We start from the raw sequence: 52,972 nt of genomic DNA, 5'->3' as shown, positions 1-52,972 counted from the left end.
AGGGGGCCGGTTTCAAGTTGAAGCCGGTCTTTTCTTGTAAATCCAAATAAAATAGAAAGGAGCGAATACTCGTGGAAGAAGTCATTTCATTCATCAGCCAAGTCGGATTCCCGATTGTTGTGACCCTCTATCTGCTCTATCGGATTGAATCCAAGCTAGATGCGGTGGTCCAATCGATATAGGAACTGCCCAACCGGATGAAGGACTAATCTATTAAAAAATATCGACAATTTGTCCTTCATCTTGTCTAATTTCTCAGCTCTGGTGGCTATAGTTCTAGTAAGCTACCCAACTTGAACAAATTCCGCGAGGTACTCCAATTGCTGCCAGGATGGTTTCTTGTAGCTGTTCCAACTCAGGTACCAATAGGAGTGCTTTTCCTTGGCCGCTAGGGGGCTGTACTTCAAGTCGTTCATTCCGAGTTTCTTCTATTATATATGCCTAAATCCTTATTCACTGAATCCAAGCGCCATCGGAGCCGACTCTGGAACCATCTATGGTTCTATTAACTGCCATTGAACCATTGGAATAGAAATAATAACATTTCCCATTAATCCACTGCCATTTACTACTCGACATTTTGTTTCCACTCTCTGTCTTATAATATAATTTTTATCTTTGGAATGCTCCCTTTGTTTTAGGGGTGCTAGACCAACCATTTTTATTTTTTAGAACCAATCTTATAAGTTAATAATAGTGCTGCAATCACTACAAAGAGGAATTCACCGAAATCGGCAATTGTAGCTGGATATTTCGTAGGATAGTAGACTTTGTATACTCCTAGAGAAATAATCATTACCCATCCAATGATTCTAATAATCCATTTCTTTTTCACTTGACTTGTCATAATTCCCACCTCCTTTTGTTTATTCATTTCTTACTAACTTCTATAACAAACTATACCAATAGTAAGAAAATATAGGTAAATAATAATGAGCCTTTTTGAGACCATTTTACTAAGACGGGTGAATAATCTAAAAAAATTTCCTAATTAGTGGCATCGCTAGAAAAAGTTAATCCCCCTATCAATAGGGGGTACATACTAAAGTCAGGAAGAGATTTTTTGACTTTTCTCACTTCTGTTGATTACTGATTCAATATACACCTCATCGCTACTGTATCATTTGCTGTTGTACCCATGTAACTTGGCATAATTTGAACATCCCACTCAGATTTAAATCGTAAAGTAGGAATGACTCTCATGATTCTGTGTAATCATCCAATTCATCCAGTACCATTCTTTTCATACCAGTATTTAAATACTGCAACTTGCTCCTCTGGCATAGGACATTCATTAAATCCTCCCATTGGAACCCAGGCAGCTACTTCCCAAGGTTTATCTGTTGGAATCTTAGCTAGAATGATTTTCTCATTAATTGCATCTTCAATAGATAGAAAAAAGTTTGTCTGTTCCTCTGCTGAAAACTCACCTGTGATATCGTAGTCTTCGTCATCTTCCATAGGCATGACCTCATCAAGCAGTCTCTTTAACAACTCTTTTACATCAATATCCTCCGCTTTCGCAATAATTGTTTCTCGATCATCGTTCGAGTATTCTTTATCCACCTCGGTATCAACTATTTCTAACATCATCTCTGAAGGGATAATAATAAGTGGTGTATATCCATCTTTTTTGCCTTCTATGAGCGCTTGATGATACTTGGTCATAACACCTTTAACATCGTTCTCCTTAATGATTGAACAGTCGCAACCCAATTTAGCAATTAATTCTTCAATATAATCTTTCTTTCCTTTACTTTTTTTGAATTTATCAAATATACCCATGTTCTTCATCTCCTAAGGGCTTTGTTATTGGATAAAGAGGATCATATTTATAAATTCAATAAAATTTAAATATTACCTTCTTAAAAATTTATCTACATTAAAAGGTGATACAGAAATTTGTATCACCTCTAATTATTTCATCTTAAAAACCGCCTCTATTTATGGTATGGTTCACCGTGGTGTATCTAAATGAGGCTTTTCCATCAAACTAATTGCTATATATTTCCATAATAATATTTTCTCAATTACTTAGTATGTTTTCCCTTTTTTGAAAGTCGATTATAGATTACTATATCTTTAAGGTGGATAAATTGACAAAAGAGGTGAACCCCCGATGAAATTAAGGGAGCACAGAAGCTTTGTTCGTTTTTGGCTTGCATCGACAACTTCAAACTTTGGCACATATATTACTACTCTGGCTCTTCAGGTATTGGTGGTTAGTAATATGGGAGGCAGTGCTGTTGATGTTGGCTGGGTTTCAGCATCTAGATGGCTTCCGTACGTACTGTTGGGATTAATAGCGGGGGTTTTGGTTGATCGTTTTCACCGAAAGACTGTACTGGTGGTAACAGATATGGGGCGTGGTATTATCTTTGCTTTTATTTGCTTATTGGCTGTCACAGGAGTACTCAGTATTGGCTGGCTAATGATCTTGCTGGTGCTCTTTGGTACCTTGTCTCTTTTTAATGATGTTGCCTACCGGTCCTTTGTGCCACAACTAGTCCCTCGTCCTTTATTAACACGTGCATATGCCCGGTTAGAACAAAGCGCAGCTGTTGCGGAAACGAGTGGTCCAGCCATTGGAGGTGGACTTGTCTCATGGATTGGTGCACCTTTTGCCCTTCTTGTAGATGCCGTATCGTATCTGTTTTCAGGCGTTTTAATGGCCTCTATTAAACATCAGCCCTCAGAAAAAGTAAGGGCTGGTCCACTTGGCCAGCAAATCAAGGAAGGTTTAAAATGGGTCTACCAACACCAATACCTTCGTACACTTGCTTTAAACACGCACGTCTGGTTTTTCTTCCATAGCATGACGATGACAGTCCTCGTATCCTTTTTTTTGATTGAGCTTGGCTTCGATGCCTCGCACCTTGGGTTTGCCCTCGCCGCTGCAGGTGTCGGTGCAGTCGCTGGAACCTCTCTATCTACTCGGGCCGGTGAGCGCTTTGGTGTCGGGCGTGCAATAGCTTTTTCTCGAATTCTCTATGCTCCAGCAGTGATTGTGATGGCTCTAGCTCCAGCAGCTAACAACTCCGACCCACTTAACATAACTCTCATTTTTGCGGTTGTAGGGCAGCTATTGTATGGCTTTGCCATGGGAATCGAGGGTCCTCTCGAAATAGGCTATCAGCAGCATGTCACGCCATCTCATCTGCAAGGTCGCATGAATGCAACGATGCGATCCATCAACCGTAGTGTGGTCGTTATCGGTGCCCCAATAGGTGGTGCCATCGCCGATGGACTAGGGTTCCTAACGGCTTTATGGATTTCTATAGCTGGCCTAGCTTTATGTGGACTATGGTTCAGTCTTTCATCGATGCGAAAAGCTCGAATAGAAGATGACGAAATCTAAAAGTGCATTAAAATAATAAGAATCTGACTGACTAATTTATAAAAATATTAAGTATAGGTTAATAAACGCCAAAAACTAACAACTTTTTTTGATAACTTGTTAGTTTTGGCTTTTGATTTTTCCAACAATAAACCTCATTTACTTATGATACGGTTCACCACACTTAATCCGAAATCATATTTTTGGTTAAGTGCCAGTGTTCACCACCCGCTTTTTGTCGAATCGTTAACATTATTTGGGGAGGCACCAAATTATAACTCGCTAAAATGTGTGGCGCAATTTCGACCATTTTCCTTGGAAGCATAGAGAGCTTGATCGGCATTTTTCAAGATAGTTGCTTCTGTATCCTTAACAGTAAATGTCGCTGCCCCAACACTCACTGTTAAACAACCTGTTTCTTTCCATTCAGCTCGTTCAACCTCTTGATTAATCCTCTGAGCCATCAATATTGCCTCATCCACACCAGTATGCGGAAGAATGATGACAAATTCTTCGCCACCGAATCGCGCCGCTATATCTTCAGGTCGCGCCTGGGTCTTTAGGATATTGGCTAATTTCGCAAGGACAATATCGCCTATTTGATGCCCATATGTATCATTCACTTTTTTGAAATGATCAATATCAATAATAAGCAGAGAGAACGTTTTTTGTTCTTTGAGGTACAATTCAATCTGCTCTTCTAGCTTTTCTTGAAAGAATCTTCTGTTCGGAATGCCTGTGAGCTTATCTGTATTCGATATTTCGACTAATCCTGAATTGATTTCCATTAATTCAATCTGTTTCTTCTCAATTTCAAGATAGATTTGTTCTAGTTTTGCAAAAGCTAGATTCTTCTCTATGTAGGCCTCTTCCATTTGTTTTTTAGTCGTACGTAATTCTAACTCATAATCAATTCGCTTCTTCATTTGAACCAAAATACAGTCAATCATTTCTTGACCATTCTGCCCAAATCGTCTAGCATTCATCAAATAAGGAACGGATTCACCATTTTGGTTTCTAAGATTAATGAATAGCTCTTCTACATGCCCATGCAAATTAATATTCGGATAAAAATAAGAATGAAAAATCAGCTTATTTCCTGTCGTTAATAACGATTCAAAATGCTTTCCTACTAAATTCTCTTGCTTGAAGCCCATCCATTCAAGAAAGGTTTTATTGACCTCGATAATAGATCCATTATGGTCAATCGATATAAACCCACAAGGTGCCTCTATTAATCTTTCATCCATAAATAATCTCCCTTTTATTCATTAATTCATTAGGTAATCTGTAATAATCTTAGTCGTTTCTAAAGGCTGACTAATATGTGGATAATGCCCTCTTGCATCTATGATTTGAAGCGTACTATTTTGTAAATGCTTATTTAAATATTCTCCTACTTCTATTGGAACAATGCTATCATTCGAGCATTGAATAATCAGTGTAGGTACCTCCACTGATGGTACGCTCGCGCGATAATCCGAGAAGAATGTTACCTCCGCGAACTCCCTCGCGATACGCGGGTTCGTTGAGACAAAGCTATTCTCTAGTTCTTGTGTTAGCTTGGGATCCTTAGATTGGTCCATAGCAAATGGCGCCATATAGCTTGCCCATCCTGCAAAATTCATCTCCATCAATGCAAGTAATTCGTTAATATCACTCTGTTCAAAGCCACCAACATATCCGTCTGTATCATTTAAATAACAAGGCGAAGGCCCAATCATAATTAATTTATCAAAGTAATCCGGCCGCTCAATTGCAGCAAGCATCCCAATCATCGAACTTATCGAATGGCCAATGAATAGGATCTGTTGGAGATCCATTTCTTCAATAATATCCAAGACATCCTGCATATACCCTTGAAGCGTGCTATATTTTTCAGATTGGTACGCCGTGATATCTGAATTGCCTGACCCTGTATAGTCAAATAAAATAATTCGATATCGCTCAGCAAATGTAGGAGCAATATATTGCCACATGCTCTGATCACAACCAAATCCATGCGCAAAAATAATTGTTTGCTCTCCCTGTCCCATCACCTTCACATTATTTCGTTTCATCACATCATTCATGAACAAATGTCTCCATTTCCTAAATATTTTCACTTATATTCCATTTTGATGGATTACGCCTTAAATATCTAGTAAAAATCAACTATTTCATTTTTCTCCAATAAATTATGCAATCGATGTTTGCACAAAGGGTACGATGCTTTGCCGCTTTGGATATGGTTTTCTATAGGAGCGTTTTCATAGTGAAAGGAAAAGTGTAAATATATTTCTTCTCTTTGGACAAACTTATTTTGTAGATTTAATCAAGGAGGAAATAAATATGGTAAACGATAGCAAACAGGAAATGGAACGTATTTGGGCTGAAACGTGTGGTTCATGGGAAAACTGCACGGAGGAAAACATTCAGTCTTTCTTAGCACAATGCCTAGAAAAGAGCATAGACCCACAATATTGTATGAGTTGGGTAGAGCAGCATGACAACCAAATTCCTAATTGGTCAGCCGTTTCGAAGGTATCTCTTGATTGGGTAAATGAACATACTTCAACTGGTTCGCCTATTATCGGACATGAACCTCAGTAACAAGGAGAGAAATACTCTCCTCTTTTTTATGCTTGAAGTTTATAGCGTTCCTGCTTTGCAATATGGCAATACCACATAAATTTTTTATTTTAAGGAAAGTATCTACAGCTTTAACAACGATCAGCGACTTTTGTTATTGTGCTAACTTGGCAGGTTAGCACAGGAAGAGGAGTAAATAAAACGATGTCGAATACATATTTATTGGTGAAATTTGAAGCATTGGAGGAAACATTTTGAAAGAATATAAGATTGAAAATAATATTCCCAGATTGGAAGAATACAAATATTTGTGTGAGTCTGTGGGATGGACCAATTATATGAATTTTGAAGTAGTGGAAACATCACTAAGGAATTCTATTCACTGCATCACAGTCAAGGATAATGAACAAATTGTGGGTATGGGGAGAATTGTTGGAGATGGGGCTATTTATTTCTATATCCAAGATATAGTGGTTCATCCAGATTATCAGAAAAATGGTATTGGAAATGAAATAATGAATCTTTTGGTTGAATACTTATATACAAATGCCCCAGATAAGGCGTTTGTTGGTTTGTTTGCATCACAAGGCAAAGAATCGTTCTATGAGAGATATGATTTTAAAGACTTCTCACCCAATATGACAGGAATGTTTACTGTAATTTCAAAAAAATAGACATAATAGATTTAAAATTAAGTTGTTTGTTAAGTGGATTTGATTTTGCTAAATTAACATATGCAAGAGTTGACAGGGAGTAGCTTTTGCAACTCTTTTTCTTGTGTCTATTAAAAAGGCTATTTTTATGATTCTAACTTTCATTTATAATTTTTTTAAGTATTGACATTCTATGCAAGGGGACTGAGATATCAAGCAAAGGAAGTGATAGGGGTGTATAACATCGAGGTAAGGAGACCAAGAATTGAGGACGCTAAAGAGATGAATCAATTTTTTAGTAAGGTTATTAAGGATACGTTTGCTGTAGAAGGCTTATCAGGAATGCAGGATGCAATAAGAGATGAAATTGAGTATAAGAATCAATACTTGAATTGGGATATTGATAGCAACGGAGAAATTCGTTTTTTTTGGATAGCTTTAGATAAAAATGATAATAAGATTATCGGTTCAATTGAATACGGTCCTGCCAGTGAATTGATTGTTAATTGCACAAATGGAGCATTAAAGGGATGTATTGAGGTTGGTACAGTATTTGTTCATCCAGATTATCAAAAACGAGGTATCGGTAATTTACTTTTGAACGTTATGTATCTAACCCTCCAGATTAAGGGAATTGAAGAATTTTGTTTAGATAGTGGATATACCAATGCACAAAAAATATGGAAGAAAAAATTTGGAGAACCTGATTACTTGCTGAAGGATTATTGGGGCGAAGGGTATAATCATATGATTTGGAAAAGGAGTACTTCTGAGACTACTATAATATTTAGGTAGCTTAACTAGGGAAATGTGGTGCATTACTTCAAGATGGGCATAGCTGCGGCGCCCCCTATCTTCTTTGTTCTTCAAAAATAGAATTGCAAAAAAGTTAGTATGGCGACAACTTTTCCCTTGTTTAGGTTCTTTAATTTTAGCGGCTAGATTTTTGGTTATATGACCTTCTTCGTGTGACCAACGAAAAATCAATTTAATGAATCGAATTCGATGAGCTAAACTTTACGAGGGGGAGTATGATGAGTAACATAATTCTTCGAAATGTGATTGAGGATGACCTTCCTATTTTTTTTATGCACCAACAGAACCGTGAAGCGAACTATATGGCTGCCTTTACGAGCATAGACCCCAGTGATTGGGATAGCTTCACTACACACTGGAACAAAATTCTTACGGATAAGGATATTATGAAGCAGACGATCATTATCGAAAATAATGTGGTTGGGCATATTTCACGTTTTGAGCAGTTCGGAGAACCAGAAGTTAGCTATTGGATTGGAAAGGAATATTGGGGCAAAGGAATCGCAACCAAAGCTTTAAGGGAATTTCTAAAACACATTACAATTCGTCCTCTTTATGCTCGTGCTGCGAAAGATAATGCCGGATCTCTTAAGGTTTTAGAGAAATGTGGATTCGTGATTACTGGTGAGGACAGTGGGTATTCTAATGCACGTGGCGAAGATGTGGAGGAGTTTATTCTCACCCTCAAATAAAGAAATCTAGAAGTTTAATGTTAATTACGTTATAGGGCGCTTTTCTTTAGTAAGAAGGCGTCTTTTTGATATGCCCCTACACATCAACGGATTAGATTTTGTTAAGGTAAAAAAAATTGTGAAGATTTACACTTAAACAAACGGTGTGCTTTAGCTCAAGAATGATCGCTGCGGCGATCTTTTTTCTTTATTCAAAGGGGCAGTTTAGTTGAAGAAGCAGTAGCTCTTCGTTGTTATAATTAAATAAGTAATTTGTTTCAATTTTTACTACCCCCCATAAAATGGATTTGCACCACTTTATGAGAGGCAGATTGTGCCAAGAAATTCATAAGGAATAGGGGGAGTAAAAAATAACAATTAACGAATTAGAGGCTTTTACGATTCTGAACAATTTGCCGCCAAAGCTTTGGTTCTATAAGGTGAAATCCTGCAATACCCGGGTTTTTGTTTACTTCAAAGATTATTGGGTTTAAATAAGTGTCTACCCCAACATCTAATCCAAATTCTCTTACAGGGTATTTGTTTGCTATTATTTCGGAAGCTTCAATCGATACATCGCTTATTTTTTCCAAAAGTTCTCTTTCCTCTTGTGGATTTAACCTAAGGTAATGTTTCAAAAGTCTCTGAATAGGTAAAATCTTTGAACCACGACGTCTATTTACGATACCATTGTTATCAAGTAGTTCAGAGTTAATGTTTGCAAGTATGCCGCCAACCTTCCACTCGCCATTGACAGATTGGACATGAACACGAATACTGAAAGGTTGTCCAGTTTTAGTTACGCTTTGAATCCCTTCCTGAATGATATAAGGGTTTAATCTCCCGAAGCTTTCAAATGGATGTAATAGTTTATGGATCTGTTCAATGGTCAGTTTTTGATTAATCGGCTTTCCCTGCATAGAATAGCCATTTAGTGAATAAAATTGGTTTTGCCCCTTAGTGATTTTAAAAACACCTCTTCCTTGGCCGGAGGTAGCGTGTTTAATGTAAATGACGTCAAATTGAGTTAAGAAAAGACGTAAATTTTTTAGTGAATATTCAGTAGTTGTTGGAATATATTTGGGGTTTAGTCTGCTAGCGTTTAATAATTTAAACTGTTCCAGTTTTCCTAATTTTTGAACCAAATTTCTCACCACCTCACAAAATATTGTCATATTATTTTATTAAAATGCTTTTTATTTGTATGGGGAGATTGGTAAATGGTTCGAAAAATTTTCATTTGAACAAACCAAACAACCGTAAGCCCCTGCATTCATGTATGGGGTGAGGTTGTTTTCTTTGAATTGTTACAGAATAAATGTTCCCTTAATAATGGGATTAGTTTTAAAATTTTGAAATAATGAAAGTTCGGAAATTTTAACTCAGAGGAAATAGCTGAAAAATTAGATTGGTACGGTGCTCGGGAGTCCTGTCGATTATTAATGTCCAAATCATTCAGTAAAACACCCATAACTCCCCATTAGAAAAACAAAAAAGCGGAAGACAACCGCACAATCTTCCGCTTTGAACCCTCAGTTTTTGATTACACCAATTACATAGCCTTCATACAGGTGTTGAATATCATTTCCCCAATTAAGACCGACACTCGACAGTAGTTCAACGTTTTCGGCTGGAAACTTCCCTGACCTCGAACCGGAACTAATCACTTCCGCTTCAATTTTATTTGGCTGCGGATCGTATCCTGCTTCCGTTTTATTGACTTTCGTAATTAACCCTTTAATAGAGTCAATTTCTACAAACATTTGCAGGCGAACCTTAGTCTTTTTTGTTTGAATTTCACGGAAAACTAGCTTTTCCTTATCGTGACCGACTGATTCACCGTAAGTATACAGCACTTTCCCGGTTTCTTTGTCCTTGATGTCAACAAAGATGTACTTGTCCGTTGTTCTCTTCGTGATTTTTACATCCTGTTTTTGATAGGGGATCTCCACATAAAGATTGTTTAGAGCCACCTGGTGAACAGTTAAACCCGGAGGATCGATATAGTTGGATACAATACCTGATTCTGATGGAGTACTGTGTTCTGGTATACTCCCAGACCTAGAATTCTTATCAGCCATTTGATTAAAGCCCAGAATAGATAGAATGATTAGTGCCGCAATAGTTACCGCACCTAAATATACTCTTTTCATCGCATTCTCCCACTTTCTTCGTTTATGGTATTTATTTGCGGCAGTATGAATGTGATCAAGCATTTGCTCTTGTTTCTCAGCTGTCAGGACGGGCTGGGGGAGCTCTTTTAACTGTTGTTGGATGACTGCGTGAATTTTATCCGACATTACATAAACCTCCCTTTATCATTTTGTAAAGCCTTAATTGCCCGGTGGTAGGTGAGCCTGACCTTCTCTTCTTTCCAGTTTAAAATCGCAGCTGTTTCCTTGATTGACAGTTCTTTTATTCCACGTAAAACAATCACATCACGATAATTTCTATTTAATTTCTGAATTGCTTGGAACAATTGCTGATTTGTCTCATTTAGTTCGAGAACCTTTTCGGGAGTTCGATCGTCAAACGGTCGTTGTTTTTCTTTTAAAAGCAGCTGTTTGATTCTTCCTCTTTGTTTTCTTCGAATTTCATCAATTGCCAAATTCCTAGCGATACTAAACAGCCAAGTTTTCGGGGTGGAGTGTTCCTGAAAGGAATCTTCATTTTTTATGGCCCTGATAAAAACCTCCTGGACCAAATCCTCTACATCAACTGAGCCCAGGTAATAAATCAAAAACTGATAGACATCATTGCTGTATTGATAAAACCAATCACTTATCCTGCTGTTGGACATTTTTCTAAACTCCCCACTTCTATAACTACTCATTAGTCGAACAACTCGCTCATTTGTTTCACTTCTTATTCATTTTAGCAAAAATAAAAATGAGGATAGCCTGACTATTCACAGTAAGAAGGAATATGTGGAAGAATGTCGAAATGGTACTATAGACAACTAGCGGCATTAGAAAGGTGGCATAAGGCAGTGGATAAATTATGGAATAACTCTTCAAAATAATATTTTGAGGAGGAAAAATAAGTGAAAATTAATTTTAATAATAGTAAAAATATAAATATAGAACCATTGGAAAAATTATATAATGATGTACAATGGTATGCTTATACAAAAGATGTAAAAGTTCTTCAACAAGCCATATCACAGTCATTAGACGTTATATCTGCTTGGGATCGAGAAGAATTAGTAGGTTTAATTCGAGTTGTTGGTGATGGATTAACCATCATTTTTATTCAAGATATTCTTGTATTAAATGCTTATCAGAATCAAGGAATTGCTACTCAACTAATGCAACAAATTCTGAAAAAGTATAGTGACGTTCGTCAAAAAGTCCTATTAACTGAAGAAGCACCTGATGTCAGGCATTTTTATGAAAAGAATGATTTTCACTCTTGCGACAAGGGTTCTACAGTAGCTTTTGCTAAGTTTAGTTAGAGGAATTCCCGTAATATGGTGGAAAACTCCACCCAGCACAACGGTTAGGAATAACAGATAGGGTATTTGAACTTAGCAATATTATTTACATGGAATAAAAAACAGCGGCAAATATTCAATTGCTGCTGTTTTTATTCGACTAAGCACCCTTTAACTCTTCATGACTGCCAATCTAGCTTAATTAGTTATTTAAATTGAAAGATTAAGACCCCGCCTATCATTGCCAATACCCCAATAAATTTATTAAGACTTAAAGAGACAGGCTCTGTACCAAACAATCCAAGTGTATTGATGATTAATGCTAAGATTAATTGTGATATCAATAAAATGGAAACTGAAAAGGCTGGTCCAACATTTGATATACCTTGCATCACGCTAAATACAATAATTACCCCAAATAAACCACCCAAGAGATAAACTTTATTCACCTCAAGCAGACTTTTGATGCCTCAATTAATTTTTTTCATTGTTCATCACCTTAACAACCATTTTTCCTATCATTAATAGTAATATGTATTAATCAATAAAGGAAAGGACATTTGTCCTTTTCTATCTATCTATTCAACGAAAAAATAACAAGTTACTTACTTTAAGTTCAGGCTGCCATAATGGTGTTTTTTTAGTATGGGCATTACTTCAATTATGAGGTAATGCCATTTTCTTCTTCAAGTAACTGGCAGGTTAGCTCAAGAAGAAACCAACAAAAATGTAAAAAAAGTTTGACATTTTTGTTGGTTAATTTATAATTTAAAATGTAAAACATATTTTACATTTTAAAGTGAGTTGATTTATATGAAAAATAGAATAAAGAAATTGAGAAAGGAGAAAAAGATGTCCCAGGAAGAACTTGCAAATTATTGTAATGTATCTCGCCAAACAATCAATGCGATTGAAAATGAAAAATATGATCCAAGTCTGAGCTTGGCATTTGAACTGGCTGACAAGTTGTGTGTTAGGGTAGATGAACTTTTTCTAAAAGAATAGGAGGATCTTTTATGAAAAAAAGTACAAAGCTAATCTGTGGTATATTCTTATTTTTGGTGACATTGTTTCTTGTAACGATGTATATCACAGATTATATGAATGGACTTAAAATAGGAATATCGGATGTCGTGGTATTTGTATTATTACTATCTTCTTGGTTACATTTTTTTACGTGGGGTTCTGACCCAAAAGTCCAAAAAGATGAACTTGGAAAAAATATATCCAATACAAGTGCAAAATTAAGTTACTTCATATTAACAGGAAGTCTCTTTATGCTATGGGTCATTGATAGAATTACCTTCGTACGAAAGAATGAATATGGAAATGTTTCTTTGTTTATAGCACTTTGTCTTGCAATGATGCTATTCCCAATCATTCAGTTCTTCATATCCAGAAAGTATAAATAGTCTTTATTATGGATGCTTTGATCCAAGAAGGATTAAGGCACATTTTTGATGAATTCCTTATTGAGCAAAGGGCAGGTTAGTGGGAGGAAGGAAACTTTTTCCTTTATATGTAGTATAAAGGGTAACAAAAAATAATTATGTTTTGGGAGGCGTAAAGATGGATTACGGATTAATGGTTATTGGTATAGCGCTTTTACTTGTGTCGTACTTAGTAAGATTAAAGGGAGTTGTACCCTCATGCAACGGATAAAATTTATGATTAAAATGTTCCTGAATGAACCTTTGTGGTTCAAAATACTAATTTCTATAACTTTCCTTGCTTCAATTATTTTAAGCAGTTCATTTTTTTCAAATCATCCTTATTTACGAAGTTGTTCCAAATTAGCTGCGGCTATCTTCTTTTGTGCTTACGCTATTAAATTTAGGGGGAACTTTAAAACGGCTTTACTCTTCTATGCTTGTTCTGTAATATGTATTTTCCTATCTATTAGGTCATTATTTTAGTTTTATAATAGATTGAAATAAAGTTGATCGGCACGAAGAAGAGGAACGAAACGAAATTGTTTTAAAAAAGAGTAGAGCATTAATTAATAAGTCTATGGATTAGGGGTGACTGGATTTAGGTCTGTTTCAGTATTGACACTTCCTATCCATTATCATTATCGATTTTCCACTAACGGCTGCGATACTTCAATAATGAAGATCGCTTTTTTCTTCTTCAAGTAACGGGAGTTTAGTTAAAGAATATTCCCGAAGAAAAAGCACCCTTCTTACAAAGGATGCATGCATTTAAGTGATCTATTGATAGGATACCGCCCTTTTTTGTAAAGCCTTCCATGATGGGATAAATATTTCTTTCTTTACTGGATAACTTTTTTTTCCAGAAAGAGGGTCGTTTAAATAAACACTTTGTTCATTATATCCAACCAAAACAACCGCATGTAAATCAAGGGGAGTTCTTATTGTTTCATCTTGATGCTTCCATTCTTCCCACCTATCTGGAAGCCGATAATCTCCTGTAGTCCAAACTATGACAGGTTGTCCATTATTTATTTGATTCAAAACCGCATCAAACGATTTCCCAGTCAAATTAAGACTTCTGCCAGGAAGATATTTCTGCATTAAATCTATGATAGGTTTGTCAAAAACAGCATAGCCTGCGTTCCTCCCGCTCATATCCCCAACAAATCCTTGATCAGGATCTCCCCAACTCAAAATATTACCTTTTTTGTCTCTTTTAATCGGATCATTGTCTTTCTTTATTTCTTTTGCCAATTGTAATTTATCCACTTTCTTTCCGGCAAACTGCAATACCATTGTTAGACTGGCTATTTCACAACCATATTTTAATTCTGGATTTTGTTTAACTAACGGCACATTCAATAAAATTTTTGATTTTCTCTGCAAAGTTTGATTTTCAGGACTACTTGTCTTTCGTTTGTGGTTCTGCTGTATTGGAGCACTGCTAATGTTTTCACCTTTTTGATAGATCACATTTTGTTGTTTATTCGCTTTTTCGGTTGAAGGTATTGAAGAATCATCTGCTGAACAACCAATAAGAAAAAATGTACTAAAGCATGGAATAATCCATTTCAATCGAAAACACCACCTTTTTATTTCTCATATATAATTATTTGAAAAAGTTAAGGTATTTATAAATGGTAAATAAAAACGTGAATAAAGGACCATCCAAATTTTAGTGCCTTTTACCTTAATGTATTTTCCTTATCTAAAAAACGTACAAGTCTCAAAAAAATTATGTTGAAGATGAGTTGCGGCGGCAGCTCTTTTTTGTTGATCAACTAAAAAAGCAGGTTAGTTGAAAATTGTGTTTATCTTTTCTTCAATAATTCCATTAAATTGACCAACTGTTTTGGGCTAAGTTCGCCCTGTATATAAGAACATTACCATAAAATAGTGCATACGATAATTTGTATAAATCTGTGAAGGGATTGAATTAGATGTCCTATTCTCCTTGGATGTATCCATACCCATTTCAACCTAATGTTTATTGTACTAATGTCCCAATGTATAATAATTATATAAGACAGCCTGCTTACTGGAATATTTATGATGGCGCAAGAAATAAGGTAAAAGATTATGGGCGGAAACCATTTGCAGTCAATATTAATGAGGCCGCGAAGCATAACAATACCTATCGTACCGCTTTGTGGACAGGAAATCATTTGCAAGTTACATTGATGAGTCTTAATGTTGGTGAAGACATCGGTTTAGAAATTCACCCAAACATTGACCAATTCTTACGGATTGAAAAAGGTCAAGGAGTTGTGCAAATGGGCAAGAGAAAAGATAATTTAAACTTTGTTCAAAAAGTTTATGATGATTATGCCATTATGATACCTGCTGGCACCTGGCATAATCTAACCAATACAGGTAATATCCCTTTAAAACTTTATTCTATATATGCTCCTCCGCAACACCCATCTGGTACGGTTCATTTAACTAAAGCGCAGGCTTTAGCGGCGGAATAATAGAATTAATTCTAATTAATACCTTCCTTTACGAATGGAGGCTATACTCAAAGAAGAGTAGAGCCTTTTTGTTGTTCCACTAACGGGCAGTTGGCGTTCTCCAAGATGGAATCCCATAATGAACAAAACCTGTAATTGGTTGCTGAATATATGGAATTAAGTGATTATGATTGGGAAAATGATGATTGGGATAATGATGATTGGAATAATGATGATTGGAATGGTAGCTAGAAGGAGTGTGACTTAGCGTTTTATGATTATATTGAGCAATACAAGCTTCAGGATGTCCCGGCATTGGACCAGTTGTAATATGATGAGTCAATTCTCACACCTCTTAAAATTAGTTTTACTTTATATTATGAGTAACAATTAACTTTGTTTGTATTATCAAATAAATTCTCAAAAAAATAAACGAATTCATCATATTGATGGAGTTTATCATGACTGCCAATCATGCTTAATTAGTTATTTGAATTGAAAAATTAAGACCCCGCCTATCATTACCAATACCCCAATTTCAACTAACTCGTTAATTACTCTATTAAGATGTCGATAGCTTGTACCTAAAACTTGAGCAATTTCCACTAAATTTGATGTCTTAATTTCGTCTACAAAGGGACCGTTAGTATTGGTCAGCATCGACAATAAATAACTCGCAAACCTGTTTTCTACCCTAGTTAGAAGGTTGAGGCTTGAAGTGTTTTTAGATGATGATAATCTATAGGCAAGGTGATGGACTATATACTGAAGAAAAGTCGGATTGTTATAATAGTGTTCATAAAGTAAGTTGAAAAGGAAATGACATTTGTCCTTTTCTATCCATTTAAAAAAGAGGGTTCTAAAGAATTTTTAGAATCCCTCTAAATGTCATTAGTAAACCCAGAAGTAATTAGTATCCTCCAGCCATGAAGGATGCTCCAACAATAATTAATAGGATGAAGAGAACGACGATTAAAGCAAAAGGATTACGTTCCCGATGTTCGTGTTCGAATTCCATAGTATATCACCACCTTTTTTAAGTGTTCCTTATAAAATAGCTTGTCCAAAAAACTACCAGTGACGAAAAGGATGCCTGTGTTCAACAACCACATTCCTTCTAATAGGTTTAACAATGTGTCGTGGTACATCTATTACATTTAGGCGATTTTCAAAAATTACTGGTTGGATAATTGGAATTTCACGGCGAAGGAATTCATTACGAACCACGCGCTTAGGAGGACGAACGATTGGTCTGGTGTGATAAAACATTCTATAACACCTCCTTTAAGTTTATATATTAGTTAATGTTGCGAAGACTCACTTTGAAACGGACAAGCATCATTATTTTTATAAAAACAACAAAATTAATTAAAAAGATATTATGTTGCAATACGAAGAAAATGTGACATTCCTAAAAACGGAAAATTTTCCAATTATCGTTTCAAAGTCAATTCAGAGAGGGGGTTGCCAGGGTTAACAAGCCTGAAGCTAAGCTAAATGCTTTGCGGCTGGATTTTTTTGAATAGTAATACAATTTTTGTGGTTGAAGAAGGAAATTAACATTAAATCCCGAATATCTAATGTAATCGAAAAACAAAAAATTTAAAGAAAGACAGGTGTTGGTTACGATGATAAAAGGTTTCGGTGGAATATTTTGGAGAACTAAGAATCTTGATGTTATAAAAAAGTGGTACAGCGAAGTGTTGAAGATTGAAATAAACAATTGGAATGGGACTATTATCAAACCCCATTCAGAAAATGAGACGATCTTTTCTTTCTTTACTGAAGATGACAGCTATTTCCCAACAGAACAACAAGTGATGTTAAATTTTCAAGTACATGATCTAAACGAGACTATTAAGCATCTTGAACAAATTGGTGTACCTCTTGCTAAGGAAAAAGAGGTTGGTGAGTTTGGAAAGTTTGCTTGGATTGAAGATCCTGAAGGACGACTGATCGAGCTTTGGGAGAAATAGTGAGTTGTCATTTATTTGCTATTGAGCAATCCGAGTGCTTTATTTTTAGATCAGGCTGCCATATTGGCGGCTTTTTTTATCTAACAAAATGCGTCCTTGAATAAAAAAAGGAATTTCACTTTATCTGTCGAATATTAGCGGAAAAGGAGATGGATGATTCAAATTTTCCCCTTCAACTAAATTATTCACGGGCAAGTAAGGTTGAATAAGAAAACCTGATAAAGAGTCACAGGACAAGGCTCTCCTACTAAGCTCACCAACGTCTTTCAAAGCCTTACCTATCTGTATGAAGAAGGAAGCACACCCTAGTGCACATTCACCTTCTATTGCGATGCAATAAAAAATTGCATTTAGGCAACCCTAATCATATAAAAAAATGGGAGTGGTTGCTATGAATAAGAAAGTGCTAATGTTAGTCACGCTATTTTTCTTAACTGCTGGAAATGCTTCTGCTGCTAAAGTTACAGCAGTAGGAGGAGAGAAATATGAAGTGAAGGACCAAGCTACAAAGATGTTTATATATGATACAATGCAGGTATGGATGCATCATAGCTTAGTGGATTATTATCATAATAAATATCAAGCAGACTCCATAAGTTGGGGAGAGCCTAAACCAGAAGGAATACGTATTTGGATAAGGCAGCTTGGACCAAGTGAAAACGACAGAATATACACCCATCTTATAAAAATCTCTTTACAACGTGATGAAGTGATTATTAATGATAAGAAAAAAATAAAAACAGTAGATACATTTACATACGTGGTTAATGCACGCTTACTTTCGCTTTGTCCTGAATCAGGTAAGTCTGAAAAGGAATTTAAATTAATCAATTCTTATCATAAAGTGCGACCATAGATGATTGACTTTTATTTATTAAAGTTATAGACGAAAGCTAACTTAGATTGGGGTCAATATGCTTTTAATGTTTGTGCAGAGAACCCTTCAATTCGAAGTATTAAGTAAAAACTTTATGGGGAAGTATACAAATTGGGCAGAGAAAAGTTTATAGGTAAGCACCCTACAAGTGCTTACCTATTAAAACCTCATCCAGAGAAATGATTCTATGCTTTAACTCTTTATTCGAATCTAAAACACCTATAACAATTTGATTTTCTTCTGTTATTGTCGCATATCTGAAATGTTCATCCCCATTAATGAGTAAGGTTGTTTCCTGTTTTGCCTCCATCCTCGGAAAGACACTTTCTATGTACTCAAGTGGTAGAAAATCATCTAATCCTTCTATTGGTCTACCAACCCATTTAAATAGGAAATCTTTGAGTGTAAATTGCTCAATCATAGTTAATTTTTTCTTGAATTGCAGTTTATCCACGGTTACTGATTTCAACTTAATCACTCCTCAAATAGTAAGTAAAGTTTATACTTTCATATTCTTAACATCAACTGTATTACGGTGACAGAATAATTACATTTTGATTTCGGGTTAAGGTTAAATTTATTAAGATGATCATGAAATATGAATGAATTACCAATTACTGCTGTTCGAAAAACAGTAATTATATGAGGAGATGATCTTTTGATTAATCTATTGGAAAACATATTCCAAGTATCGGCAATACTACTACTCCTATGTTCCTTCTATTATTATCGTCATTTTAAAAAAATAAAGAGAGAAAGAAAATTAACCTTATTTGAATTTTTAATTTATGTCATAACGCAAGTTGCAATTTATCTTTGTGCAGCTAGTTATCTACTTCTGTTTCTGGATAGGAATTTTGGCTAGAAATTATTAGAACAAACAGGGCTTTACTTGAAGAAGATAAATTTAGGACCTAAATGTATGGTGACAATAAAGCGGTTAGAAGGACTATGGGATTTAACAGAAGAAGGCAGGAGAAGCGAAGTTTTAAATAAAGGTAAATTAAAAACCATATTAAGATATAGTGTACTAAAGTAATAAATTAAATTTAATTCTTGTTTGTTTAATGAGACAATTTTAATATTATACGAACTAATTATGAAAGTGGACAACTCAATTTGTCCACTTTCATTATGAGCATTTTACTTTTTGCCTTATGAAAAGGAAAGGTATTCTTAAAATTCAATTACAATTTCTTCTTCTCCTTTTGGAACCTCGAATCCATTTAGGAAGGAAGTTAATATTTCCTCTGTTATTGGAAAAGCAGCATTTGCATCAAACCGGTTACTTCTTATCTTTAGACGTTCACGCAAATCATTAGGATTAACTTTCAAATAAATAAGACGCCATTTACCTCCAGCAGTTTCAATTAGCTGCTTATATTCAACCCTTTCAGACTGTCTCCAAAAACTAGAGTCAACCACTACTTGTTGCTTATTAAGAATGAACTTTACTAGTTTATCACGCAATTTTAAATGTGCTTTATCCAAATACTCCCTATATTTTTCAATTGGATAATCTATTCCGTATCGACCATTAGTAGACCAGACTTCTTCATCTATAGAAAGACGTACAAACCCCGCCTTTTCTAACTTTTGTGAGAAGGTAGTTTTTCCAGAACCCGCCATTCCACACGTCATTACAACTAAAGGGTTTAAGTCATCTCTTTCACGATTAAGTTTTTCTAAGACAGTTTTTTCAAGCACCCATATTCCCCCCATTTAATAATCCATCCCCATAATTATAATAGGTATTCTGTGCTCTCTTATAAGATTTAACTATCCCGCTTCTTTTCTTCATGTTTATATAAAAAGTGATATAATCAAGTAATTTAAAGCAAAAGGTCGTGATAATTTATGTCTATTTTAAAAGCAATAAAAAATTTATTTTCAAGAAAACAACAATCGGGAACCTATATGGAATTTCCCCTTAAATGTGTTGGAGCATTACAAAAAGACGCCCTCTTATTAAAGAAAAGCTCCTTTTTCTTGAATAACTAATGATTTAATGGTTGGTATATTGAAGGATCAAAGAGTTGAAGACTAGATTTAATCAAATTATTTTATTCATAATAAATGACATTCTTCCATTTATTATTTGCTGTGGGCTTTTTAACTGAAAACTGTTCACTGATTCCGAAAAATCAATTTTTAAGTCCTCGTCGTCAAAGAAAATGATCTCTGATTTCTCCAACAATACAGGACGATCGTTAGTCTCAAATAGAATGTCTTGGGTTTCATCTCTGGATGGGACAAAAAACAAAGTAGGTACTCCTGCCCCGCAGGCAAGCCCTTCCATTACGTTTCGAATTTTAAGATATCCCTTTTGATCCCCGATTTTTTTGTTCAGTTCTTCTGATGCCCTTTCTGTAATGGTCATTGCCATTTGACACACTCCCTCTATTGTTTTTACTAGTGAGTTAAAATTCAGATAATAAAGGCAGCATAACCGCCGCCTTAATTTTAAAAGACCATTTTATTTGAAAGGTCTAAAATGCATTACTACATCTTTTGATCAATCAGATTATTTCGAAGAAACCTTACCTTGAATTTCTATTTTAACATCTGCTTTTTTCAATAAATTTCCGACTTCGCATCCTTTATCTGCAGCTTCAGTTGCTCTTTGTGCGGATTGAATTTGTTCTTCTGTTGCATCAGCAGATAAAACGATATGCGGATAGTGAGTAATTTTAAACTCATTATCAGATATATTTGCCTCAGAATTTACTGTTAGTTCTACAACAGGTAGTTTTCTACTTTCAAGCACAAACGTAAGTGTTGCTGTATAACAAGTAGTTACAGAAGATACGAGAACCTCTTTTGGATTTGCTCCGTTACCACTGCCTCCCAAAGATGTTGGAATAGCAATTTTTGTATCAAGATTCTCTGTTTTAAGTGTTCCATTCCCTGTTACCCCTCCATTCCAAACAGCATTCACATTAATTTTCATATCAGCCATCGTTAACACTCCTTAAAATAAAATTTTATTTATGTTACCAATACACGAATGTTTTTATTCTATGGGTGCCCAAAACAATTCGTGGAAAGATAAGAAAAACAATTTCTTTCTAGTACCTACCGGTTGGTACAACATTTACCCTAACATGTCCATTAAAGAGTTGGCAAATAAAAAGTTTCCTTCTTAAAAAAATGTACTATTGACAAATAACAATTCACGTTCTTAATTTTGAGTGATAAATGAAGTAATTAAAAAACAACTTTCTACTTCTCCTGAGGTTAAGACTCTAGAAATTAGTAACCAAATCTAGGTAGTCAGGATAATGTTTCCATTCAGAACAAAAGTGAAACGAACAATTTTATTGATATCTAATAGTAGATAGTGTTATCATAAATGTACCGAACGGTTGGTAAAAACATTCATGTTTTTTTATTTAATTAAGGTTAAACTAAACATAAAAGTTTAAAAGGAGTTTTGAAAATGCCGACAAATCTTTATGAAAAAGAAAACATTCAAAATCTAGCTCAATTAAAGGATTTAGCACCTGAACAGTTCAAAGCATTTAATGATTTTAATGCTGCTGTTTTTAAAGATGGAGCGCTATCAAAAAAAGATAAAGAAATCATTGCTGTTGCAATTACCCATGTAACGCAATGTCCTTATTGTATTGATGCTCATACAAAAGCTGCAAAAAAAGCAGGTGCAACATTAGAAGAATTAGCTGAAGCTGTATTTGTCACTACTGCAGTCGAAGCAGGTGGTACGGTTACCCATAGTACACATGTACACAATGCAAAAGACAAAGAAGCATCAGATGTACTTTATGCACGTTCTAATTTAAAAAACATAGGCCAATCTGGCAAATTTGCACCAGATAGTTTTAAAGGCTATCAAGCATTTAGTACAGCAGCCACAAAAGCAGGAAACCTAAGTACTAAATTTAAAGAAATTATTTCCGTTGCAGTTGCGAACGCTACTCAATGTCCTTATTGTATTGATGTTCATACCAAAAATGCAGACAAGCAAGGTGCAACGAGTGAAGAACTTGCGGAAGCCATCATGGTAGCTTCCGCAGTACGTGCTGGCGGATCCTATGCTCATATGGCGAATATGATTCAAAGTTATCAAGATTGAGGTCGTAGTTATTATGTCTTCCAAAAAACAGGAAATCATACGAATAGCTAGAGAGGTCATACACTCAAAAGGCTACCAAGCGACATCAGTCAGCGATATTATGACAGCTACAAATATAGGAAAGGGACAATTTTATCATTATTTTCAATCAAAACAAGATCTTGGATTAGCTGTTGTAGAAGATCTGGTCAAAGATTGGGAAGGACAGTTAATAATTGGAATTCTGAATACTTCAGATGACCCTGTTACTAAGTTAAATCGCATGCTCCAATGGGCGGAGACAAGTCATGCAGAAATGGAAATCAAGTATGGATGTGCAATGGGAAATTTAGCAATTGAAATGAGTGCACAAGATGAGGAATTTCGAGTAAGAATTGAAGAATTCTTTAAACAATGGGTTGACTCGGTTGCTGATATTTTAACGAAAATGATTGAGGATCATCAGTTAGATGAATCAATTAATCCGAAAAAAAATGCAGAATCCATTGTTGCTATGATTGAGGGCGGAATTTTACTTATGGTAAGCCGACAAAAGATTCAAATTTTACATGATGTTTTTGAAGTGATAAAACAACAGTATCATTTAATTTAAGATAAAAAGTTAAGACAAGACTTACTAACCATCCGTTAGTAAGTCTTTTATAAATTTTAATTTTATTTATTCCCGATTGTATTAGATAAGTATGTACTTCCAGGCAACGTTCATAATTAATACTTTGCTTAATTCCATTAAATGGCCCGATTGTGGAATAAGAGCTAAAGACGCTTCTTCAACTAAACTCCCGTTAGCGAAAGAAGAATAATAAAGCATACTCATTATTCATTAATTTCGTAAACCAATTTATCAAATAATTTTCCATCAGTATAAAGCAATATTGCCCATTCTCCTGGCTCTGGAACTTTTACATTAGAAGGCATATGTGAATCTGCTCCATTTACTGCCCCCATTGCACTTCTTGTCCAGGACCAATTATTCGTATCCCTATCAAACAATATTGGATGAACCGTTCTTGTTTCTTTGTTGAAGCCAACAATGGTTAATTCAACTTTATTAACTCCCCAAAGATGCCACATCCATTTTTCGATGTTTGAACTTTTCATTTCTTCACCAATAACACCTGACTTATATTTATTTCCGAAAATTCCTCTATCACCAAATTCAACAGCTTTTCTGTCCCAATTAATTGTTTCAAAATCATTTACCTTAACAAAATCAGGAATACCTTTGGGTAAAACTATCTTACTTTCAACTGTTTCATTTGTTGAGCAACCTGCAACCAAAAAAAACATAGTCAAGAAAATAAATACCATCGATTTTATTTTCAAAAAATCATCCCCCTTAAAATAAAATGCGTACTACTGATAATGTTAATTATACCAAATTTATACTGTGTTTCTTAAACTCCACCTTTAGTACAATAAGAAAAGCTGCCAAAAATGACAGCTAGATCTTTAAATCTTGCATCCTTTTGAAGAAGAAATGTATTAATATTGATTAAAACTTGTTTCAGTTGGTGTTACACTTTTGATAATTGCAATATCTTTTTCCATAGCATTAGGTACAAAGAATTCCGTTCCCCAGTGACCTGAATGAAACACTGGCACCATACCTTTATCAAAATTAACTGTGAACCACTTGAACTCACCAAAAATATTCATATTGTTATTCATTAAATAATCTGAAAGAGTAGAGGTTTTCTTCCCCTTAAATATTGTGATATTTTCTTCTTTAAACATTTCAAATGTTCCAATATGGAGAGATTTAATTTCTTCAATAGTATCAATTTCTTCATTCCAACAATGAATTTCAATCGTGTCTGATTTTGCTAAAAAGTGATTTATTAGCGGAACCCAATAATCATAATTCCTATGCACAGGTTTTGGAAAAGCTGAATTATCGTCTGTATAAGATGGTATGTTAAAAACTAAATTATTTTCCACAAAACTCCTCCCCCCTGCTACTTTTCTTAATTATATTCTATACCGTTGTTGAACTAACCTGCCCCGTTAGTCGAATAAGAAAAAGGCTGCCGCAACAGCCTTACTTTCATAAACTCAAGCACCCGTTAGCTAAATAAGAAATCACTTTGTTTTGACTTTTTTCCCAAAAAGAAGAATACCTAAAGATAATCCTAATGCCACCGAAAAGGCTGTAATGACGTTTAGATTATGTTTAATAATAGCATTAGATATTAAACCTACCATAAAGAAAACCGAAAAATTCAGGAAAAACCTATGTAATGGTTTCATTATTTTGTAACTCCTTAAGAAAAACTTTTCATAACATTAATTATTCTATGCTTGATGTAAGTAATCCTTCTTAAAGTAACCTGCCCCAATAGTTCAACAAGAAAAAGGAGCTGCATGTCGCAACTCCATTTTCAGCTATTGCCCCCGTTACTTTAAGTACATTTGTTCACAAACTATTCGACCAATCTTTGTAAAATTTCAATTGTTCATTGATAGTAACAAACTTTAAATCTTCATCACATTCAAATATATCAACCAAATCATCTGTTTTTGCTCGCCTTCCCAAACTTAGTATATATGCCTTCCGTCCAACACCCATTGAAAGTGCCATTGGAGAAGGATAAACGTTCAATGCTGCACCATTACACTGAATTTGGATATTCATTTGTTCAAGGTATTGTCGAAGTTGTTCTAATGCCTGAAAACAGTTTTCACTTTTAACACTCAGAACCTCATTGGTTAGTTTCATCTTTAACAATACGAAATCCTCGTCATCTGGTGCTTCTTCATATATTTCCAGCAGTTCTTCTGTAAACTTGCCATCTTTCCACCGAAGTTTGACGATTTTCTCCTCAAAATCCATTTACAACACCCTCTTCTTATTATTCATTCTTGCCCAATCCTTTATTTCAACAAAAGAGGACTTTTTCCCTTCTTCAAGTAACGGGCAGTTATATACAGTATCTATTAAAAAAGGTTAATAGAATGCACCTTTTATCGTTGATTACATGTAGTCATAGATACAACCTTTTAAGGACTTGATTTAGCCCTCTATGGGTACACTTCATCCTGAATGCTGAAGCAGTTTTTTATCAGGCAACTAGTCTATCCTTCATCCCTACCGCGCTTTCGCTTACTAGCCTTGAAGTATAGTGTAGAAGGAATACACTTCCACACTATACTTCAAGGTTGTATCTTTCCCCTGTTAGACATGCCTATTTCCTTACCTTTGAATACGTTAAATACTATAAAAACTACCTGTATATAATAAGTTCACAAAGTTAGAAATCTGGTCATTTTTGTATCATTACATACGTTGAATACGGTAGAAATACATACTGTATATAACTGCCATATAGTTAAATAAGAAAATCCGCATTAGCCCCCTCTCTTTTAGATCACATTTTTCTCGTAAGACGTAATATTATTTTTTCCTTTGTATCCACTTTTTCACATGGCCCTTGGTAATTCTCTTCGTGATAATCTATAATTTCTGAAATAAAAGTTAGATACAAATTATCATTAATTTGGTATTATTGTAATGTTAAACTTGTCATTATTTCCAAATGGAGGATTAATATGGGCATTCAAAAATGTAAAGTTTGTAATCATCAATTCACATATAAAGAAATATTTATATCTTTTTTTAATATTTTTAATCGAGTATACTGCAGCAAGTGTCATACTAAACATATACTAATGGTATATGTTCGACTATTGAATGGATTATTAACTCCACTTTTACTATTTTCTGTCCTACTACTCCCATGGCCTTTATCCTTACTTTTGATAATTCTAGATGTGTTAATTTTTCCTTATTACGCCAGGTACCATCCTGCTGATTAACAAGCATTTAATTAAATTTATATTTACCTAGAGCCCTGGGCTCTTTCTTTTTTTTTGCTATAGTGAATTATTTTATATAATCCGGGAGGCATAAAACTTGAAATCCTATATAGAAGAAATAATTAGTCTTTTTTTCGAAAAAAGAGAAACAAGAACCCATTCAAAACCAATTTCAATTGTCTTTTTAACGTTGTATAGTTTATTATTGTTACTCTCGATCATTAATCTTCTTGGACTGTATGAACATAAAACCATCGTGAATAATGTATATTTTGTTTTAGCATTATTTGTAGTAAAACTTATTGATTTCATTATTTCTAGAAAAAAATAGCTTTCATTGTTGAAAGAATCACTAATACCTTCTAGTCTTTAATTTGATAGTAATGATAATGAACATCAAATTTAAGAGGTTCCCTAATTGTCGTCTTTTTCGTCAATTGCGAAGTTAATAAACAACTTCTTCTTGCACTAACCTGCAACGTTAGCTCAATAAGGAAAGGGGGCTGCCGAAGCACCCCCCTTGTTAAACTCTTGCACCCATTACTTTAAGTACATTATTTCAAAATCTTTAAGGGCTAATTATCAAAAAAACGCTTAGGCTTGAACCTAAACGTCTTATAGGGGATTTTAGACCCTTGTCCGGTAACTTTTTTGCAATGCCTGATAATTCGCATAACATTGATACATTAACCCCCAAAAAAACTGCCCCAAATACTTTGAGACAGCTTCCCATTTTATCTTAATTTAATTTTTAAATCGCCCACTTGAAGGATGCAGTTTTGGCGGTCTTTGATTGGGGCGAAATAGAGGACGTATTGGTCACGCGGTCCGTCTGCTTCCGCCTTGCTGAAGATTGGGTCGGCCATTTTGCCGGCCGAATTTAAGAATACACCAGACTTTTTGTAATCGACAGTATACCCTTTTTCTTTATCAATTTTTCTGGCATTTAAGAATTGCAGTTGGAGTTTGCTGAACACATCGTAGGCCACACCGTTTTCGATATGTGGTTTAATGTCCGTGCCAGTGACGACCACCCTTGTTTCAAGTGGAGAAAATTCCACTCGCTTTACTTGATAAGTTTCATTTTTAAATGTAAACTCTTTACTCACATCAAAGGTTTCGCGACCACCAACCGCTTCTTTCGAGAGCTTGAAATCAAGTGGCCAAACGGTTTCTACACGGCTTGCCCCATTATTTCCATGAATGGTCAAGTCTTTCAATTTTAAATGGACTTCATCCCCTTGGAAAGTGCTGATGGATTCGAACGAGAGCGCTTCTGCCACTTTGTTCGCCTTCTCATCGTAATAATGGCTGCCCCAGCCGATATTTTTCAATTTCCTTTCCTCATTGCCTACCACTAGGTTCATGGAAGTAAAGCCTTCAAAAAGATCAAGGTAATAGTTTTTCAAATTAGTTTTCTTGCTCTCAAATGTAACCAAAAGCTTGGCTTCCTTGTCATCCATCAGGATACTATTAAAATGAACGGTAATATCGTGATCTTTATCATAGTAGATTTTGTTGATTTCTTGGCCCAATCCATTTATAAGGGCGGATTTTAATCCACTATCATCGATATGTTCGCTTGAGAAAATTTTATCGTAAACGTTTTGGATCGCCGCTCTTACTGGTGAAAAAGCCAGGGAAGATGCCGCAATCAAACATGCTGCAGCCGTAAGTAATATCCTTCTTGAAAAGGATTTTTTCTTACTTATGGTCATAGAATTATCTCCTAACTGATCGATTTTTTTATTCAACTCATCCCATACATCTGGGATCTGCTTTTCCAAAGCATTGTCTAAATGCTTTATGATTTTTTCATTTTCCATCCAAAAATCCCCTCCTTACTCCAGACCTTTTTTTAGTTTTTTCAAGGCCATTCGGTATTTCCAGAGAACGGTTCCCAAAGGCATCTCCATAATTTTGGCGATTTCTTTATGCTTTAGCCCCGAGATATCCTTCATGATGATGATCTGCCGCTCTCCACTATCCAGGAGTGCAAGGTATTGGGATAACACTATTTTTTCGACAGGGTCTTCAAATATGTACTCCAGACGTTCAAAATATTGGTCTTCAAACCCGGTCAATTCGCGCTTTTTTTTCCGGTAAAGGTCGAGTGCCGTGTTGCGTGTTACCCGAATCAGCCATGCTCTCACATTAGTCACTTGATTAGACTTTAAATATTGGTAAAGTTTGATATACACTTCTTGCAGTATATCCTCGGCCAATTCAAAATCTCTTAAAATCGATAACGCCATCGCGAAAACATGCTTTTTATGGTCAATATATAATTGTTTAAATTCATCCCGGGGATCCACCGAGGTCTTTAATTGATGCAAACTAGTTTGAGTCATCTTTGGCCTCCTTTCATATAGTAGACGGCCGACTTTTGTTTTTTATTGGTGAAAAATTTATTTTTTTCTATTATGGCATAATGGTATCAACTGTATATGGGGCAGAAATATGGAGTTCTATCCACCAAATTTCTGGGTTTGCCTGATGGAGATATACTAGAAGAATTGTTGGATTTACATACGAGGATTTTGGCGATCAGCTTAAAACGCCGATCAGGTCTATTGGTCCTGATGTGATTTACACCTCCCTTGTTAAACTCTTGCATCCGATAGTTTAAGTATATCTTTTCACATACTTTGATTGTTTGATAATATACAAAATTGATTACCCTTCAACAATTGCAAGGTATTTCAAGATTTCTCCTTCTGATTCAACGATTAAAATACCTCCTCTTTCCTTGACTGAAAAAATCTTTGCACCAACTGGACGTTTATTCGCCATTTCGTCTTTGAAATCCATATTAGTATCATTCCTTGTTTTTATTTCACCAATTTGAACGTCTTTTGTTAAAGATAATTCTTCAACCCAATCAATATTAGTTTTGTATATTACACCATCATATTGAAAAATATCTGCATCAGGGTCCAATGTTAAAACTTCTTCGGCGTCAATACTGTCAATTGTTACTTTGGTTGTTTCCCCTCCATTAGAGCATCCTGTAATTGTCAATAAAGCTAACGCAATCAAAACATAAAATAACCTTTGAACCATCGTACTCCCCCCTTTTTATTACATAGACGGTTATTCTCATCAAAAGTTCCTTCTTCAACTAAGGATGCGTTAGCAAAAGAAGCGACTGTTCTTCTTGAACAATCGCCCCCGTTTAGCTAAAGAACAATACTTCACAAACTAAGTACGACATACATATTATTTAATGTTTGTCTAATCCTTTCAATATTAACGTCATACTAATAATCAGACAAATAAGTCCACCTAACCCAGTCGTAATTATAGATAGTTCTTCTTTAAAAAAGAACACACATATACTCCAAAATAAAAAAATTATACAGCCTAAGACATTTGTTTTTTTTAGTTTTATTCCTGCACCTCCATTAGACCTAGGCAGATATAAGCTAATCGCGAGTAATAAGCATCCAAATAATGCAATTAATGTGCCGATTATGAACCAATGACTTGATAAAAAGGTTTGAATATATACTCCTACCATTGATAGGAGTAAACCAACCCAAATTAATATTCTTCCTTTTTTCATTTTTCTTCTCCCCTAAAGAAATTTCTTCCTCAACTAACCTGCCCAGTTGGTCGATCAAGAAAAAAAGATCGCCTTAGAGGCCCATGGCTTTAACTCTTGCACCAGGTAGTTGATATCATTCATACATACTTGATGCGTAAAGCTCTTGCCCCATTATTTAGGAGGATTGTTTCTTTCTTACCTGTTTTTTTCTACCAATCCAAATAGCGACTAAGAAAATGATCCATCCCATAATATCCATAATTACATTCCCTTTATCTCCTATGTCATCAATCGTTAATCTGATCAAAAAAGAACCTATGAGAATAATAGGGATAGCAAATAAAAACCTCAAATATTTTTGGCCAATATTCCTACTTCGATGATTTTCGTGAACAATGATGTTTTCTACCTTGTACCCGAGCAGGAATTTTATTGACACGTTAGAATGTCCGATTTTGTTATTTCAATCATAAAAAAAGAACCAAAGTAGGTCCTTTTTGTGTTTAACATGTTCAATTGTTCGAACTCAAAATATTTGACAAGCCGTTGTCATTCACGTATTGAAATCCCAGTATTTTCCCTTCTTCCTTTTCCTTTGTAGAAAAGACGACTTCACCTTCTACACTTGCAGTTTTTTCTTCATCTCCATTTTTCTGATATCCGACCTTTGCTATGAAGGTATAACGATATAAAATATTCTCTTGCTCAATCGTGATATTCTTTAGACTTAACTTATAGCCATTCATGTAGGCAAAAGATTGGTATTTAGTACCACCAAATGCTCCAATGAAGGCCTCGATCCTAGAAAAATCTGCAAAGTAAGGTCCGTAAACTTCTGCTAAATATTTATCTAACTCTTGGTTCTCTTCCATATTATTCACAACAGTCCTATATTTAGGATTCGATAATAGATCCACTAACTTCTCATCCGGACCAGTAAACTCCTGCTCAAGAACTTTTTTAATGGCTGTCTTTCGCACCCAGTTATCTTCATTATTCCTTTGTTCTTCTGTTTTAGTTCCATTTCTTTGTTCTAATTGTGAGGGTTTATCAGAGGAATTTATGTTCTTTTTTGTTAGATCTGTAATAAATATTATGCAGCCTATGAATACTGCCACCGTTAAGAGCTTCGGAAACCACTCTAATCTGTTTTTCTTATGCGGATGCTTTATGGCACTTCTTATTTTCACCTTATCTTCTTCCGAAAAATGGTTTCCCTTATATACAGTATCATCCATTGCTCTTTTAAGGTTACTCAATTGTTCTTCCATAAAGTTCACTTCCACCTAATATTTTTTTTACCAATATCCGACCCCTATTTAATCTTGTTTTTACTGTATTTTCATTAATGGCTAAAAGTTCAGCAATTTCGGTAATCGTCATCTCTTCATAATAGAAAATGATAATTACTTCTCGGTATTTTACTGGCAGGGAGAGGACTGTTTGAGAAAGCTTTTCTTTTTCGTTCTTCAACACCAACCTCTCTTCTGGAGACAAATCCTTATTAATGAAGTGTTTGAGTAAGTTATTGTTAAAATAGTATCTTTTTAAAAATGAGCTTTTTAGCATATCTTTACAGCGATTAATGGTGATCCGATAAATCCAAGCTTTGAAATAGCGTATTTCAGATCCTTTATCATATTGGTTATAACAAGTAACAAAGACTTCTTGGACAACATCTTGTGCCAAGCCCCAATCCTTTAAGTAACTAAACGCTAATTTCTTTAATCGGTCTCCATAATCGCTCATTATTATTTCTAACCATTCATCTTGATTATTTTTGGTAAAATGATTATTTTCCGTATTTTCTTTTGCCATTTACTCACCACCTTAAATTTCTATAGCTACAACGAGATACAGTTGTTAAAAGTTTCACTTTTTTAAAGATTAAGTTAATTTATTTCATTTTAATTTTTTAAGCTCTCTTAGGTCAATAAGAAAGCGATACTCTTATAGAAGTATCGCACTTATTAGAGAAATAACGACATATCCTGATATTCTTCAGCATTTGGTTGGTGCCCGATTTTTGGCTAAAGTCTCCAATATATTTAAGAATCTCTCTTTTAGTAAAATCCATTTTACCCATAAATACTGCCCTATATTTCATAGTTCAATATTCATTAGCCAGCAGATATAACGGGGTTTCATCCTCTTCAATCTCCGAAAATCTTCTGAATTTTTCCAAAAACCTATTATCTGTAAAATCATCATTCACCATTGAAACTTCTCCAAGCAATACCTTGCCTGTACCTTTTTCTCCCCAGAATTTATGGTACATGCCTACCGGTAAGGTTATGCTCTCACCAGGTGTTAACCTTAAAATAGTTCCGGGTTCAACAGTTAAGGTTTTACCATCCATAGATACTTGTATAGGAGTACTAGCAAATCCTCCATCTCTTGTCGAATTATATAGCTTTACCAGAAGATTTCCGCCTCCACGATTAATAATATCCTCCATTTTATCCCAATGGAAATGGAACGGAGTAACTTGTTCTTCCTCAACAATCAGAATTTTTTCTGCATAAGACTTTTTATATTTATTATTTTTTAGATTACCATTACGGATTGTAAATAATAGTAAGCCTTGATCTCTAAAATTACCGCTTCCAAAATCCGTAATATCCCATCCGAGTAGATTATCTCTTATTTCATCATACTCGCTGCCTTTTGTTTCCCAGTCATTAAAACTCCAAAATGCAAAGGGAGGTAGCTTAAAATTCATCTGTTCAATAAATTCAACAGCTTCTTTCATCAGCTTATTTACTTCCGAACGTTTCACAAAAAACATCTCCTTAATTTGGACACCTGTTTAGTAAAATCAAAGAAATATATACGGCCACCGATACTTTGTACCCTTAAACGCTTCACAGGAACCTTGTTCATGTTTAATTGCATCAACAGATGGATTCATAGTGACAGATAAAACATTTCACTCCCTCCTTCTGCCGCTAATTAGACACAATAATGGCAATCCCCATCGAGGTACGTTGCTTTTAATTCCAGTTCAGGAGACAGCACAATAAAGTCAGCCGCATAACCCGGGGCAATTTTTCCACATTCGTCATCCATTTGAACACTATTCGCCGGTGCCGTGCTTCCATAACGTCATGACTTTTATATCCATGAATATGCGTGTCAACTAAACCAGGGGCAATCCACAGGTCTCGATAATCAATGACTTCTGCAGATCCTCCTGGTTCCTGTTCAGAAAAGATCCCAAACCGGCCCTCTTTGATTTCTAAAAACCCTGGGCCCTCAACCGTATCTTCCAGAAAAAACTTCTCTGCAAAAATAAACCTTGTCATTTTTTACACCTTCATTCCTGAAACATAAAAAGGAGAGGAAATATCCCCATTATTCGTATTCGTGAATGGTTACCCCTTTTACAACCCGGTTAACGGTTCCCTTTGGTGACGGGGTATCCGGTTTATTTCCCACCTTAATAGAGGCTAGTAATGCAACTGTTTGACCAATCATCACAAAAGGCAGGGCCAGATAGGCATCAGGCAGCTTCTGGGCAACGCTATCGAATGAGAATGTGTACCCGTCATAATTTCTTTCCCCGTCCACTTCAATGGCACAAATATAATTGGCGATATTATCTTGCTTTAATTCCGTTAATAAATCCAAATCGTATTGACGTGTATAGTGCTGATTGGAAACAAACACAAACACCAGCGCCCTTTCATTGACAAATGATTTTGGACCATGTCTGAAGCCAAGTGGTGAATCAAAGGCGGTCGTAATTTTACCAGCCGTTAACTCTAATAACTTTAATTGGGCTTCCCTTGTGAGACCTTCCAAACATCCTGAGCCTAAATAAACCACCCGATCAAAGTCAAGATTGATGATTTTTTGGATATTCTCTTCCCTTTTAATGACACTCTCACCCATAAGGCGAATAGTTTCTACAAACGCTAACTTTTCTTCCATTGTTAAGGGATCGAAGATGAGTAAGGCAGCAAGCGTCATACAAGTGTAACTTCCCGTCATCGCAAAGCCTTGGTCATTTGATCTTTCAGGCATTAATACTAATAGATTGTTATCATCACCTTTTGCCCGCTTGGCCAGTTCACCGTCTTTGGCACAGGTGATCGTTAACTGATAAAAATCCGTGACGATTTGTTTCGCCAATTCTACAGCAGCGACGCTTTCAGGACTGTTACCGCTTCTAGCAAACGAGACCAATAATGTTGGGATATCTGCCTTTAAAAATTGATAAGGATTCGACACCAGCGTGGTGGTTGGAACACTTTGCAATTCCCACTTCTTTTCATCCGTTTTTTCTTTTAAATAAGGTGTTACTGTTTCACCAACATAAGCAGAGGTTCCAGCACCTGTAAAAAGAATGCGAACCCGATTATGTTTTTCTGATAATAAGCGGAGGAATTCCTGAATTTCCTTGTTTTTATCGACATACACCGAAAAGGTTTCGTCCCATAAATCGGGCTGCTGCCTTATTTCTGCCGTTGTAATGGACGCTCCTAATGGCACTAATTTCTCTTCCTCTAATAAAAACATATCCAAACTCCTAACGTTATAAGTTTTCAAATACACGTAAGCCTGCCCCAATGATGCCATTATCCTGCTTCAGTGTACTAATGCACATCGACTCTAAACTATGTTGTTGTTCAGACTTCTCACTTCCGAACGTACAAGCAATTCACCTGATTCCGATACGATACCGGCAGCAATCTTCGTCCCCCCGATATCAATTCCGATGCCTTTTTCATACCATCGGCACCTCTACTATTTATTTGGACAATTAGGAATGAAAGTATGATGATATCTATCTGTTCACGTCGTCATTACCACTAGAACTAAAATAGACACTAAAAGTATCTATTTTAGTTCTACTGTGTAAGTGAATTTATCGCCCCTCGCACTGGAAATGGTATATTCAATCACCGCAGATTGGTCATATGCGACACGTTCCAACATCAGACACGGTGAACCCTCTATGATATTTAACATCTCTGCTTCCACTTTGTTTGCGCTAACTGCTTTAAAGCTTTCCGATGCACTGGAAATATTCACGTTATACTTGGAACGAAATATTTCATACATTGGAGTCTGCTCCAATTCTTCACGTGTAAGGTTTGGAAAGTATTTCACTGGAATATAAGAGGTTTCGTATAACATTGGATCATCGTCTGCCAGCCTAACACGAATAATTTTATATAATTCATCTTCTATATCTAGATACATGACTTTGGCAATCTTTTTATCACAATGAATTTTTTCAAAAGAAACAACCTGTGTAGTCGGTTGTTTACCCGCTTTCTTCATTTCCTCTGAAAAGCTATAGAATTTCAGCAGGCTTTGACGATGCGTTCTTGGTGAAACATAGGTCCCCTTACCATGAAGTTTATAAATATAACCTTCCTTTTCTAACTCCTGCATTGTTTGCCTTACTGTTGTACGGCTCACCTGATAGGAATCACATAATTCTCGCTCTGAAGGAAGCTGATCATCTTCCTTAAACTCACCTGAAATGATTTTTTCTATTAATGTATCCATCAATTGATAGTACAAGGGAATCCGTGAATCACTCTTGAACATGGTTTACTCCTTTTGCGGTATCTTTGTCATTACCAGTAATATATTATATATATTATATATATTTTTTAAAAAGTTACCACTTAATTAAAACAACTTTTTTCTGTATAAGGTAGGTGATGAAAAAAAGGATTGCCGCAACGGCAGTTACCAACCCCATAATAAAATACATGGTTCTCCCCCCATAGGTTTGAAAAATCCAGCCTCCTGCAATATTCCCCAAAATAGAAACCACCCCAAAACTAGTCATTGCCAATACTGTTTGGCCCGTACTCCGCAGATGGTCGGGAACCATTCGAACGACTGCTTGTAAAGAAATTAACCACAGACATGCAAATGTAACACTTTGGCTCACTTGAAAAAGCATTAATACAAGCGGAGAAGTGATGAATGCTGTAATAATCCATCTAAATGTATAAAGAATGCTGACAATGCCCAGTAGTGGTATTTCTTTATATTTTTCCAAATGCCGTCCTAAAAAATAGAAGATAGGTACCTCACTTGCCGCTGAAATGGTTGTGGCAAAACCAATAAGCTGCTCTCCTCCACCTAGCTTTTTCATATGTAGACTGAACATTCCGTTTAAGCCATTAGGGATGGATAAAATGAGAAGGAGTACTAAAAACCAAACAAATTCCCTATTCTTAAATAAAGCTAAGATATCTTTTATTCCGACAGCTTTTGAAGATTGTTCATTATCAGAGATTGGCAAAATGCTAATTGTAATGATTAACAGAAAGGCCCAGAAAAGAATGTAGAGCTTGCTAATTCCTATAAACTCCAATAATGGTCCTGCAATTAAGGCAATTCCGGCAAATCCAAGTGAAGACCACAATCGGACTTTACCATAGCTTATATGGAGCCTATTTACATTCTTAATGGCCAACGTATCAATTAACACTCCAGACGGTGACCAGACCAGATAAAAAATAACAGAAAAAAACACTACCACAGCCAGCATTTTACTAAAGAACATCCCTATGCTTAGGAACAGACTCAAAACAAATAATAGAAGTAATATCTTTTTTATTGTATTAAATCGATCACATAAATAAGCCCAAAAGGGTTGTCCCAGGACACCAAAAAAAGTGGCAATTCCTAAAATGAATCCAATTTTTAATGCAGAAAAACCCTGATTAACAAAATATAGTGGCAAAAAAGGACCAATTAATACATTTGTTCCCCCGAACAGAAAGAACAATAATTTTAAAGAGAAGATTTGACCCCTATCTCTTTTCATATTCCCACCACCATATTTCATATCAATAGATTTTTAAATATAATAACTGCCTATTATATTTCTATACATATATCATCAAATGATCCATTTATTATTCTGTATTGCTATTTTGAAAGTGATAAACCTCCTCCAAAGAAGGAACATAACTCGCCCCGCCGATTCTTAAGGTTGCTAATGCACCACATGCATTGGCAAACTTAAGAAGCTCTTCGCCGCGTTTGTTTTGTAAAAAGCCTGAAATTAACCCCGCATTAAATGAGTCACCAGCCCCGGTCGTATCTATTGGGTTTACTTTATATCCATCAACACTTATGAAATGGGCATCATTATCAAAAAGGACCGAACCATTTTCCCCTCTTTTTATAGCTACCATTCCATGCTTTTCGGGTAGACATGCCGGTATATCTGTTAGATTATTTATATTTAAAATACTAAATAATTCTTCTTCACTCGGAATAAATAAATCTGTAAACTCTAGTAATTCCAACAGATCATTTCGATACCATTGATTGTTGGGATCCCAGCCAGTGTCAAAGGATGTACTGATCTGATGTTTGTTAGCCTCCGCAAAAATTTCCCTCCATTGCAGTCTGGCATCTTGCTGTAGATAGTAAGAACCAAAATGAAGATGATCGGCTATTTCATATAAATTTTCCGGCAAATATTTTTTCGTCAATTTTGAAATAGCACCCATGAACGTTAACAACGCTCGATCCTTTGTGGTAGTTAATGATAGTGTTACTCCGGTTTTTAATTCAGGGTCAATAGTTATATAGTCGGTTTTAACCCCTTTAGCCCTGAGCTGTTCGATACAAAAATGTCCGAATGGGTCATCCCCTACCACCCCAACAAAATAAACCTGATGACCAAGCCCCGCTAAGACACATGCCGTGATTGCCGAGGATGAACCCAATACCTGTTCAAAATGATTGACCAACTTTTCCCTATTCCATTCCGGAGTGATATTTTCCCCGGAGAAAATTAAATCTACATTCAATTCTCCTAAAACAAAAACGTTTTTCTCCACAAGCTTATCCTCCTAGTATTTTTTATAAAGGATGGAATAAAAAATGTTCCTCTTCTTCATTGCTACACTTCCTGTCTTATTTCATCCCAGTCATGGTCATACCTTTAATAAATTGGCGCTGGAACACTAAAAAGACAATGACAACCGGTATCATGATTAACACACCGGCAGACATAACCACGTTATAATTCACAAGATGCTGCCCGTTAAAAAAGACCAAAGCCAGTGGAACGGTCATTTTATTCAGATCATTCAGGACAATTAATGGCCATAAATAATCATTCCATGCAGCCATAAAAGTAAAGATGCCGACAGCGGATAGGGCAGGTTTTATTTGCGGTAAAATCAGGCTCCAGAAGGTCCGGAATTCCCCAGCCCCGTCAATCCTCGCCGCTTCAATTAAATCATTGGGAATTGCTTCAATAAATTGTTTTGCTAAGAAAATGCCAAATCCACTTATCAAATTTGGAACAATGAGGGCGAATAGGTTATTAATTAACCCTAAATCAGAAACAATTAAATATCTGGGAATCATAATGACCTGGAATGGAACCATCATAGTTGCTAATATTAATATAAAGGAAAGCTTTTGCCCTCTGAATTTGAATTTTGCAAAGATATAGCCTGCTAATGCACTAGTAAAAAGTGTAGCCAGTGTAATAAGTGTGGAAGATATTAAACTATTAATCAACCATCTTATGAAAGGTGCATCATTTAAAACAGTCTTATATCCTTCAAACGTGATTTTTTGGGGGAAAATATTAGTCGCTCCTGAAAGAATTTCATGATTTCCTTTCAAGGAAGACAATACCATCCAAAGGTATGGTATAAACATGATAACGGCACCCATAGAAACAATCAAAAACAAAATGATATATGGAATATCTAGTTTCTTTTTCATAATTCCCCCTAATATTCCCACTGGGATTTTCCTAATTTCAACTGAATAATCGTGATAATCAGGATGATGACAAACAGTACCGATGCAATTGCTGATGCGTACCCCATATTCATATAAGTAAAAGCGTGATCATATATGTTTAAGGCAAGGACGCGCGTTTCATTCTGAGGTTCACCATTTGTTAAGATCTGGAACTGAGGGAACATTTGAAAGTAGGCAAGGCAAGTCATAATGGTAACAAAAAGAGTTGTTCGGCTTAAAAGCGGAACCGTAATATTCCAAAATCTTTTCCAGGGATTTGCACCATCCAATTCTGCTGCTTCATAAAACATTTTTGGAATGGAATCTAATCCAGCCATAAATAGGACAATATTAAAGCCCATATCCGCCCAAAGTGTCATGGCAATAACAGAATACATGGCTAAAGACGGGTCCGTGAGCCAATCAACGCCAGGCATATGTAAAAAATTCAACAGGACATTGAAAAGACCTGTATCCTTATTAAACATCGTCGACCATACTACTGCCGACCCCGCCAAAGGGGCGATACATGGCAAAAAGTAAATGGTCCTAAATAGATTGCGGAACATGTTATTTCTGATTCGATTGACACCAATTGCAATCATTAAGGTTATAGCGATATTGGCGGGAACAGCAATAATGACAAATTTAAAGGTATTCCAGAATGATTTAATAAAGACATCGTCTTTTAAAAGATCCATATAATTCCGTAAACCGATAAAAGGAGAATGCTCTTGCAGCGGATTATATTGATAAAAGGACAAAACCAACCCCCAAACAATTGGGATTGCTGAGAAAACGATGAAAACAATCATGATTGGTGTCAAAGAAAAGAAAATAAATCGGTTCTGAACCTTAATTTGGGTTTGTGTTCTCTTTTTCCCTCCCTTAATCTCTATAGCAGTTTTGGTTCCTGTTGATTCAGGAATCGACGACATGGCTATCCCCCCTTGCTGACTTTAATCGTCAACTTTTTCAAACGAACAAATGACATAGTTCAGTAAAATGGGGGGATGTCCCCCCATTTTGACCGAGGTTGGGTAACCTCTACAATTTGACTAGTTTCCTTTTTAGATAACTGTTATTTATTTAGCATTTGATTTATGGTCGTTTCAATTTTCTTTAAACCATCTTCAACGGAAACTTTATCAGCAGCAATTAATTGGAAGTTATCATTAATTGTCTTCTTTAAGAAATCCGTATCAATGATCCCAATGAACATTCCATAAGGCAGGACATCAATGGAAGCTTTCATTTTCGGCAAGGCCTTCAAAAATTCTGGATCCTGAGCAGCTTCTTTGTTCGCTGGAACCGTAAACGTTGTAATATTAAAATACTTTGCATTTTCTTTTTCTGTCATATACTTAATGAATTTCCATGCTTCTTCTTGATGTTTACTACTTTTTGCAACGATTTCCCCCCAGCCGGATTCTGCTGCAAAATACGGTGGATTTTCTGTAAAGGATGGCATCGGAATATAATCCAGCTTCTCAAACTGATAATTTTCCTTCCCTTCCGCAATAGACCAAGGTCCTCTAATGACCATTGCTGCCTTATTCTTGAAAAATAGATCTGAAGTATCCAATTTCCCTCCAAAATCTCGTAAGTTTGTTACCTTATAATCAGTTACGAATTTTTTAAGTTCGTCCATAGCTTTCACCGCTTCTGGTGTTGAAAAATTAACTTGATTATCTTTCGTCCAATATTCCCCCTTTTGTTGAAGAATGAGGGACAAAAACGTAAATGTGATATTGTCGTAGTTAACAAAGTCAAAACCTTTTACTTGGATTTTTCCGTTTTGGGTTACTGTAAGTTTTTGAGCATCAGTTATTAGCTCATCCCAAGTTTTTGGATAATCCAGCCCAGCATTTTTAAACATGTCGGGATTTGCTAATACACCGCCATTTTCGATATTATACTCCTGTGGAATTCCATAAGGGACCTCATCATGAGTATATGCACCTAAAGCAGGCTCATAAAAACCTGACTTTACCCAATCTTTCATCTCATCGGGTACAGGAGAAAGCAAATCATTCTTCGTATATTCCGGCACCCAGCTGCCAAATACTTGAGCCATATCAGGTGGATTCTTTGATGCATAAGCTGCTTTTAATTTTTGAACAAAAGCATCATATGGGTAGATTTGCAGATTTATTTTTACATTTGGATTTGCTGCTTCGTAATCCTTTATAAATTTTTTATTTGCCTTAACAAAAGTTGGACCATCATGGCTCCACCATGTCAAGTTTACTTTACCGTCACTGGATCCGCTTGTTGATTCGCTGTTACTGCATGCAGATAATGTAAGTAAAAGCATTAAGAATACAACCCAAATTACTTTCAAGTTTTTCACTGAATTCCCCTCTTTCCCGTTTTAATTGTTTGAATTCCCACCGTTTGATTCTTTACCTTAAATCACCTATAAACTCACGTTCGGCTTCGAATAATTCTTCAAACATTTCCTTGATTTCTGCCAACGAACAAACTGCAGATGTAAGAGGGTCAATTGTCAGGGCATAAAGGGCCTTTTCCTTGTCATTTTCCAGTACGGCCTGCACGGCTAATTCAAAAAATGCCATATTACTCCGGCACAGTGCAGCCAGATGTTCAGGGAGTTTTCCAAAGTGACAAGGCTGTATGCCATTACGATCCACTAGACATGCGACTTCAACAACTCCATAAGACGGCAGGTTTTCAATGAGCCCTTTATTCGGGACATTCCCATAGATTACCTGCGGGGTATTTTTTATCATCCCCTCAATTATCGTCGCTGCATATTCATGACTGGATTCCAGTTTGATTTCGCTTTCTCCTGACAATATCTTTAAAATATCCTCATCACTTTCTTTTCTCCATGTCGGCCAGTTATTGGCATAAAACCCTGTCGCACCGTTATATCCTGTACTGCAATGTTTATCTATTAAGTCCTGACGTTTTCGATAATAAGGAATATATTCGGAAAAATGTCCACTGGATTCCGATACAAAGCTACCCAGATATTTCATAGCATCCAACCTCACGGGATCTTTTGCTAAAAGTGCAGGATTATTGGCTATCCTTTCTTTTAGGACTGGATACATATCTTCACCCTTGTGATTTAGCTCCAGAAACCATGACATATGGTTGATGCCTGCTGCTGTCCATTTTAATTCCTCATATGGGACTTCCAAATAACTTGCAAGTTGCCTTGAAGTATTTTGTATCGAATGGCATAGACCCACTACCGGGATATCTGTCAGTCGGGTGGTCGCTAGGGTTACGGCAGACATTGGGTTCGTGTAATTTAAGATTGTCGTTTCCGGACATAATTCGTTGATATCAGCGACGATATCTCTCCATGCCGGCAAAGTCCGCAGGGTTTTAAAAAGTCCGCCAGGCCCCATTGTATCGCCAATACATTGATTTACCCCATATTTAAGCGGTATTTCATACTCATGTTTAACTGTCGATAATCCGGCAACCTCAATTTGATTTATAACGAAGTTGGATCCTGGCAAAACTTCTCTCCTATTGATTGAAGAAGTGACGCTCCAGTCTTTTCCAGTAAGCGCTATAACCTTTTCTACCAGACGATGAGCAATTTCCAGACGTTTTTCATCAATATCTACTAAACCGATTACACCCTTATCCAAGCCTTCAATATTTAATATATCAATCACAATATTGTGGGTAAAAAAGCTGCCAGCTCCAATTATAGTTACTTTTGTCATTGTGTATTATCCTCTCCACTTTTTTTATGTCATTTTTATCCTAATGGGTAAATTCACTATTCATAATGCCGCAAAAAGAAATCCACTCTTCCTATTAGCTGCTTGTAATACCTTTTTCTCCTCCTTCCTATGTAATGATGTTATAACCAGTTGATTGGAAGGGCTTACAAAAAATAATATCCCATTCCTTTGTTTTAAGAATTACTACGGTGAGTTCCCATTCTCTATAATTGATTCAATTACAGTAATGATGTCATTACCAGTCAACTCAAGTATATCATCTATTTATTTGAGTTTTCAAAATTATCATTCGACATTTTTCTACAATAACCGCCTATTTTCTGCCTTACTAAAGAAAGGGGACAAGAAGCCTCGTCCCATTCTATTTTATTTAACTTTATCAAACCAAGAGCTTGCTGATTCTTTCAATACTCCGTTCAGTTCTTCAATATTCTTTTTGCCAGTATCTTGTAACCAGGTACGTCCTGCTTGCTCGCCATCTGTAGCAAATGGTGCCACACCGTCTTTCCAAGTTGCCCGGCCGCATAATACACCATTAAAGGTTGAACCAGATTCCTTGGCAAACTTTAATGTTTCTTGGAATAATTCTGCACTTACTCCCGCACTTAAGAAGATAAATGGCAGCTCAGTTGCTTCACTTTGCTCTTTAAAATAAGCAGCAGCTTCTTCCTTACTATAGGCTGTTTCACCCTCTGTGTAACCTTCGACAAAGTTCATATCTACTGGCACTTCTACTTTCAATACGTCCACATTGTACTGGGGCTTAGAGAATTCTCTCATTGCCTCAATAACTTTATGCGGTTTCACTTTGGCATATGATTTACTTTTGACATTATCATTTTCAGCATCGTATGATACAATTTCTAAGAAAAACGGAATGTCTTCTGCCACACACTCAGACCCAACCCGTTCCATATAGACGTGTTTATAATCATTAATCTTTTTATCTTCATCCGCATCATAATACAGTAAGAATTTAACGGCATCTGCGCCGGCTTCCTTCAACCGTTTAACAGACCACTCCGGCAACAAATCAGGCAAACGCCCCACGGCAGTTGCATCATAGCCGGTTTTTTCATAAGCCACCAATAATCCCGCATCTCTGCTGCGGACTTTCGCAGCCGGCAGTCCATATTCTGGATCTAATAGAATAGCAGTCGAAAATGGTGTTAACTCTTCCGAAACCAATTCTTTAAAGCGGATAATGCCTTCATCTCCGACATGACTCGCACTTCCTGCCGCAATCATTTTCTTTAATGAGCCTCGCTGATCAATGGCTAATGCTCCAATTACTCCATTTTCATCGGATAAACGTTTTAAAGCTGCTAGTTTATTTTTGGTTAGTTCTATCACTGACAAACACCCCTATTAATCTATTTTTGTAACCTCTACCAAATCAAAGAATTGGCTGAATTTTGCTAAATCTATATAACCTGTTCCAGCCTCCATAGTATTGAGCATTCCCGTTGTCATGGCTGTTTTCAGTACGGTTTCAACTGACTGATTTCGACTGAGAGCAACGGCTAATCCAGCAACAGTAGCATCACCGGAACCGACAGGATTGACGACATTTATTTTTGGAATCGTGACTCGATAATGATCGCCCCTATGCTTGATAAAGGCACCATCACCACCCATTGAGACGACAACCCATTCAATTCCCTGAAATAAGTCATTGGCTAAAGCTTCTTGCAAACTGCCTATCTGATTTTCGACTTCAATACCAAGCAACTGAGACAATTCCGCTGTATTCGGTTTGATGGCAATTGGTTTTTCCTCATGGATCAAAACCTGTCTTAATGATTCCCCTGATGAATCAACTATTACAGGAATTCCCTTTTCCTGACTTATTTCTAACATTTGCTGATAAAAATTCATTTGCAGGCCTTTTGGCAAACTGCCTGATATCGTCACAAGTGAAACGTTCGCTAGCAGACTCTCATATTTCTCTAAAAAGGCTGCCCCTTCATCCGCCGTTAATGTCGGCCCAGATTCTAAAATCTCCGTTTGCTTGCCGTCATGAAGAATGGCGATACAGTTTCTTGATTCTCGATCGATTCTCAGGAAGCCATTGTGAATGTGACTTTTATTTAATTCCTGGCTGATGTATTCACCCGTCGTGCCACCAAGTACACCTGTCGCCAAGACCTCTTCTTCCATTTGCGCGACCACACGTGCAACATTCAAGCCTTTTCCACCGGCGGTTTTACGAACAGTTTCCACACGGTTAACATCATCTAGTTTGAATTCATGAATCGGATAGGAAATATCTACGGATGGATTCATCGTGACAGCTAAAATCATCGCACTCCCTCTTTCTACATGAAGTTTTATGCTTGATAACGACAAACACACCATCAAGATAAGTTGCTGTTAATTCCAGCGCTGGCGTCAGCACAATAAAATCTGCTGCATACCACTTAGCAATCATTCCGCATTCGCCATCCACCTGTAAACACAGAAAAGGTAGAGATTCCTTTCCTCTGTTTACTTGTATTCGTGGATAGTTACGCCTTTTACGATCCGATTGACCGTTCCACTTGGTGAAGGAGTATCCGGTGTATTTCCGACTTTAATGGAAGCTAACAGGGAAATCGTTTGTCCAACCATGACAAACGGCAGTGCCAAATAGGCATCCGGTATGGCTTGGGTTTCGCTGTTGAATAAGAACGTATCACCATCATAATTCTTTTCCCCTTCCACTTCGATTGCACAAATGTAGTTGGCGATGTTATCCAGTTGTAATTCTTTTAATATATCTAAATCGTATTGACGAGTATAAGGGTGATTGGAAACAAAAACAAAAACCAATGCCTTTTCATTGACAAATGATTTAGGACCATGTCTGAAACCCAACGATGAATCAAAGGCAGTGACAACTTTACCTGCGGTTAACTCCAATACCTTTAATTGTGCTTCTCTCGTCAAGCCTTCTAAACTTCCTGAGCCAAGATAAATGATGCGCTCAAAATCAAGATCAATAATGGTTTGAATCGCATCTTCTCTGCCAATGACACTTTCACCCATTCGGCGTATCGTTTTGACAATCGTCGATTTTTCTTTAACGGACAACGGATCAAAAACGAGTAAGGCCGTTAGTGTCATGCATGTGTAGCTTCCGGTCATCGCAAATCCTTGATCATTTGCCTTTTCAGGCATCAACAACAAGAGATTATTTTCATCCCCTTTGGCTCGCTTGGCTAATTCACCATCTTTTGCACAGGTAATCGTTAGCTGATAAAAGTCGGTAACTATTTGTTCAGCGATTTCTACGGCCGCGACACTTTCGGGGCTATTTCCACTTCGAGCAAATGAAACCAACAATGTCGGAAAATCTACTTTTAAAAATTGATAAGAGTTCGACACCAACGTGGTGGTTGGAACACTGATCAATTCCCATTGGTTTTCATCGACTTTTTCTTTTAGATATGGTGTGACCGTTTCGCCGACATAGGCAGACGTCCCAGCACCTGTAAAAATGACACGCACCCGATCATGTTTCTCCGATAATTTTTGGAAAAATGCTTGAATCTCTCCGCTTTTCTCCATATACAGGGAATTAGTTTCATCCCATAAATCTGGTTGTTGCTTTATTTCCTCTGTTGTAATCGCTGCACCTAAAGACACAAGTTTTTCTTGATTGAATGTAAACATATCCCTCACCCTTCTCTTTTAGATTCTCTTGAATACACGTAATCCAGCACAAACAACACCGTAATCACACCAATCTATAGTAAACCTAACATTTTTAACCCGTAGAATATTCCATCTTCGTCAACTGATTTTGTGATAAATTTGGCTGCCTTTTTTGTCAAGGGGTGTGCATTCCCCATTGCGACGCTATTTGGAACAAATGAAAGCATTTCAATGTCATTTAACCCATCACCAAAGGCATACATCTGATCCAGCGAATAACCTAAATGCACCATGACTTTCTCGATTCCCTTTGCCTTTGATCCTCCAGCTGGATCGACATCAACGGATAAAGGATGCCAGCGGACAAATTTAAAATCTTTAAATGCTTGCTCGTATTGCACCTCTTCCTGGTCTTGAATGAATAACATTGATTGGAAAATATCTCTTTCTTTATGAAAGTCAGGATCAGGGCTTGATTCGAGCGTTAAAGCCAAAGAATTCAGTCCTTCTGTGATAAATTCATGATGTAAAACATTCGCTTTCATATCATATTGATCCATATAAATAATCGGGTGGTTATTCTTTTCAGCCATCTGTGTAAGCAACTTTAATGCTTCCCTATTTAATGGATTCGTATAGACGACCTCATCTTTTACGACTACATACTGGCCATTGAAACTGACATATGTATGAATGTCCAGCTCTTTTCGCAGTTCTTCAAACATGTAAGGGGCACGGCCTGTTGCAATGGCCACTTCATGCCCATTTTCTATTAACTGAAAAATGGCTGCCTTCGTCGTTTTTGGAAGATCTTGTTTATCGTCTATTAGAGTCCCGTCAATATCAAAAAAGAGCATGCTATTTTTTATTACAATCACCCCATTGTTATGTATCCTATGGTAAAAGATGCTAGAATATTGTAATCCTAGCTTGATGGATCAGATTTCCGGATTGGCTTCCTTATCTACATAAACGAAGCAGTTTTCATGTAGGTTCAAACAAGAAACAGGGTATTTTTCATCAACCGACCCTTTTAAAAGGGCTGCCATGGCTTCCTTCTTTAAAGGTCCATTCGCAATGACAACCACCGTTTTGGATTCCAATACTTGCTTTAAGCCAATGGTGATTCCCTTTTCTAATTTCTTTGCCTCGCTGAAATATTTTTGACCCACTTTTTTTGTTGTTGCTTCAAGCTCTATAACATGAGAGTTCAGATTTAAGCTCACATTGGGTTCGTTTAGACCTAGATGACCGTTGACTCCCACGCCGAGAAGCAACACATCAATTCCGCCATGTTCCTGGATATAGCGGTCAGTTTCGTCACATTCTTTTTCGAGATCGTCCACTTGTGCTTTAAAGAAGTGAATTCGATCTTTAGAAATGTTCAATGGTTCGAAAAAGAATTCATTAACATAACGATAGCAGCTTCCTTCATCTTCCCATGAAAGTCCAACGAACTCATCTAATCCAACAATATAACAATTAGAAAAATCAACTTCATTCCTTTTTGCTGCTTCTGCCAAATAGTTCAATGTCCCTGTAGGTGTACTTCCCGCTGCTAAACACAGCAGGGAATCAGGTTTTTTCTTCACTTGTTCAATAATCGTTTCTGCAGCAAGCTTAGACAATCCTTCATAATCACTTGCCACAGCATAATGGAATGTCAATTTATTTTGTTCCATATTTTTATCTCCTTTTTAGGAAAATTACTTTTATCATGGTTATGTTGTCATAACCAGATAAAATAAAAACTATATTAAATCCACAAGGATTTAATATAGTTGATTATTTAATTCAGCCGTATAGAAGAATTGATCTCCCCTAGCTACACTTTCCGTATACTCGACATAGTTACCTTGATAAATGCCATAACGCTTAATCTTCATGCAAGCTGTATCAGGTTTGATTTTCAGCAATTTCGCTTCATCCTCTTGGATATTTCCAGCATAAAACTGCTCAATTGCCTTTTCGACTTTCACCGAATAATTTCCCTCAAAGACTTGATACATCGATTTTTCTTCAAGTTGCTCCCGAGTAAGACCTGGAAAGAACCTAACAGGCAGATAAGAGATTTCATAGAGTAACGGCATCCCGTTTGCCAGCCTGAGCCGGGCTACCTTAAATACCTCTTCTGTTCCTTGAAAATGAAGGGCAAGCCTTACTCTTTCATTCGGCTGGATACATTCAAATGAAAGCACTTTGGTTTCCGGATGTTTATCGCTGCGTTTCATTTCTTCCGCAAAACTCCAAACCGTCAGTAGCTTCTGTCCATGTTTTTTGGGTGCAACGTACGTTCCTTTTCCGTGCCTCTTATAAATATAACCATCATTCTCCAACTCTTGAAAGGTTTGCCTGACGGTTATGCGACTGACATCAAATTGCTCACATAATTCTCGTTCAGAAGGAAGCTTATCATGTTCACCGTACTTTCCCTCTTCAATCATTTTCAAGATGCTATCCATCAGCTGTATATAAAGAGGAAGAGGACTCTGTTTATCTATTGGTTCCATAATTGTACCCTTCCCGAGAAATTATACGCCTAAATACCATTTTCGAATGAATCTGCGTTATGAACTGGCTGAACTTCTCTTATTTTTTCAAATTTCACTGTATACTTTTTACTCGAATCCACTAAAGAATTGGCAAGATCAACCAAGGACATCGTTTCCTTTTGAAAGACTGCTTCTAATATAGACCCGAGGTTACAACCTGCCACTACCTCGATCCGGTCATTTTCATTCGCTAATGTTGCAGCATTTTTATAGGGTGTTCCGCCTAAAATATCGCAAATAAATAACAATTCATCATTACTGAATGATTGGATTATTTCTTCCATTTGCCCCTTTAATCCAGCCTCCGTCATTTCAGCAGGAAAATCAATGAACAGGAAATCCTGATTCGGGCCTGCCAATAATTCTAAAGAACTTTTAAGTCCGTTAGCATATTGACCATGACCAGTAACAATAAGCTTTTTCAATTATAACACTCCCAATGCTGACATTAGGATAGCAAAAATAAACGTTACAGCAATTAACAGAACTGGACTAGCCTTCTTTTTCTTGAGGAAGTAAAACATTAGCAAGGTAAATCCTAATGGTAAAATGCTAGGGAAAATTTTATCAAAGAAATCTGCTTGTAGATTAACCGAGTGATCTTTGTTAATTTTCACCGTTGATAAGACTTCAATATGCACATAGGCTGCGATTAATCCGCCAATAACGGTACTACCAAGAATAGTTGCCGATTTGGAGATGGCTTGGGAACTGGTTTTTATTTTTTCAACCGCACTCGTTCCAAGGTCATAACCCATGTGTGTCCAGACAACTCGAAGAGCAAACACTCCGATATATACGGCCAAGAAAATTAGCGGTCCGATAAGACTGCCTTGAATGGCAAAGGAAGCGGATATACCGGCAACAATCGGTAGAAGCGTGAACCAGAAGATGGCATCTCCAATCCCTGCAAGCGGTGCAAATAAGGCTACTTTTAACCCTTTAATTAAATTTCTATCCTCTTTGTTTTCTTCCAAAGAAAGAAGCAATCCCATGAGGAAACCAACAAGGTTTGGATGTGTATTGATAAATTCCATGTTATCTTCCATAGACTCAGATAACTTTTTATCGTCATCCTTGTGGATCTTTTTTAAAAATGGAAGCATGGACCAAGTCCAACCGCCTGCTTGCATCCGTTCATAGTTGAAACTCGACTGCAAAAGTGTGCTGCGAAATGCAAGTTTAGTAATATCCTTTTTTGATAATACGCGTTTAGATTCCGTCACTATAATCCTCTCCTTCGGAAGATGTTGAAGGTGCTGCAGGTGCTAAAGTTTTATTCTTTTGATTATTAAAATACTCGTACATAGCAAAGGCAGCACCAATTACTGCTACTGGTAAAAGGTTTGAGTATGGAATGAAAGATGCAAAGACAAATCCAACAATTAAGAATGGAATAAGTTCTTTTTTCATCATTACACGTAATAATAATGCAAAACCGACTGCAGGTAAGATTCCACCTGCGACTCCAAAGCCATGTGTTAACCATTCAGGCATGGATTCAACCAAATGTCTCATTGGCGATTGAGCTACATATGCACAAAGGAAAACAACAATACCGTTTGTTGCTGCAACAATGGCAAGCATTAAAATATTTAATCTTGAGAAAGCTTTAATGTTTGCTTCTTTGGCATACTTGTCTGCTTTAACCATAAATACTGAGAAAGATGAATAATAGAATAATAAAATATATTGCATTAAAAAGCTGAATGGCAACGCCAATCCGATTGCTGTTTTTTCATCAACGCCGGCTGTATATGCTAAAACCGGTGTCATGATCCCTGCTAACACTGGGTTAGGAGGTTGTGTTCCACCTGCAGGTGTTAACCCGGCAAATGCCAACTCAGTTAATCCGCCACAGACAAGCCCTAACGTTACATCACCTAAAATAATACCGGTTAGAGTTGAAACAATAATTGGTCTAAAAATGAAGAGTCCTTCCAGCCATGCATCTAAACCGACAATAATGGCTAATACAACAAGCAATATTCCCTGGATCAACGTGATGTCGTGCATGTTCTTACCCCCTACTTAATAGTTTCTTTGTTGTCACCCGGCACATCCTGGATAAAAACGTTTACATTTTTCGAAGCAATATATTTTAATGTTTCGAGATCTTTATCATCTACATAAACCTTCTTGCTTAATTGCCTTTTCCCTTGGGTAAAATGCATATTCCCTACGTTGACATCTTTTAGTGGAACTCCGCCGTCAAGTAATCTTTTAACTTCTTCTGGTGTCCGACAAATGATAAAGATTTTCTGACGTGGTGCTGCCTTACTAATAATATTTATCGTATGCTCTACAGTGAAAAAGCGAATACCTGCTCCTGATGACTCAGCCGTAATTGCCATTAATTGTTGTTGAAGGGGATCCTTTGCTAAATTATCATCCGCAACAATTAATAAATTTGCTCCTAATGTAGTCGTCCATGTTACCCCAACTTGTCCGTGGACTAAGCGGTTATCAATCCGAGTTAATAGAATATTAGGTTCTGCCATAACGATATTGCCTCCTTATTGTTAGTTATTTGTAAATTGAAAGGATTAGCAACCCTACCTCCTTCTATACATTTATTTTCCCCCGTGGTCATGTTGTCATAACCACTATTCAAAAGCCTGTAAACTGATTATGTTGTCATAACCAGTTTCTATACTTTTGATTATATTCCTTTGCGATGTTTTTGTAAACGCTTTTTTCAGACTTTTTTATACAACTTATTAATGTGCTTCCAGACTAGTTTATAACTCGATGTATAAGGCACAAATTTACAAACCCAATGCACACATTAATCGACCGTTTGGTCATGCGGATGGTTGGGTTTTATGTCTTTTGGACAGACTTGTGACCCAAATCCCAAGTTTATCACTTGTAACTCTGCTCACCTTATTTTTAAGATTCCAGATGAATAAGTATTCCCGTTTTATCATCATGCTGCTTAAAACGAGGGTACTCATAGCAGGAAGGATCGTTTTCCTCTATTTCTAAAATGGTATTTTCTAAGTGGGCTAATCCATGTTCAAAGGCCAGTCTTGCAGAGTACAACCACTCATTTTCCAATTTCCTATTACGATGCGAGTGGATTTTCAGACCATCTGTCAAAAGTAGTATTTTTCGGACATTAACTAGCGGAATGGTGCCTGCTGCAAGAAAATCGCCCGCTTCCTGACTTCCATCAATGATTCCATAACCTTTCGAAGTATTTAGTTTACACCTATTATCCTGGAGGATGGGGTTTACTTTTTCTCTGATGCTTTGTAAGGTTTGGCTTATTTTTAGACTTTCCCATTTATTAGGATCCTCATTGACTAATAAGTAGTCTTTCCATTGCTCCTTTGCCAAAACCAATCCTTTTTGATCAAAATAATCGATATCATCATAATTGACCTGGTGAATGTGCCCGTTTTGATATTGAACAAAAAGTAAACAATCAGCGGCAGTCACATAATTCATTTTTATCACATCATGGGGTGATGAAGCCGATAATTCGATAGCCGCCATGGCACAACAGCTTCTTCGCTGTTTCTCTATATCGCAAATTGATTTTATCTTTGGATTTTGTAAGGCTTTAACGACTTCTTCTGCCAGAATAGAATTCCCCTTTAAAACCCTTTGAAAAATGGTACCTTTCTCCTCTTGCAAAGCATTACTAATGATCCCTGAAGCAATTGAACCCGAAAGTCCTCCTAAACCAGTCGCTCCATCAATTACTGCAAAAATCGCCTGTTTTTGATTTACAACATATGTATCTTCATTTATTTCACTACTTCCTTTTCTGTAAATGAATTCTGTTGTAGAAATCATCCAATAGACCCTCCTGTCCTACTAACTAAAAATCCTACAGTCAATACCCAGCCAGTACTATTCTATTACCTAAAAACCTATCAATCTTCGATAAATTTTGAGCGGTAACACCGGTTCTAGGAAATATCCCTGGTTACATTATAATGTGGAACAATCCTCTGAAACAAGATTTTTTGGGGTGTGACAGGCACTAGAATTCGTAATTCTCTGAAAAGGGGGAATTGTCTTAAAAATGCCAGAGAGGAAATGTATATAGGAATTGGGTTAGGAAGATTGAAAAATGAGAAAAAATCCACTCAAGAGAAACTTGCTGAAGTGAGTAAACTAAATACTCGCTACACCCAAGACCTCAAGACGGTTTCCTTCCTTCATTTTCTGGAGAAAGAAAATAGGAGATTACTCCTGAAAATAGCGCAGCTCCTATTGCAATGATTACGGGTAATGATATTATCGCTTTCATTTAATTAATTGCCTGATTCCGAAAAAATATTTACTGTATCTTGTGACTCTTATCTGGCATTAGACAGACAAAGATGACGACGATAGCCACAGCCCTTCCACCATAACAAGTTGTCTGCGAATAATAAAAGAGAACAGGAGCACCTGATTTGAAAAAATACAGATGCTCCTTGTTTTCAATCTTCGACAAGCCTCAGGTGGTGACCGGAATTAGAACTGCCTCAAAAATAACCTTTTTTAAAAAGGAACTTCGGCTGGCTGCTGAAATGGAATTTATGCCATATCCAGTATGGTGACTATTTGCTAAGTTTTCCTCTAGTAAACTTAGTTCGTGGCAAAATGGTGATATCTCACAGAGGAGTTCTTTTG

General features: G+C 36.4%; 61 protein-coding genes. 14 read left to right on the top strand and 47 right to left on the bottom strand.

What is annotated here, in order from left to right; genetic code table 11:
* Positions 1-71: 71 nt before the first annotated feature.
* Complete coding sequence (locus tag BANVL01_RS22780; protein ID WP_066093083.1) at positions 72-182, top strand: YvrJ family protein; 111 nt, start codon at positions 72-74, stop codon at positions 180-182.
* Between the two features lie 271 nt (positions 183-453).
* Here BANVL01_RS22780 and BANVL01_RS28390 read toward each other — a convergent pair whose 3' ends face one another.
* The 3 genes from BANVL01_RS28390 to BANVL01_RS22770 all read right to left on the bottom strand — a co-directional run bounded on the left by BANVL01_RS28390 (position 454) and on the right by BANVL01_RS22770 (position 1,785).
* Positions 454-579 carry a hypothetical protein gene (locus BANVL01_RS28390; RefSeq protein WP_235845715.1) on the bottom strand — a complete coding sequence of 42 codons (126 nt, stop codon included), beginning with the start codon at positions 577-579 and terminating at the stop codon, positions 454-456.
* 82 nt (positions 580-661) lie between these two features.
* On the bottom strand, positions 662-847 hold the full coding sequence (locus tag BANVL01_RS22775) for a hypothetical protein (RefSeq protein ID WP_066093086.1): 186 nt from the start codon (positions 845-847) through the stop codon (positions 662-664).
* Between the two features lie 377 nt (positions 848-1,224).
* Positions 1,225-1,785: a DUF4253 domain-containing protein gene (locus BANVL01_RS22770; protein WP_066093088.1), complete on the bottom strand. Its 561-nt coding sequence runs from the start codon at positions 1,783-1,785 to the stop codon at positions 1,225-1,227.
* Between the two features lie 334 nt (positions 1,786-2,119).
* On the opposite strand from BANVL01_RS22770, the gene BANVL01_RS22765 reads away from it, so the two are divergent.
* Positions 2,120-3,358, top strand: coding sequence for an MFS transporter (locus tag BANVL01_RS22765; RefSeq protein ID WP_066093091.1), 1,239 nt, complete (start codon positions 2,120-2,122; stop codon positions 3,356-3,358).
* 251 nt (positions 3,359-3,609) lie between these two features.
* Here BANVL01_RS22765 and BANVL01_RS22760 read toward each other — a convergent pair whose 3' ends face one another.
* Together BANVL01_RS22760 and BANVL01_RS22755 are read right to left on the bottom strand one after the other, a co-directional pair.
* Complete coding sequence (locus BANVL01_RS22760) at positions 3,610-4,587, bottom strand: sensor domain-containing diguanylate cyclase (protein ID WP_066093094.1); 978 nt, start codon at positions 4,585-4,587, stop codon at positions 3,610-3,612.
* Between the two features lie 21 nt (positions 4,588-4,608).
* Positions 4,609-5,409, bottom strand: coding sequence for an alpha/beta fold hydrolase (locus BANVL01_RS22755; protein WP_066093096.1), 801 nt, complete (start codon positions 5,407-5,409; stop codon positions 4,609-4,611).
* 259 nt (positions 5,410-5,668) lie between these two features.
* On the opposite strand from BANVL01_RS22755, the gene BANVL01_RS22750 reads away from it, so the two are divergent.
* The 4 genes from BANVL01_RS22750 (at position 5,669) to BANVL01_RS22735 (ending at position 8,069) form a co-directional block, all read left to right on the top strand.
* Entirely contained in the window at positions 5,669-5,929 is a 261-nt protein-coding gene (locus BANVL01_RS22750) for a hypothetical protein (RefSeq protein ID WP_066093099.1), read from the top strand.
* 233 nt (positions 5,930-6,162) lie between these two features.
* Complete coding sequence (locus BANVL01_RS22745; protein WP_066093102.1) at positions 6,163-6,582, top strand: GNAT family N-acetyltransferase; 420 nt, start codon at positions 6,163-6,165, stop codon at positions 6,580-6,582.
* A gap of 213 nt (positions 6,583-6,795) precedes the next feature.
* On the top strand, positions 6,796-7,356 hold the full coding sequence (locus tag BANVL01_RS22740; protein ID WP_066093105.1) for a GNAT family N-acetyltransferase: 561 nt from the start codon (positions 6,796-6,798) through the stop codon (positions 7,354-7,356).
* Positions 7,357-7,595: 239 nt separating this feature from the next.
* Positions 7,596-8,069 carry a GNAT family N-acetyltransferase gene (locus BANVL01_RS22735; protein ID WP_066093108.1) on the top strand — a complete coding sequence of 158 codons (474 nt, stop codon included), beginning with the start codon at positions 7,596-7,598 and terminating at the stop codon, positions 8,067-8,069.
* 365 nt (positions 8,070-8,434) lie between these two features.
* Here BANVL01_RS22735 and BANVL01_RS22730 read toward each other — a convergent pair whose 3' ends face one another.
* From BANVL01_RS22730 to BANVL01_RS22720, 3 genes are all read right to left on the bottom strand, one after another.
* A complete protein-coding gene (locus BANVL01_RS22730) occupies positions 8,435-9,193 on the bottom strand; it encodes a YheC/YheD family protein (RefSeq protein ID WP_066093111.1) in 759 nt (252 codons plus the stop codon).
* A gap of 387 nt (positions 9,194-9,580) precedes the next feature.
* Complete coding sequence (locus BANVL01_RS22725; RefSeq protein WP_066093113.1) at positions 9,581-10,348, bottom strand: hypothetical protein; 768 nt, start codon at positions 10,346-10,348, stop codon at positions 9,581-9,583.
* On the bottom strand, positions 10,348-10,848 hold the full coding sequence (locus BANVL01_RS22720; RefSeq protein ID WP_066093116.1) for an RNA polymerase sigma factor: 501 nt from the start codon (positions 10,846-10,848) through the stop codon (positions 10,348-10,350). The genes BANVL01_RS22725 and BANVL01_RS22720 overlap by 1 nt, the downstream gene beginning before the upstream one ends.
* A gap of 243 nt (positions 10,849-11,091) precedes the next feature.
* On the opposite strand from BANVL01_RS22720, the gene BANVL01_RS22715 reads away from it, so the two are divergent.
* Complete coding sequence (locus tag BANVL01_RS22715; RefSeq protein ID WP_066093119.1) at positions 11,092-11,502, top strand: GNAT family N-acetyltransferase; 411 nt, start codon at positions 11,092-11,094, stop codon at positions 11,500-11,502.
* A gap of 185 nt (positions 11,503-11,687) precedes the next feature.
* On the opposite strand, the gene BANVL01_RS22710 is transcribed toward BANVL01_RS22715, so the two are convergent.
* Complete coding sequence (locus BANVL01_RS22710) at positions 11,688-11,939, bottom strand: DMT family transporter (RefSeq protein WP_305781550.1); 252 nt, start codon at positions 11,937-11,939, stop codon at positions 11,688-11,690.
* A 355-nt stretch (positions 11,940-12,294) separates the two neighbouring features.
* Here BANVL01_RS22710 and BANVL01_RS22705 point away from each other — a divergent pair, with 355 nt between their 5' ends.
* On the top strand, positions 12,295-12,486 hold the full coding sequence (locus tag BANVL01_RS22705) for a helix-turn-helix transcriptional regulator (RefSeq protein ID WP_066093125.1): 192 nt from the start codon (positions 12,295-12,297) through the stop codon (positions 12,484-12,486).
* Positions 12,487-12,497: 11 nt separating this feature from the next.
* The gene (locus tag BANVL01_RS22700) at positions 12,498-12,893 is read left to right on the top strand and encodes a hypothetical protein (protein ID WP_066093128.1); all 396 of its coding nucleotides are present in this window, start codon (positions 12,498-12,500) and stop codon (positions 12,891-12,893) included.
* Between the two features lie 798 nt (positions 12,894-13,691).
* On the opposite strand, the gene BANVL01_RS22695 is transcribed toward BANVL01_RS22700, so the two are convergent.
* Complete coding sequence (locus BANVL01_RS22695) at positions 13,692-14,489, bottom strand: C39 family peptidase (RefSeq protein WP_066093131.1); 798 nt, start codon at positions 14,487-14,489, stop codon at positions 13,692-13,694.
* Positions 14,490-14,854: 365 nt separating this feature from the next.
* Between BANVL01_RS22695 and BANVL01_RS22690 the strand changes: the two genes are divergently transcribed.
* Positions 14,855-15,385: a cupin domain-containing protein gene (locus BANVL01_RS22690; protein ID WP_066093134.1), complete on the top strand. Its 531-nt coding sequence runs from the start codon at positions 14,855-14,857 to the stop codon at positions 15,383-15,385.
* Between the two features lie 79 nt (positions 15,386-15,464).
* Here the strand turns inward: BANVL01_RS22690 and BANVL01_RS27515 are convergent, their stop codons facing one another.
* The 3 genes from BANVL01_RS27515 to BANVL01_RS22685 all read right to left on the bottom strand — a co-directional run bounded on the left by BANVL01_RS27515 (position 15,465) and on the right by BANVL01_RS22685 (position 16,633).
* Complete coding sequence (locus tag BANVL01_RS27515; protein ID WP_156482390.1) at positions 15,465-15,707, bottom strand: hypothetical protein; 243 nt, start codon at positions 15,705-15,707, stop codon at positions 15,465-15,467.
* Between the two features lie 567 nt (positions 15,708-16,274).
* Positions 16,275-16,382 carry a YjcZ family sporulation protein gene (locus BANVL01_RS26980; protein WP_082805105.1) on the bottom strand — a complete coding sequence of 36 codons (108 nt, stop codon included), beginning with the start codon at positions 16,380-16,382 and terminating at the stop codon, positions 16,275-16,277.
* A gap of 53 nt (positions 16,383-16,435) precedes the next feature.
* Positions 16,436-16,633, bottom strand: coding sequence for a spore coat protein D (locus tag BANVL01_RS22685; RefSeq protein ID WP_066093137.1), 198 nt, complete (start codon positions 16,631-16,633; stop codon positions 16,436-16,438).
* A 359-nt stretch (positions 16,634-16,992) separates the two neighbouring features.
* Between BANVL01_RS22685 and BANVL01_RS22680 the strand changes: the two genes are divergently transcribed.
* On the top strand, positions 16,993-17,340 hold the full coding sequence (locus BANVL01_RS22680; RefSeq protein WP_066093140.1) for a VOC family protein: 348 nt from the start codon (positions 16,993-16,995) through the stop codon (positions 17,338-17,340).
* Positions 17,341-17,731: 391 nt separating this feature from the next.
* Positions 17,732-18,196, top strand: a complete 465-nt coding sequence (locus tag BANVL01_RS22675) for a hypothetical protein (RefSeq protein ID WP_066093144.1) — start codon at positions 17,732-17,734, stop codon at positions 18,194-18,196.
* Between the two features lie 163 nt (positions 18,197-18,359).
* Here the strand turns inward: BANVL01_RS22675 and BANVL01_RS22670 are convergent, their stop codons facing one another.
* The 4 genes from BANVL01_RS22670 to BANVL01_RS22650 all read right to left on the bottom strand — a co-directional run bounded on the left by BANVL01_RS22670 (position 18,360) and on the right by BANVL01_RS22650 (position 21,176).
* Positions 18,360-18,686, bottom strand: a complete 327-nt coding sequence (locus BANVL01_RS22670; RefSeq protein ID WP_066093147.1) for a hypothetical protein — start codon at positions 18,684-18,686, stop codon at positions 18,360-18,362.
* A gap of 707 nt (positions 18,687-19,393) precedes the next feature.
* A complete protein-coding gene (locus BANVL01_RS22660) occupies positions 19,394-19,924 on the bottom strand; it encodes a P-loop nucleotide/nucleoside kinase family protein (RefSeq protein WP_235845712.1) in 531 nt (176 codons plus the stop codon).
* A gap of 346 nt (positions 19,925-20,270) precedes the next feature.
* Positions 20,271-20,603, bottom strand: coding sequence for an iron-sulfur cluster biosynthesis family protein (locus BANVL01_RS22655; protein WP_066093158.1), 333 nt, complete (start codon positions 20,601-20,603; stop codon positions 20,271-20,273).
* Positions 20,604-20,741: 138 nt separating this feature from the next.
* Positions 20,742-21,176: an OsmC family protein gene (locus BANVL01_RS22650; protein WP_066093161.1), complete on the bottom strand. Its 435-nt coding sequence runs from the start codon at positions 21,174-21,176 to the stop codon at positions 20,742-20,744.
* Positions 21,177-21,656: 480 nt separating this feature from the next.
* Between BANVL01_RS22650 and BANVL01_RS22645 the strand changes: the two genes are divergently transcribed.
* Together BANVL01_RS22645 and BANVL01_RS22640 are read left to right on the top strand one after the other, a co-directional pair.
* Complete coding sequence (locus BANVL01_RS22645) at positions 21,657-22,310, top strand: carboxymuconolactone decarboxylase family protein (RefSeq protein ID WP_066093164.1); 654 nt, start codon at positions 21,657-21,659, stop codon at positions 22,308-22,310.
* A gap of 13 nt (positions 22,311-22,323) precedes the next feature.
* Entirely contained in the window at positions 22,324-22,902 is a 579-nt protein-coding gene (locus BANVL01_RS22640) for a TetR/AcrR family transcriptional regulator (RefSeq protein WP_066093166.1), read from the top strand.
* Between the two features lie 224 nt (positions 22,903-23,126).
* Here the strand turns inward: BANVL01_RS22640 and BANVL01_RS22635 are convergent, their stop codons facing one another.
* The 30 genes from BANVL01_RS22635 to BANVL01_RS22480 all read right to left on the bottom strand — a co-directional run bounded on the left by BANVL01_RS22635 (position 23,127) and on the right by BANVL01_RS22480 (position 52,144).
* Positions 23,127-23,636 (bottom strand): DUF4871 domain-containing protein, encoded by a 510-nt coding sequence (locus BANVL01_RS22635; RefSeq protein WP_342342336.1) that lies wholly within the window; start codon positions 23,634-23,636, stop codon positions 23,127-23,129.
* A gap of 159 nt (positions 23,637-23,795) precedes the next feature.
* Positions 23,796-24,251: a hypothetical protein gene (locus BANVL01_RS22630; protein ID WP_066093169.1), complete on the bottom strand. Its 456-nt coding sequence runs from the start codon at positions 24,249-24,251 to the stop codon at positions 23,796-23,798.
* A gap of 475 nt (positions 24,252-24,726) precedes the next feature.
* The gene (locus tag BANVL01_RS28080) at positions 24,727-25,143 is read right to left on the bottom strand and encodes a hypothetical protein (RefSeq protein ID WP_066093172.1); all 417 of its coding nucleotides are present in this window, start codon (positions 25,141-25,143) and stop codon (positions 24,727-24,729) included.
* A gap of 1,717 nt (positions 25,144-26,860) precedes the next feature.
* Complete coding sequence (locus BANVL01_RS22615) at positions 26,861-27,952, bottom strand: DUF4179 domain-containing protein (RefSeq protein WP_066093177.1); 1,092 nt, start codon at positions 27,950-27,952, stop codon at positions 26,861-26,863.
* A gap of 15 nt (positions 27,953-27,967) precedes the next feature.
* Positions 27,968-28,477 (bottom strand): RNA polymerase sigma factor, encoded by a 510-nt coding sequence (locus BANVL01_RS22610; RefSeq protein WP_066093180.1) that lies wholly within the window; start codon positions 28,475-28,477, stop codon positions 27,968-27,970.
* A gap of 325 nt (positions 28,478-28,802) precedes the next feature.
* Positions 28,803-29,189: a hypothetical protein gene (locus BANVL01_RS22605; RefSeq protein WP_066093184.1), complete on the bottom strand. Its 387-nt coding sequence runs from the start codon at positions 29,187-29,189 to the stop codon at positions 28,803-28,805.
* Between the two features lie 160 nt (positions 29,190-29,349).
* Complete coding sequence (locus BANVL01_RS22600; RefSeq protein ID WP_066093187.1) at positions 29,350-29,691, bottom strand: hypothetical protein; 342 nt, start codon at positions 29,689-29,691, stop codon at positions 29,350-29,352.
* Between the two features lie 494 nt (positions 29,692-30,185).
* Positions 30,186-30,944: a helix-turn-helix domain-containing protein gene (locus BANVL01_RS22590; RefSeq protein WP_066093193.1), complete on the bottom strand. Its 759-nt coding sequence runs from the start codon at positions 30,942-30,944 to the stop codon at positions 30,186-30,188.
* Entirely contained in the window at positions 30,925-31,491 is a 567-nt protein-coding gene (locus tag BANVL01_RS22585) for a sigma-70 family RNA polymerase sigma factor (protein WP_066093196.1), read from the bottom strand. Before BANVL01_RS22585 ends, BANVL01_RS22590 begins: the two co-directional genes overlap by 20 nt.
* 292 nt (positions 31,492-31,783) lie before the next feature.
* Positions 31,784-32,452: a D-lyxose/D-mannose family sugar isomerase gene (locus tag BANVL01_RS22580; RefSeq protein ID WP_066093199.1), complete on the bottom strand. Its 669-nt coding sequence runs from the start codon at positions 32,450-32,452 to the stop codon at positions 31,784-31,786.
* A gap of 173 nt (positions 32,453-32,625) precedes the next feature.
* Positions 32,626-32,742: a hypothetical protein gene (locus BANVL01_RS27510; protein ID WP_156482389.1), complete on the bottom strand. Its 117-nt coding sequence runs from the start codon at positions 32,740-32,742 to the stop codon at positions 32,626-32,628.
* A 285-nt stretch (positions 32,743-33,027) separates the two neighbouring features.
* Positions 33,028-34,194 (bottom strand): SIS domain-containing protein, encoded by a 1,167-nt coding sequence (locus BANVL01_RS22570; RefSeq protein WP_066093205.1) that lies wholly within the window; start codon positions 34,192-34,194, stop codon positions 33,028-33,030.
* 321 nt (positions 34,195-34,515) lie between these two features.
* Positions 34,516-35,235 (bottom strand): GntR family transcriptional regulator, encoded by a 720-nt coding sequence (locus tag BANVL01_RS22565; RefSeq protein WP_066093208.1) that lies wholly within the window; start codon positions 35,233-35,235, stop codon positions 34,516-34,518.
* A gap of 73 nt (positions 35,236-35,308) precedes the next feature.
* On the bottom strand, positions 35,309-36,472 hold the full coding sequence (locus BANVL01_RS22560; RefSeq protein WP_066093212.1) for an MFS transporter: 1,164 nt from the start codon (positions 36,470-36,472) through the stop codon (positions 35,309-35,311).
* Between the two features lie 91 nt (positions 36,473-36,563).
* Positions 36,564-37,499, bottom strand: coding sequence for a carbohydrate kinase family protein (locus BANVL01_RS22555; RefSeq protein ID WP_066093215.1), 936 nt, complete (start codon positions 37,497-37,499; stop codon positions 36,564-36,566).
* 76 nt (positions 37,500-37,575) lie between these two features.
* The gene (locus BANVL01_RS22550) at positions 37,576-38,400 is read right to left on the bottom strand and encodes a carbohydrate ABC transporter permease (RefSeq protein ID WP_066093218.1); all 825 of its coding nucleotides are present in this window, start codon (positions 38,398-38,400) and stop codon (positions 37,576-37,578) included.
* A gap of 8 nt (positions 38,401-38,408) precedes the next feature.
* Positions 38,409-39,359 carry a carbohydrate ABC transporter permease gene (locus BANVL01_RS22545; protein WP_066148074.1) on the bottom strand — a complete coding sequence of 317 codons (951 nt, stop codon included), beginning with the start codon at positions 39,357-39,359 and terminating at the stop codon, positions 38,409-38,411.
* A gap of 143 nt (positions 39,360-39,502) precedes the next feature.
* Positions 39,503-40,774 carry an ABC transporter substrate-binding protein gene (locus BANVL01_RS22540; RefSeq protein WP_066093221.1) on the bottom strand — a complete coding sequence of 424 codons (1,272 nt, stop codon included), beginning with the start codon at positions 40,772-40,774 and terminating at the stop codon, positions 39,503-39,505.
* A gap of 52 nt (positions 40,775-40,826) precedes the next feature.
* Positions 40,827-42,131, bottom strand: a complete 1,305-nt coding sequence (melA, locus tag BANVL01_RS22535) for an alpha-galactosidase (protein WP_066093226.1) — start codon at positions 42,129-42,131, stop codon at positions 40,827-40,829.
* A gap of 387 nt (positions 42,132-42,518) precedes the next feature.
* Positions 42,519-43,505, bottom strand: coding sequence for a tagatose-bisphosphate aldolase (gene lacD / locus BANVL01_RS22530; protein WP_066093230.1), 987 nt, complete (start codon positions 43,503-43,505; stop codon positions 42,519-42,521).
* A gap of 15 nt (positions 43,506-43,520) precedes the next feature.
* Positions 43,521-44,456 carry a tagatose-6-phosphate kinase gene (gene lacC / locus BANVL01_RS22525; RefSeq protein ID WP_066093233.1) on the bottom strand — a complete coding sequence of 312 codons (936 nt, stop codon included), beginning with the start codon at positions 44,454-44,456 and terminating at the stop codon, positions 43,521-43,523.
* A gap of 183 nt (positions 44,457-44,639) precedes the next feature.
* Positions 44,640-45,806 (bottom strand): AgaS family sugar isomerase, encoded by a 1,167-nt coding sequence (locus tag BANVL01_RS22520; RefSeq protein WP_066093237.1) that lies wholly within the window; start codon positions 45,804-45,806, stop codon positions 44,640-44,642.
* A gap of 74 nt (positions 45,807-45,880) precedes the next feature.
* Positions 45,881-46,645, bottom strand: a complete 765-nt coding sequence (locus BANVL01_RS22515) for a Cof-type HAD-IIB family hydrolase (protein ID WP_066093240.1) — start codon at positions 46,643-46,645, stop codon at positions 45,881-45,883.
* Between the two features lie 81 nt (positions 46,646-46,726).
* Positions 46,727-47,470 carry a glucosamine-6-phosphate deaminase gene (locus BANVL01_RS22510; protein WP_066093243.1) on the bottom strand — a complete coding sequence of 248 codons (744 nt, stop codon included), beginning with the start codon at positions 47,468-47,470 and terminating at the stop codon, positions 46,727-46,729.
* A 90-nt stretch (positions 47,471-47,560) separates the two neighbouring features.
* Positions 47,561-48,298: a GntR family transcriptional regulator gene (locus BANVL01_RS22505; RefSeq protein WP_066093246.1), complete on the bottom strand. Its 738-nt coding sequence runs from the start codon at positions 48,296-48,298 to the stop codon at positions 47,561-47,563.
* Between the two features lie 29 nt (positions 48,299-48,327).
* On the bottom strand, positions 48,328-48,765 hold the full coding sequence (locus BANVL01_RS22500) for a PTS sugar transporter subunit IIA (protein ID WP_066093252.1): 438 nt from the start codon (positions 48,763-48,765) through the stop codon (positions 48,328-48,330).
* The gene (gene agaD / locus BANVL01_RS22495) at positions 48,766-49,566 is read right to left on the bottom strand and encodes a PTS galactosamine transporter subunit IID (protein ID WP_082805103.1); all 801 of its coding nucleotides are present in this window, start codon (positions 49,564-49,566) and stop codon (positions 48,766-48,768) included.
* Positions 49,553-50,356: a PTS galactosamine transporter subunit IIC gene (gene agaC / locus BANVL01_RS22490; RefSeq protein WP_066093259.1), complete on the bottom strand. Its 804-nt coding sequence runs from the start codon at positions 50,354-50,356 to the stop codon at positions 49,553-49,555. The genes agaD and agaC overlap by 14 nt, the downstream gene beginning before the upstream one ends.
* A gap of 11 nt (positions 50,357-50,367) precedes the next feature.
* Positions 50,368-50,841: a PTS galactosamine transporter subunit IIB gene (gene agaB, locus BANVL01_RS22485; RefSeq protein ID WP_066093262.1), complete on the bottom strand. Its 474-nt coding sequence runs from the start codon at positions 50,839-50,841 to the stop codon at positions 50,368-50,370.
* 391 nt (positions 50,842-51,232) lie between these two features.
* Entirely contained in the window at positions 51,233-52,144 is a 912-nt protein-coding gene (locus BANVL01_RS22480; protein ID WP_066093265.1) for a hypothetical protein, read from the bottom strand.
* Between the last annotated feature and the right edge of the window lie 828 nt (positions 52,145-52,972).

This window comes from Neobacillus novalis NBRC 102450, assembly GCF_001591805.1.
In the GTDB taxonomy this organism is placed as follows: Bacteria; Bacillota; Bacilli; order Bacillales; family Cytobacillaceae; genus Neobacillus; species Neobacillus novalis.
Note: the sequence above shows the minus strand (reverse complement) of the source record. Positions and strands in the feature narration are given on the sequence as shown.

Bases quoted from the DNA above. Each gene is read 5' to 3' on its own strand.
- BANVL01_RS22680 (WP_066093140.1), top strand. From the start codon at position 16,993: ATGATAAAAGGTTTCGGTGGAATATTTTGGAGAACTAAGAATCTTGAT.
- BANVL01_RS22565 (WP_066093208.1), bottom strand. From the start codon at position 35,235: ATGTTCAAGAGTGATTCACGGATTCCCTTGTACTATCAATTGATGGAT.
- melA (WP_066093226.1), bottom strand. From the start codon at position 42,131: ATGACAAAAGTAACTATAATTGGAGCTGGCAGCTTTTTTACCCACAAT.
- BANVL01_RS22760 (WP_066093094.1), bottom strand. From the start codon at position 4,587: ATGGATGAAAGATTAATAGAGGCACCTTGTGGGTTTATATCGATTGAC.
- BANVL01_RS28080 (WP_066093172.1), bottom strand. From the start codon at position 25,143: ATGGATTTTGAGGAGAAAATCGTCAAACTTCGGTGGAAAGATGGCAAG.
- BANVL01_RS22570 (WP_066093205.1), bottom strand. From the start codon at position 34,194: ATGTTTTTATTAGAGGAAGAGAAATTAGTGCCATTAGGAGCGTCCATT.
- BANVL01_RS22520 (WP_066093237.1), bottom strand. From the start codon at position 45,806: ATGTTTACATTCAATCAAGAAAAACTTGTGTCTTTAGGTGCAGCGATT.
- BANVL01_RS22755 (WP_066093096.1), bottom strand. From the start codon at position 5,409: ATGAATGATGTGATGAAACGAAATAATGTGAAGGTGATGGGACAGGGA.
- BANVL01_RS22725 (WP_066093113.1), bottom strand. From the start codon at position 10,348: ATGTCGGATAAAATTCACGCAGTCATCCAACAACAGTTAAAAGAGCTC.
- BANVL01_RS22505 (WP_066093246.1), bottom strand. From the start codon at position 48,298: ATGGAACCAATAGATAAACAGAGTCCTCTTCCTCTTTATATACAGCTG.
- agaC (WP_066093259.1), bottom strand. From the start codon at position 50,356: ATGCACGACATCACGTTGATCCAGGGAATATTGCTTGTTGTATTAGCC.
- BANVL01_RS22655 (WP_066093158.1), bottom strand. From the start codon at position 20,603: ATGGCAATGACCATTACAGAAAGGGCATCAGAAGAACTGAACAAAAAA.
- BANVL01_RS22600 (WP_066093187.1), bottom strand. From the start codon at position 29,691: ATGAAAAAAGGAAGAATATTAATTTGGGTTGGTTTACTCCTATCAATG.
- lacC (WP_066093233.1), bottom strand. From the start codon at position 44,456: ATGATTTTAGCTGTCACGATGAATCCATCCGTAGATATTTCCTATCCG.
- agaB (WP_066093262.1), bottom strand. From the start codon at position 50,841: ATGGCAGAACCTAATATTCTATTAACTCGGATTGATAACCGCTTAGTC.
- BANVL01_RS22640 (WP_066093166.1), top strand. From the start codon at position 22,324: ATGTCTTCCAAAAAACAGGAAATCATACGAATAGCTAGAGAGGTCATA.
- BANVL01_RS22550 (WP_066093218.1), bottom strand. From the start codon at position 38,400: ATGAAAAAGAAACTAGATATTCCATATATCATTTTGTTTTTGATTGTT.
- BANVL01_RS22750 (WP_066093099.1), top strand. From the start codon at position 5,669: ATGGTAAACGATAGCAAACAGGAAATGGAACGTATTTGGGCTGAAACG.
- BANVL01_RS22645 (WP_066093164.1), top strand. From the start codon at position 21,657: ATGCCGACAAATCTTTATGAAAAAGAAAACATTCAAAATCTAGCTCAA.
- BANVL01_RS22615 (WP_066093177.1), bottom strand. From the start codon at position 27,952: ATGGAAAATGAAAAAATCATAAAGCATTTAGACAATGCTTTGGAAAAG.
- BANVL01_RS22765 (WP_066093091.1), top strand. From the start codon at position 2,120: ATGAAATTAAGGGAGCACAGAAGCTTTGTTCGTTTTTGGCTTGCATCG.
- BANVL01_RS22675 (WP_066093144.1), top strand. From the start codon at position 17,732: ATGAATAAGAAAGTGCTAATGTTAGTCACGCTATTTTTCTTAACTGCT.
- BANVL01_RS22700 (WP_066093128.1), top strand. From the start codon at position 12,498: ATGAAAAAAAGTACAAAGCTAATCTGTGGTATATTCTTATTTTTGGTG.
- BANVL01_RS26980 (WP_082805105.1), bottom strand. From the start codon at position 16,382: ATGGAATTCGAACACGAACATCGGGAACGTAATCCTTTTGCTTTAATC.
- BANVL01_RS22585 (WP_066093196.1), bottom strand. From the start codon at position 31,491: ATGGCAAAAGAAAATACGGAAAATAATCATTTTACCAAAAATAATCAA.
- BANVL01_RS22735 (WP_066093108.1), top strand. From the start codon at position 7,596: ATGAGTAACATAATTCTTCGAAATGTGATTGAGGATGACCTTCCTATT.
- BANVL01_RS22610 (WP_066093180.1), bottom strand. From the start codon at position 28,477: ATGACTCAAACTAGTTTGCATCAATTAAAGACCTCGGTGGATCCCCGG.
- BANVL01_RS28390 (WP_235845715.1), bottom strand. From the start codon at position 579: ATGTCGAGTAGTAAATGGCAGTGGATTAATGGGAAATGTTATTATTTC.
- BANVL01_RS22650 (WP_066093161.1), bottom strand. From the start codon at position 21,176: ATGGCTGATATGAAAATTAATGTGAATGCTGTTTGGAATGGAGGGGTA.
- BANVL01_RS22685 (WP_066093137.1), bottom strand. From the start codon at position 16,633: ATGTTTTATCACACCAGACCAATCGTTCGTCCTCCTAAGCGCGTGGTT.
- BANVL01_RS22775 (WP_066093086.1), bottom strand. From the start codon at position 847: ATGACAAGTCAAGTGAAAAAGAAATGGATTATTAGAATCATTGGATGG.
- BANVL01_RS22690 (WP_066093134.1), top strand. From the start codon at position 14,855: ATGTCCTATTCTCCTTGGATGTATCCATACCCATTTCAACCTAATGTT.
- BANVL01_RS22720 (WP_066093116.1), bottom strand. From the start codon at position 10,848: ATGTCCAACAGCAGGATAAGTGATTGGTTTTATCAATACAGCAATGAT.
- BANVL01_RS22590 (WP_066093193.1), bottom strand. From the start codon at position 30,944: ATGGAAGAACAATTGAGTAACCTTAAAAGAGCAATGGATGATACTGTA.
- BANVL01_RS22515 (WP_066093240.1), bottom strand. From the start codon at position 46,645: ATGCTCTTTTTTGATATTGACGGGACTCTAATAGACGATAAACAAGAT.
- BANVL01_RS22770 (WP_066093088.1), bottom strand. From the start codon at position 1,785: ATGGGTATATTTGATAAATTCAAAAAAAGTAAAGGAAAGAAAGATTAT.
- BANVL01_RS22545 (WP_066148074.1), bottom strand. From the start codon at position 39,359: ATGTCGTCGATTCCTGAATCAACAGGAACCAAAACTGCTATAGAGATT.
- BANVL01_RS22560 (WP_066093212.1), bottom strand. From the start codon at position 36,472: ATGAAAAGAGATAGGGGTCAAATCTTCTCTTTAAAATTATTGTTCTTT.
- BANVL01_RS22605 (WP_066093184.1), bottom strand. From the start codon at position 29,189: ATGGTTCAAAGGTTATTTTATGTTTTGATTGCGTTAGCTTTATTGACA.
- BANVL01_RS22480 (WP_066093265.1), bottom strand. From the start codon at position 52,144: ATGATTTCTACAACAGAATTCATTTACAGAAAAGGAAGTAGTGAAATA.
- BANVL01_RS22705 (WP_066093125.1), top strand. From the start codon at position 12,295: ATGAAAAATAGAATAAAGAAATTGAGAAAGGAGAAAAAGATGTCCCAG.
- BANVL01_RS22510 (WP_066093243.1), bottom strand. From the start codon at position 47,470: ATGGAACAAAATAAATTGACATTCCATTATGCTGTGGCAAGTGATTAT.
- BANVL01_RS27510 (WP_156482389.1), bottom strand. From the start codon at position 32,742: ATGGATGACGAATGTGGAAAAATTGCCCCGGGTTATGCGGCTGACTTT.